This window comes from Gluconacetobacter entanii (assembly GCF_013155425.1).
Lineage (GTDB): Bacteria > Pseudomonadota > Alphaproteobacteria > Acetobacterales > Acetobacteraceae > Novacetimonas > Novacetimonas entanii.
Genome location: NZ_JABJWD010000012.1, coordinates 1 through 57,671 on the forward strand (window position 1 = coordinate 1; position 57,671 = coordinate 57,671).

Consider the following 57,671-nt stretch of genomic DNA (forward strand, 5'->3'; position numbering starts at 1 on the left):
GGCGGGGGGCCTGCCTCCGCGATGGGGGGCGTGGCCTGTGGCTGCTGCTGTGGTTTGGGTTGCGGCGTGGTTGCCTGCGCTGCGGCCTTTGGCACATTTCCGGACGCAGACGCGGCAGGGGAGGAGGGATGCGCGCCCGGCGTCTTCTTGCGGTAATAGGCGATCAGGCGGTCCGCGCGGACCGTGACATTGCCCCGCACGGCCTGCGCGCGGTCATAGGCGGTGACGGTCTGCGTGTTCTGGTCCCAGTCGAACCCGCCCGCCGCCGTGATGCTGACCTGCCCGCCCTGCGACATGTCCAGTCCCTGTGCGGTGGCAGGCCCGGTGCAGATGGTCGAGAGCGCCGCACCGGCAAGCAGCACGGAGGCGAGGGCATGCCTGCGCATCAGCGTTTCCCCCCACCGGGCATGGTGGGCGCCGCCGGGGCCTGGGGCCCGTTCGCCGCCCCGCCATGCGTGGTGTTGAGGATCAGGCGCCCCGGTCCCCGGAACTGCATGATGCCGTCACGGATCAGCAGCATCGTCCCCTGCGTGTCCAGGATGCCGAACGGACCTTCGGAATGGATCCAGCTGTCGGACACGATGACGCCGTGTTTCATGTCGATATCCGCGGTTGGGCTGTACATGGTGGTTCCGTCGCTACGATAAAGCATTACGTCCTGGGTCAGGTCCAGAAGCTGGCTATGCTGGATATAGACGCCATTGCGCGCCGTGACATAGACCCAGTTGCCCGGCCCCAGCAGGGTATCGGCCTGCGGCGTGGTCAGGTCGATGCGTTCGGGGGAGATCTGTCGCGCCTCGCTCGCCGTCACCATGAAGGGATGGCCATGGTCGTCCACCCCGCGATAGGTGGCGTTGAGCATGCTGCCGCTCTTGACGCGCACATGCGACATCTGCGCCATCGTGCCGCGATGCATGATGACCGCGCGTTCCACGGCGGGCCACGCCGCGATCGATCCCAGCAGCACCAGCGCGGTCAGCGGCAGCACCCATTTGGCCGAGCGCATGATCGCGCGCCGCCGCGCCAGGTCGTTCTCGTTGGGCAGAAGCCGCTGCCGGATGGAGCGGGTGTCGAAGATGCTGCGCTGGCGGGCTATGTCTTCGGCCGAACGGGCGTAATCCTCGCGCTGGACACCGCCTTCGCGTGCATCCGTGCTGCGCGCGTCCGTATCCTGCGGCGGATCGTCTGGCGCCCTGTCGTTCATGCCACCCCGGCACGCAGCAGGTCATGGATGTGCAGGATGCCGATCGGGCGACGGTCCCCATCCAGCACGAACAGGCTGGTGATCGGGCGCGGGCGGTCGTTCATGATCCGCAGCGCGTCCACCGCCAGCACGTCGGGGCGGATGGTCTGCGGGTTCGTGTTCATGATGTCGGCGGCGCGGGTGCCGTCGATATCCTGTTCCAGCGCGCGGCGCAGGTCCCCATCGGTAATCAGTCCCGCTAGCGTGCCATCCGGCCCCACCACGCCCATGCAGCCAAAGGCCTTGTGCGTCATTTCCATGATGACCTGACGCAGCGGCAGGTCGGGGGAGCCGAGCGGCATGCTCGGCCCGGCATGCATCAACTGGCGCACGTCGCGCAACTGCGCGCCAAGGCGGCCGCCGGGGTGGAAGATCCCGAAATCATCCGCGCCGAAGCCGCGCTGCGTCAGGAGCACGATCGCCAGCGCGTCGCCCAGCGCAAGCTGCATGGTCGAACTGGTGGTGGGCGCCAGCCCCATGGGGCAGGCCTCCGGCGACTGGGGCAGGACCAGCGCGATGTCCGCCGCCCGCGCCAGTGTCGAATCGGCACGGGCGGTCATCGCGATCAGCAGCAGCCCGAACCTTCGTGCGTGCGAGACGATGTCCGCAAGTTCCGATGTCTCCCCCGAATTGGACAGCGCAAGGATCGCATCGCCGGGCTGGAGCATGCCGAGATCCCCGTGCGAGGCCTCGGCCGGGTGGACGAAGATCGACGGCGTCCCGGTGGAGGCCAGCGTGGACTGGATCTTGCGCCCGATATGGCCCGACTTGCCGATGCCCGTCACCACGACGCGCCGCGCGGGCATCGACAGGGCCTCCACCGTGCGGATGAACGCATGTCCCAGGTCCGATGCCGCCACCCCCTCATGCGCCGGGCCAAGGGCCTGACGCAGCGCCGCCATCATGTGCGCCAGCCCGTCGCGCTCGGTCTGCAGGACCTTGCAGGCCGATTCGATCATGTCGGTCTGGTCCGTGCTGATGGAACCATGGTTCGGATGGGACTGGAGGCTGTCGGTCATGCCTGTGTTTTCTGTATTGCCGTAAAAGGCGCCCCCGTTTCGCCGGGGACAGGTGAGGGGATGGGGACGGTTTTCAGGCCGCCCGGTGGGCGAACAGGTCCGGGTCCTCGTAGCCAAGGATGTCGAGCCGTGCGCGCGTTGGCATGAAGTCATAGCATGCCTGCGCCAGTTCGCGCCGCCCCTCGCGCACAAGCAGCGCCTCCAGCCGTGCCCACAATGCATGGAGATACAGCACGTCGGAGGCGGCATAGACCATCTGTTCCGGTGTCAGGTCCGGCGCGCCCCAGTCGGAACTCTGCTGCTGCTTGCTGAGTTCCACCCCGAGCAGTTCGCGGCACAGGTGCGCCAGGCCATGCCGTTCCGTATAGGTCCGCACCAGCTTGGATGCGATCTTGGTGCAGATGCACGGGGCGACCGTGATGTCGAAGGTGAATTGCAGGATGGCGACGTCAAAGCGTGCGAAATGCATCAGTTTCGTCACGGACGGGTCCGTCAGCACCGCGATCAGGTTGGGGAAATCCGCCGCCCGCGCATGGGCCGGGACCTGCACCAGATGGGCATGCCCGTCCCCGCCCGACAGTTGGACGAGGCACAGCCGGTCACGATGCGGGTTGAGGCCCATCGTTTCCGTATCGACAGCCACCGCGCCCGCGAATTTCACATCGGCCGGCAGGTCGCCGCGATGGAAATGGATGGTGTCGGGGACGGTGGTCTGTGGCATTGCGGGTCGTGCTCCGTAACGGGGTCTGTCCGTGGCATGCGCCATGGGGCGGCAGGCGGCAAGGGGCATTTCCGGCGGTCCGGGACGGGGAAACCCGGAAAACAGGGCACGCCGCGCCACTGTCAGCATCCAGGCGGCATCATGCCGACAGGGGTAACAGTGTCGCGGTTTACACGAAATTCGTATCTGGAACAGGGGGGATTGATGCGAACGTCCAACTATTTGGGACATCGGCGGCGGCATGGGCGGCCATCTGCATCAAAAGGACAAATCCCTGCCGGGAATGTCCCGGCAGGATTTATCGTGATTTTTCTTGGGAAAAATCCTGGTGCCCAGAAGAAGACTCGAACTTCCACGACCTTGCGGCCACAGGTACCTGAAACCTGCGCGTCTACCAATTCCGCCATCTGGGCTCAGAGGCTCCCCGTTGCCGGGGTGGTGTGAGGCGGTTTCTAGTCCGGGTTGGCGTGGCGGTCAACAGGGGTGTGTGTATTTTTTTGAATTTGATGGTGTTTTTTTATGAAAGGCGCGGAAAACCGCCTTTTCCCATGTGGCGTGGTCGCGTCGGAATGACGTGCATGCATCGTGATGCTGGCCCATGATCGGCCCCCCATGATCCGGGCACGGGATCGCAACCCACGGGAGGTATGTCGGATGGATATTCGCAAGGTCGCAACGGTCTTTGGTGGGACGGGCTTCGTGGGGCGGCATGTGGTCGCGCGCCTTGCGCGGGACGGGTATGTGGTGCGCGTCGCCTCCCGCCGGCCCGACCGGGCAGCAGGGATGCGCCCGCTTGGCGATGTGGGGCAGATCGTGCCGCTCTATGCCTCCATCCTTGACGAACGTTCGAGCGTCGCCGCCATCGAGGGGAGCAACCTTGTCGTCAACCTTGTGGGAATCCTCGCCCCCGGGCGGCATGTCAGCTTCGAGGCGGTGCATGTGGACGGCGCGGCGCGGGTGGCGCGCCTGTGCGCGTCCGCGGGCGTCGGCGCGCTGGTGCACATGTCGGCCATTGGCGCCTCCCCCGACAGCGTTTCGGCCTATGGCCGCAGCAAGGGGCGTGGCGAGGTCGAGGTCACGCGCCACATGGCGGAGGCGGTGATCGTCCGTCCGTCCCTCATCTTCGGGGCGGAGGATCATTTCACCAACATGTTCGCCGCCATGTCGCGCTACCTCCCCGTCATGCCGGTCTATGGCGGGGCGACACGGTTCCAGCCCGTCTATGTCGGGGATGTGGCGGAGGCGATTCGCCGCATCGCGCAGGGCATGGAAATGGGGGCGGGCACGGGCACGGGCATGGCGGGGGAGATTTTCGAGCTTGGCGGCCCGCGCGTATGGCGCATGGAGGACCTGGTGCGCTGGATCATGCGCACGGCGGGGCATCCACGCCACGTCTTCGCCGTGCCGTCGTGGCTGGCGCGGCTGCAGGCGTTCTTTCTGGAACATCTCCCCGGCAAAATGCTGACGCGTGACCAGTTGGCGATGCTCCATATCGACAACGTGGTCGCGCCGGGGATGCCCGACCTTGCGCGACTGGGCATTGCGCCGCTTTCCCTCGAAGTGGTCGGGCCACAATATCTCGCCCGCTTCCGCCCGGCCTGAACGGTCCGCCATCCGGGGTATCTGGCGATATCTTGCGGTTTTTTCGCAAGAAGGTCAGTAATGCTGTCTTTTCTTTGCGGCCTGCCTTGCGTAGGTGTGGCTCACCGTGGGCGCGCCCGGCGTGCGCCCGCATGTTTTCCAGACCGGATTTTCCAGGCTGGACTTTCCAGACCCGAGGGGCAGGCCAATGGCAGAGCGCATGCTGAAATTCGTCTCCGTGGCGCAGGAGCAGCCCGAAAAGCGGCCTGCGGAGTCACGGCGCAAGGATTTCAACGAAATCTATGACGAACTGCCGCGCCAGCAGGCGCAGACGCAGTCCTCGCGCTGTTCGCAGTGCGGCGTGCCGTTCTGTTCCGTGCACTGCCCCCTGGGCAACAACATTCCCGACTGGCTGATGATGACGGCGGCGGGACGGCTGGAGGAAGCTTATGAGGTCTCCTCCGCCACCAACAACTTCCCCGAGATATGTGGCCGCATCTGCCCGCAGGACCGCCTGTGCGAAGGCAACTGCGTGATCGAACCGGGATTCGAAAGTGTTACCATCGGCGCGGTGGAACGCTTCATCACCGACACCGCGTTCGAGCAGGGCTGGGTCCAGCCGGTGCGTCCCGTGACCGAGCGCACGCAGACGGTGGGCATCATCGGGGCCGGTCCCGGTGGCCTCGCCGCTGCCGTGCAGCTTCGCGAACTCGGCTTTCAGGTCCATGTCTATGACCGCTATGACCGCATCGGCGGGCTGATGATGTATGGCATCCCCGGCTTCAAGCTGGAAAAGGACATCGTCCTGCGCCGCCATCGCCTGCTTGAGGAGTCCGGCGTCACCTTCCACCTTGGCAAGGGGGTCGCGGATGTGGACGGTGACGACACGATCGCATTTTCCACCCTGCACAACCGCCATGACGCGGTGCTGATCGCGACGGGTGTGTACAAGTCGCGTGATATCGGCGGTCCCGGCGCGGGCCTTGGCGGGATCGTGCGTGCGCTCGATTACCTCACGGCGTCGAACCGCGTCTCCCTTGGCGACAGCGTGGCGGAGTATGACAGCGGCGCGCTGAATGCGGCAGGCAAGTCGGTGGTCGTGATCGGTGGTGGCGATACGGCGATGGACTGCGTGCGCACCGCCATCCGGCAGGGCGCGCGCTCGGTCAAGTGCCTGTACCGCCGCGACCGCGCCAACATGCCCGGCTCCGTCCGGGAGGTGAAGAACGCGGAAGAAGAAGGCGTGGAGTTCGTCTGGCTTGCCGGGCCGGAGGCCTTCCTTGGCGACGGGCACGTCACCGGCGTGCGCGCCGTGCGCATGAAGCTTGGTCTGCCCGACGCCAGCGGGCGGCAGTCGGTGGAGCCGGTCGAGGGCAGCGCCTTCACGCTGGAGGCCGACCTTGTGGTCAAGGCGCTGGGCTTTGATCCCGAACCGCTGCCGACCCTGTGGGGACAGCCCGACCTTCAGGTTTCGCGCTGGGGCACCCTGATGGTGGACCGGCAGACCTTCATGACCAGCCTGCCCGGTGTGTTCGCCGCAGGTGATATCGTGCGCGGGGCCAGCCTTGTGGTGTGGGCCATCCGTGATGGACGCGACGCGGCGGCGCAGATGCACCGCTGGCTTGAAACCGTGGCGGCCGTGCGCGCCGAAGCGGCGGAGTGATGACAATGGACCAGCACACAGCACACAACCCGGCCCCGACCGGGGATTTCGTGCGCGAATGGCGCGACAATGCCGAGGCGATTTCCGGCCTGTATGACCCCACGCAGGAACATGACGCCTGTGGTGTCGGCATGGTCGCGGCCCTCGATGGCAAACCGCGCCGTGACGTGGTGGAGGCCGGGATCGCGGCGCTGAAGGCGGTGTGGCACCGTGGCGCGGTCGATGCCGATGGCAAGACCGGCGACGGCGCGGGCATCCATGTGGAAATCCCGCAGGACTTCTTCGCCGACGCCATCCATATCGGCGGCGACGCCAGCGTGGACAGCCAAATCGCGGTGGGGATGATCTTCCTGCCCAAGACGGATATCGCCGCCCAGGAACGCTGCCGCCAGATCATCGAGAGCGAGATCCTCGCCTTCGGTTACGCGATCTATGGCTGGCGGCAGGTGCCGATCAACACCGACTGCATCGGCGAGAAGGCCAACGCCACCCGCCCCGAGATCGAGCAGATCCTGATCCGCAACACGCCGGGCACCGAGGAGGACGCGTTCGAGCGCGACCTGTATGTCATCCGCCGCCGGATCGAGAAAAGCGCGATCGCCAACCAGGTGGACCTGTATGTCTGCTCGCTTTCGTGCCGGTCGCTGATCTACAAGGGCATGTTCCTGGCCGAGCACCTGACGGAGTTCTATCCCGACCTGCTCGACCCGCGTTTCGTCAGCCGCTTTGCGATCTATCACCAGCGTTATTCCACCAACACCTTCCCGACATGGAAACTGGCGCAGCCGTTCCGCCGCCTTGCCCATAACGGGGAGATCAACACGATTTCCGGCAACGTCAACTGGATGAAAAGCCACGAGACGCGGCTGGCCGACCCGGCGCTTGACCCGTACATGGACGACCTCAAGCCCGTGGTGCAGGCGCAGGGGTCGGATACGGCGTGCCTTGATAACGTCTTTGAACTGCTGACCTTTGCCGGGCGTGACGCGCCGATGGCGCGCTGCCTGATGGTGCCCGCCAGCGTCGGCGGCAATTCCGCCATGCCGCAGCGGCACAAGGACATGTATTCCTACTGCAACGCGGTGATGGAACCGTGGGACGGGCCGGCCGCGCTGTGTGCCACGGACGGGCGCTGGATGCTTGCCGGCCTTGACCGCAGCGGCCTGCGTCCCCTGCGCTATACCGTGACGTCGGGCGGCCTGCTGATCGTGGGGTCCGAGACCGGGATGGTCAAGGTGCCAGAGGCCGACATCGTCAGCCGTGGCCGCCTCGGGCCGGGGCAGTCGCTGGCGCTCGACCTCAAGGAAGCGAAACTCTACAACAACGACCAGTTGCTCGACCTGCTCTCCGCGCGGCAGGATTTCGCGGGGTGGGTGAAGCGCACGCGCGACATCTCCTGCCTTGTGCGGACCAGCAGCGGGGAAATCAGCCTCTATCAGGGCGAGAACCTGCGCCGTCGCCAGCTTGCGGTCGGCACCACGCTTGAGGAACTGGAGGTCATCCTCCAGCCGATGGTCGAAAACGCGGCCGAAGCCATCGGCTCGATGGGTGACGACACGCCGCTTGCGGTGCTGTCCACGCGCTATCGCGGGCTTGCGCACTATTTCCGCCAGGCCTTCAGCCAGGTGACCAACCCGCCCATCGACAGCCTGCGTGAAACGCGGGTGATGAGCCTTGTGACCAGGCTTGGCAACCTCGGCAACATCCTTGAGGAAAGCGAGACGCAGTGCGACCTGCTCCAGCTTCCCAGCCCGGTCCTGACCACAGGTGAGTTCAAGGCCCTGCGGGAGTTCTGTGGCGAGAATGCGTGCGTCATCGACTGCACCTTCCCCGCAGCCGACGGCGAGGCGGGCCTGCGTGAGGCCATCGCGCGCATCCGCACGGAGGCGGAGGACCATGTCCGCCGTGGCTGCACCCATGTCTTCCTGACGGATGAGCACCAGTCGGCCGAGCGCGCCTATATCCCCATGATCCTTGCGACGGCGGCGGTGCATACGCACCTCGTGCGGCAGTCGCTGCGCACCTTCACCTCGCTCAACGTGCGTTCGGCGGGCGCGCTTGACGTCCATGCCATCGCGGTGACGATCGGGGTGGGGGCGACGACCATCAACCCGTACCTGGCGCAGGAAAGCATCGCGGACCGCCACCGGCGCGGCCTGTTTGGCGACATGTCCTTTGGCGATGCGGTGGAGCGTTACCGCAAGGCGGTGAACAAGGGCCTGCTGAAGATCATGTCCAAGATGGGCATCTCCGTGGTCTCGGCCTATCGCGGGGGCTACAATTTCGAGGCGATCGGCCTGTCGCGCGCGCTGACGGCGGAATTCTTCCCCGGCATGCCCTCGCGCATTTCGGGCATCGGCCTGTTCGGCATCGCGCGCAATGTTCTGAGCTTCCATGAAAAGGCGTGGGACCGCCAGATCGAATCCCTGCCGGTGGGTGGCCGCTACAAGCTGCGCCGCACGGGCGAGGTGCATGCCTTTGACGGCACGCTGATCCACATGCTGCAGACGGCAGTCGCGACCGACAGCTTCACGATCTACCAGCGCTATGCCGATGCGGTGCGCCGCCAGCCACCGGTGGCGCTGCGCGACCTGCTCGACTTCCGTGGCGGGCGCACGCCCATCCCCGTGGAATCGGTCGAAAGCATCACCGAACTGCGCAAGCGCCTGGTCGCGCCGGGGATCTCGCTCGGCGCGCTCAGCCCCGAAGCGCACGAGACGCTCTCGATCGCGATGAACCGCATCGGGGCGAAGTCGGATTCGGGCGAGGGCGGCGAAGACCCCGCCCGGGCAAAGCCGCGCGCCAATGGCGACAATGCGTCGTCTGCGATCAAGCAGATCGCCTCCGGCCGCTTCGGCGTGACCGCGCAGTACCTCAATGACTGCCGCGAGATCGAGATCAAGATGGCGCAGGGCGCGAAACCGGGCGAGGGCGGGCAGCTTCCCGGCTTCAAGGTGACGGGCCTGATCGCGAAGCTGCGTCATGCGACGCCGGGGGTGACGCTGATCTCGCCCCCGCCGCACCATGACATCTACTCCATCGAGGATCTGGCGCAGCTTATCTACGACCTCAAGCAGATCAATCCCGAGGCCACCGTGACCGTGAAGCTGGTCGCGCGTTCGGGCATCGGCACGATCGCGGCGGGCGTGGCGAAGGCGAAGGCGGACGCCATCCTGATTTCGGGCCATTCCGGCGGCACGGGCGCAAGCCCGCAATCCTCGGTGAAATATGCTGGCATGCCGTGGGAGCTTGGCCTGGCGGAGGCGCATCAGGTGCTGATGCTCAACCGCCTGCGCCACCGGGTGAAGCTGCGCACCGATGGCGGGCTGAAGACCGGGCGTGACGTGGTGATCGCCGCCATGCTGGGGGCGGAGGAATTCGGCATCGGCACCGCAAGCCTTGTCGCGATGGGCTGCATCATGGTGCGCCAGTGCCATTCCAACACCTGCCCCGTGGGCGTGTGCACGCAGGACGACGAACTGCGCAAGAAGTTCGAAGGCACGCCGGAGAAGGTCATCAACCTGTTCTCCTTCATTGCCGAGGACGTGCGCAACATCCTTGCCTCGCTGGGCTTTGCGACACTCAATGAGGTGATCGGCCGCACCGACCTGCTGCATCAGGTGCTGCGTGGTGCGGACTACCTTGACGACCTCGACCTCAACTCCCTGCTGGCGCAGGCCGATCCGGGGCCGCATGCGCGCTACTGCACGCGTGAAGGCCGCAACGAGGTGCCCGAGACGCTCGATGCGCAGATGATCGCCGATGCCCGTCCCCTGTTCGACCATGGGGAGAAGATGCAGTTGCAGTACAACGTGCAGAACACCCACCGGGCGATCGGCACGCGCATCTCGTCGCTGATCGTGCGGCAGTTCGGCATGGACAAGCTGGTGCCCGGCCACCTGACGGTGCGCCTGCGCGGTTCGGCGGGGCAGTCGCTGGGCGCGTTCGCGGTGCAGGGGCTGAAGCTCGAGGTGCTGGGCGACGCCAACGACTATGTCGGCAAGGGCCTGTCGGGGGCGACGATCATCGTGCGGCAGTCGCCATCGTCGAACCTCGTGTCCAACGAAAACGCCATCATCGGCAATACCGTGCTGTATGGTGCGACGGCGGGCGCGCTGTATGCGGCGGGGCAGGCGGGCGAACGCTTTGCCGTGCGCAATTCCGGCGCGATCGGCGTGGTGGAGGGCTGCGGCTCCAACGGGTGTGAATACATGACCGGCGGGCTTGTCGTGATCCTGGGTGAGATCGGGGATAATTTCGGCGCGGGCTTCACCGGTGGCATGGCCTTTGTCTATGACGCCAGCGGCACGTTCGAGGAGCGGGTCAACCCCGACACCCTGACATGGACCCGTGTGAGCGACCCGAAATGGGAGGCCACCCTGCGCGAGCAGGTGGAGGCCCATGTGCGCGAAACCAGCAGCCGTTATGCCGAACTGCTGCTGCATAACTGGGACAAGGTGCTGCCGCGTTTCTGGCATGTCGTGCCGCGCGAATATGCGAAGGTCATCGGCTTCGCCCCCGCCGAACTGCCGCGCAGCGCCTGACGCACGCACCTTGCGGCATCGGGAAACATGATGACAGGGCCGGGGGTTTTTCACCCCGGCCCTGTCTGTTTTTGCGGGCTGTTTTTCGGGAATGTGGCATCAGGGGGTCGCACTGGCGGGGCAGAGGGACTAGATTCCCCCTCACTGGAACTCAGGGTCCGCGCGACGGTGTTGCGCGGGCCTCTTGCGATGACGGGTAAGGCTCCGATGTCCGATCTGTATTTTTCCCATTCCTTCCTGCGTGGCGTGCATGCGTCCTCCCCTGCCGAAGGGAACGGGAGTGTCGCGTCACCACAGGACGAGGCCCTGCCGCGATGGGACCTGCGCGACCTGTATGAAAGCCCCGAATCGCCACAACTCCAGACGGACCTTGAGCAGGCGGAAGAAGATTCGCGCGCGTTCGCCGATGCGTGGCGCGGCCGTCTGGCGCAGGCCGATGGCGCGGCCGTGGCGTCGGCCATCGTCGAATACCAGCGCATTGACGAGGTGCTGGGCCGGGCCGCGTCCTATGCGCAGCTTCTGTTCGCCGCCAATTCGGCGGATGCGAAGATCGCGCGCTTCAGCCAGTCGGTGAATGAACGCCTGACGGCCATTTCCACGCACCTTCTGTTCTTCACGCTGGAGATGAACCGCATCCCCGACGATGTGCTGGCGCGCCAGATGGCCGACCCCGCACTGGCGCACTGGGCGCCGTTCATCCGCGACCTGCGCGTGTTCCGCCCGTACCAGCTATCGGATGAGGTCGAGTCCGTCCTGCATGAGAAATCGGTCACCGGGGCGGCGGCATGGAACCGCCTGTTTGACGAGACGATGGCCAGCCTGCGCGTGCCGCTCGATGGGGAGGAGATGACCCTTGGCTCCGCGCTTGATCGCATGTCCTCGCCCGATCGCCTGGCGCGTGCGCGGGCGGCGAAGGCGGTGGGGGAGACGCTGGAGGGACGGCTGCGCCTGTTCTCCCTGGTGACGAACACGCTGGCCAAGGACAAGGCCATCACAGACACGCTGCGCCATTACCCGCGCCCGACCTCGGCGCGCAACTGTGCGAACATGGTGGAGGACGAGGTCGTCGATGCGCTGGTGCAGGCCGTCACCGCGTCCTATCCGCGCCTGTCGCACCGCTATTACGCGCTCAAGGCGAAATGGCTGGGTGTGGGAAAGCTCCAGTACTGGGACCGTAACGCCCCGCTGACGACGCAGGACGAACCGCTGATCCCGTGGAAAGACGCCACGGCACAGGTGCTGGGCGCGTATGAGGGGTTCGACCCGCGCATGGGGGAAATCGGCCGCCGGTTCTTTGACAATGCATGGATCGACGCCCCGCCGGTGCCGGGCAAGGCGTCGGGCGCGTTCGCGCACCCGACCGTGCCGTCGGTGCATCCCTATCTCCTGCTGAACTATCGCGGGCGCACGCGCGACGTGATGACGCTGGCGCATGAACTGGGCCACGGGGTGCATCAGGTGCTGGCCGGTGCGCAGGGTTACCTGATGTCGGGCACGCCGCTGACGCTGGCGGAAACGGCCAGCGTGTTTGGCGAGATGCTGACCTTCCGCGCGCTGCTCGATGCGCAGAAGGACCCCACGCGCCGCCGCCTGATGCTGGCGGCGAAGGTGGAGGACATGCTCAACACCGTCGTGCGCCAGATCGCGTTCTACCGGTTCGAGACGCTGGTCCATGAGGAGCGGCGTTCGGGCGAACTGCTGCCTGAGCGCATTGGCGAGATCTGGCGCGAGACACAGGCCGAAAGCCTTGGCCCGGCGTTCGAATTCACGCCCGATTACGATGTTTACTGGACATACGTGCCGCATTTCATCCATTCGCCGTTCTATGTCTATGCCTATGCGTTTGGTGACTGCCTGGTGAACGCGCTGTATGATGTCTTTCAGTCCGGGCATCCGGGTTTTCAGGACAAGTATCTGGATATGCTGCGCGCGGGCGGGACAAAGCGGCATCGCGAACTGCTGGCGCCCTTCGGGCTGGATGCGGCGGACCCCGGTTTCTGGAACCGGGGGCTGGATGTGATCGCCGGATTTATTGACGAACTGGAGCGTATCTGACGTGGCGCAAGAACGGGATCTCGATAACAGCGGACTGTTTGGCGAATTCCGCCGCATGGTCCGTACCTCCGGCACGATGGGGGGAATCGCGGCCCGGATCGCCGGGCACAAGATGGGCTTCCGCTCTGACAAAGTGATGCATGCGGGGGACCTGAAGACCGCGCTTGGCGGGCTCAAGGGGCCGCTGATGAAGGGCGCGCAGCTTCTGTCCACCATCCCCGGCGCCCTGCCGGAGGAATATGCCATCGAACTGGCGCAGTTGCAGGCCAATGCCCCGCCGATGGGATGGAACTTCGTCCGTCGCCGCATGGCCAGCGAGCTTGGCCCCAACTGGGAGCGTAATTTCCGCAGCTTCGGGCGGGAGGCTTCGGCCGCCGCAAGTCTGGGGCAGGTGCATCGTGCCGTGCTGCCCGACGGGCGCGTGGTTGCGTGCAAGCTGCAGTATCCGGACATGAAGGCCACGGTCGAATCCGACCTGCGCCAGTTCCGCATGGCGGTCGGCCTGTTCTACCGCATCGACAGCACCATCCAGCAGGATGACGTGCTTGAGGAGCTTGAGGCGCGGCTGTACGAGGAACTCGACTACACGCGGGAGGCCGCGAACATGCGGCTGTATCGCCTCATGCTTGCGAACGCGCCGGATGTCACGGTGCCTGCCCCGATCGAGCATCTGTGCACCAAACGGCTGCTGACGATGGAATGGGTGAACGGGCGCGGCATCCAGAAGGTGCTCGATGCCAACCCGGACCAGGAACAGCGCAACATGATGGCGCGTTCGCTGTTCCATGCCTGGTACATCCCGCTCTACCGCTATGGCGTCATCCATGGCGACCCGCACATGGGCAATTTCACCGTGCGCGACGATTACGGCATCAACCTGCTGGATTTCGGGGCGATCCGCATCTTCCCGGCGTCCTTCGTGCAGGGGATCATCGACCTGTACCGCGCCCTGCAGACCAATGACGAGGACCTGGCCTATCACGCCTATCAGGGGTGGGGCTTTACCAACATGTCGCGCGATACGATGCGCGTGCTCAATGAATGGGCGCGTTTCATCTATGAACCGCTGATGCAGGACCGCGTGCGTGCCATTCAGGAGGACAACGACCCGCAATATGGCCGCGTGGTGGCGGAGAAGGTCTATGCCGGGCTGAAACGCACCGGCGGCGTGCGCCCGCCACGCCCGTTCGTGCTGGTGGACCGTTCGGCCATCGGGCTGGGCAGCGTGTTCCTGCGGCTCAGGGCGCGGCTGAACTGGTATCGCCTGTTCCAGGAAATGATCGAGGATTTCGACAGCGCGAAGCTTGCGCAGCGCCAGGCCGCCGCCGTGAGCGAGGCGCGCGTGCCCCCGCCGCTCGGCGACTGACATCCCGTGCCGCGGGAGGCGGTGCAGGGTTGAAAAGGGGCAATATCTTTGCCCGTTACCCTTGCGTCCGCCGCCGTTGCTCCCCACTGTCAACACATCATGGCAGCAGCACCGCGCAAGAAAAAACGCATTACCGACCGGATCGAACCCCCGGTCACCTTCCAGCCCGAACGGCAGCCCGCCAAGCCCAAGACCCGGCAGTTCAAGATCCACTCCCCCTATGAACCGGCGGGCGACCAGCCCACGGCGATCGGTGAACTCGTCGCCGGTGTGGAGGCGGGGGAGCGCGATCAGGTCCTGCTTGGGGTGACCGGGTCGGGCAAGACCTTCACCATGGCCAAGGTGATCGAGGCGACGCAGAAGCCGACCCTTGTCCTCGCGCCGAACAAGACGCTGGCCGCGCAGCTTTATGCGGAGATGAAGGAATTCTTCCCCGATAACGCGGTGGAATATTTCGTCAGCTACTACGATTACTACCAGCCCGAAGCGTATGTCCCGCGCTCCGACACCTATATTGAAAAAGACAGCCAGATCAACGAGCAGATCGACCGCATGCGCCATGCCGCAACGCAGGCGCTGCTGGAGCGCAACGATGTCATCATCGTCGCCTCGGTCTCGTGCATCTATGGTATCGGCTCGGTCGAGACCTATTCGCGCATGGTCGTGCGGCTGGAAAGTGGCGGCTCGATCGACCGTGACCAGTTGGTCAAGGCGCTGGTGGAACTGCAGTACCGCCGCAATGACGCAGGATTCCAGCGCGGCACCTTCCGCGTGCGCGGCGAAAGCGTGGACATCTTCCCCGTCCAGAACGAGGACCGGGCCTGGCGCGTCACCCTGTTTGGCGACGAGATCGACGAGATCATCGAGTTCGATCCCCTGACCGGCGACAAGACCGCCGACCTGCAGGAAGTCAGCATTTACGCCAACAGCCATTACGTCACGCCGCGCCCGACGCTCAACCAGGCGGTCACGGGCATCAAGGCCGAACTGCGCACGCAGCTTGAACACCTGACGAAGGAAGGCAAGCTGCTGGAGGCGGAGCGGTTGCAGCAGCGCACGACCTTCGACCTCGAGATGATCGAGACGACCGGCGTGTGCAAGGGGATCGAGAACTATTCACGCTACCTGTCGGGGCGCAAGCCGGGGGAGCCGCCGCCGACCCTGTTCGAATACCTGCCCGAGGACGCGCTGCTGATCGTCGATGAAAGCCATGTGACCGTGCCGCAGATCGGCGGCATGGAACGGGGCGATTTCGCGCGCAAGTCGGTGCTGGCGGAATTCGGCTTCCGCCTGCCGTCGTGCCTTGATAACCGGCCGCTGAAATTCGGCGAATGGGATGCCTTCCGCCCGCAGAGCATCTTCGTCAGCGCAACCCCCGGCCCGTGGGAACTGCAGCGCACGGGCGGCGTGTTCGCCGAACAGGTGATCCGCCCGACCGGCCTGATCGACCCGGTGACCGACATGCGGCCCGTCGCCCATCAGGTGGACGACCTGCTGGCGGAATGCCGGCAGGCGATTGCCGATGGCGGCCGCGTGCTGGTGACGACCCTGACCAAGCGCATGGCCGAGGACCTGACCGAATACATGAACGAGGCCGGGATCAAGGTGCGCTACCTGCATTCCGACGTCGATACGCTGGAGCGGATCGAGATCATCCGTGACCTGCGCCTCGGGGCGTTCGACGTGCTGATCGGCATCAACCTGCTGCGAGAGGGGCTGGATATCCCCGAATGTTCGCTCGTCGCCATCCTTGATGCGGACAAGGAAGGGTTCCTGCGTTCGCGCACCTCGCTGATCCAGACGATCGGCCGCGCCGCGCGCAACGTGGACGGGCGGGTGCTGCTGTATGCGGACAAGATGACCGACAGCCTTGCCTACGCCATCGAGGAGACGGCGCGCAGGCGTGAAAAGCAGACCCTGTGGAACGAGGAACACGGCATCACCCCGCGTTCGGTGCGCAAGCATATCGGCGAGGTCCTGTCCTCCGTCTTCGAGCAGGATTACGTGACCGTGGCCCCCACGCCGGAGGGGGACATCAAGGAAATGGTCGGCAAGGACCTCAAGGGTGCGATTGCCGACCTTGAAAAACGCATGCGCGCGGCGTCCGCCGACCTCGAGTTCGAGACGGCGGCACGCCTGCGTGACGAGATCCGCAGGCTTGAGGCGCTGGAACTCGGGCTGGAGCCACCGCCCATCGCTCAGTCCATGGCCGGGCGCGCGGGCAGCAACGCCCGCGCCGACGCCCGGCGCAGCCGCACGCCACAGCCGCTCGGCCCCGGTGGCGGAGGCTACGATCCCGACGCGAAACGTGGCGGGGGGCGTCGCAGGGGGCGCTGATCCCGCACGGCGTCAGCGGGCGCGGGCGGGGCCATGGCTTTTCGTGCGCGCCAAAAACGGGCAGGATCATTCCGGATCGCAGCACGAAGGGGAGCCGGAATGATCGAACTGAAGGCGGGCGAGGCACGTCTGGGGCTGCTGCCCGATGTGGGCGGGGCGATCGCCTACTGGCGGCGCGGTGGCATGTCGTTCTTTCATCCGGTGGCGGACCCGCACCTTGTGGCGCAGCGCGGGCGCGCGGTGGGGGGATATCCCCTCGTGCCGTTTTCAAACCGCATCGCCCATGGCCGCTTCAGCTTCGAGGGGCAGGAGTACCGGCTGGACCGCAATTTCGTGGGCGAGGACAATGTCCTGCATGGCAATGGCTGGGAACGGCGCTGGCGGCTTGACCTGCTGGCCGATGACAGCGCGACGCTGGAACTCGACCATGAACCGCCCGGTGACCCGGTCGGGCAATGGCCGTTCGCCTATCGCGCGCTGCTGCGTTTCGACCTGCGCGAATGTGGCCTGTCGATCGGCATGATGATCGAAAATACCGATACACGTGACCAGCCGGTGGGGCTGGGCTTCCATCCCTACTTCCCGCGCCATAACGGCCTGCGGCTGGGATTTTCGGCGCAGTCCGTCTGGACCAGCGACGATGACCACCTGCCGTCGCTGCGCATCCCGGCGCAGGGCGACTGGTCGTTCGAGAAGATGCGCGACGTGGGCGAAACCGTCATCGACAACTGCTATGCCGGGTGGTCGCGCAGCGCGTTCCTGCGCTGGCCACGCCTTGGCATGTCCCTGACGATGGAGGCGAGCGACATCTTCCGCCACCTTGTCCTCTATACCCCGCCGGGCCAGCCTTTCATCGCGGTGGAGCCTGCCTCCAACATGAATGACGCGTTCAACCGCCCCGGCGTGGAGGATGGCGGCGTGCATGTACTGCCCCCCGGCGGCAAGCTGGAGGGACATGTGCGCATGACCGTCGCCACATGCTGACGCGCCCGCCCGCGAAGGGCGGCCAGGGAAGCGGCGGCCAAGGGAGCAGCGGGCAGGGGAGCGAACTTGCGCGTTATATCTCGCCTGCCGGGATGGATGCGCTGCGCGGTGAACTCAATATCCTCATGCGTGACGAGCGTCCCCGCATTGTCGAGATCGTGTCATGGGCGGCGGGCAATGGCGACCGGTCCGAAAATGGCGATTACCTGTATGGCAAGAAGCGTCTGCGCGAGATTGACCGCAGGGTGCGTTTCCTGACGAAGCGCATCGAAAAGGCGATCATCGTGGACCCCGCGCAACAGCCCCGGCGCGATCAGGTCTTTTTCGGCGCGACCGTTACCTATGCTACCGAACGTGACGAAACGCGCGTCGTTACCATCCTGGGCGTGGACGAGGCGGATACGGTGCGCGGGGAAATCAGCCTCGTCTCCCCCGTCGCGCGTGCCCTGATGCGCGCGCGCGTGGGGGACGAGGTGCGGCTTGTGACGCCACGCGGCGATGAAATGCTGGAGGTCATGGCCATTTCCTATCCGCCCGCGACAGGCGGGCGGGCATGAAAAACCGGCCGTTGCCGCTGGCTGTGGCGGGGCTTACACATTATGACGTTTTTCAAGAACGTTATTTCGTATTATTACACGGTCGGAGTATCCGTCCCGTAGCCCGTCCGGAGGCCCACCCATGTCGCGCCCACTGAAAATAGCGGTCCAGATGGATCCGCTTGGTGCCATAGACATCAACGGCGATTCGACCTTCGCCCTGATGCTGGAGGCGCAGGCCCGGGGCTACGAACTCCATGTCTACCAGGTGGAGACGATGAGTCTGAGCGAGGGACGCATCTCGCCGGAGGGGACGCGGCTTGAACGGCTTGTCGCGCGGGCGCGCCGCGTGCAGGTGCAGCGCGTCGCGGGCGCACATGCGACCTATGGGGAGGAGCATGTCCTCGACCTCGGCAGCATGGACGTGATCCTGATGCGCCAGGACCCGCCCTTTGACATGGCCTACATCACCGCGACCCATATGCTTGAGCATGTCCATGGCGTGGGTCCGGGGCGTGCGCTGGTGGTCAATGATCCCGTATCCGTGCGCAATGCGCCAGAAAAGCTGCTGGTGACGCATTATCCCGACCTGATGCCGCCCACGCTGGTAACGTGGGATGTGCGCGCCATCCGCGATTTCCGCGCCAGGTGGCGTGACATCATCGTCAAGCCGCTGTTCGGCAATGGCGGCGCGGGCGTCTTTCGCATCCGCGAGGACGACCCCAACCTCAATTCCCTGCTGGAGATGCACTTCGCCCGCTCACGCGAGCCATTGATGATCCAGCGCTATGAACCCGCCGTGCGGCAGGGGGACAAGCGGATCATCCTGGCGGACGGGCACCCGATCGGCGCGATCGACCGTGTCCCGGCCGAAGGGGAGGCACGTTCGAACATGCATGTCGGCGGGCGGGCGGTCAAAGCCACCCTGACGCCGCGGGATCACGAAATTTGTGCCGCGATCGGTCCGTTCCTGCGTGAACATGGGCTGATTTTCGTCGGCATCGACGTGATTGGCGACTGGTTGACGGAAATCAATGTGACTTCGCCCACGGGGTTGCAGGAAATCGACCGTTTCGATGGCGTCAACACCGCGTCCATGCTGTGGGACTGCATCATCGCCCGCCTTGGCGGCAGGGGATGAGGTGAAACGGGAATGCGGACGGGGCCGTATCGGCGGGCGTATGAAAATGTTATGCCGTTGCGGGCCATCGCCGTGACGTATGCCATCTGGCGTCATTGCACAGGGAATATTCCGGGCGGCGTCCCGGGATACATAATGGGAATCTAATGCAGCAGAACGGGACAGGTTTGATTATGCCAGACGCGCAACGGCAGGGCCGGACCCTGAAGACGGTTTGCATCGAAGGGGCAGGTACCATCTGATGAGTGACGTTCTGCGTGATTCCACCGCCGAAAAGGTGGTCGAGATTCCCTCTCCGCGTTCTGCCCTTGACGCCGATGCGGTCAAGGTGGCCTACCGCCGGTGGGCCGCGGTGTATGACGCCCTGTTCGGGGGGATCTCCGCCCTTGCGCGCAAGCGCGCGGTGGAGGCTGTGAACGCCCTGCCGGGGAAAAAGGTGCTGGAGGTCGGGGTCGGCACCGGCCTTGCGCTGCCCTATTACCGCCGTGACAAGCAGATCACCGGCATCGACCTGTCCGAAGACATGCTGGAACGCGCGCGGCAGCGTGTGAAGAAACTGCACCTGTCGAATGTTGATGCGCTGCTGGAAATGGATGCGGAGGAGACGAAATTCCCCGACGCATCGTTTGATATCGCCGTGGCGATGTTCGTGGCCTCCGTCGTGCCGCATCCGCGCCGCCTGCTGGGCGAACTCAAGCGCGTGGTCAAGCCGGGCGGGCACATCCTGTTCGTCAACCATTTCCTTGCAACCGGCGGTGTGCGCCTTGCGGTCGAGCGCGGCATGGCGCGGGCCTCGCGCTCGCTGGGGTGGCATCCGGATTTCGCGATCGAGGGGCTGCTCCCGCCAGAGGACCTGGCCCGTGCGGTCATCCGCCCGGTGCCGCCTGCGGGCCTGTTCACGCTGGTGACGCTCGACCGGCTGGACGACAGCAGTGAGTCGCTGGTGGCCTGAAGCCACCCGTATCCGGCACGATCCATGCGCAGCCCTGTCCTGACGGCAGGGCTGTAATGACATTCCCGCGACCGACAGGGCTGCTCACGGGGTCGTTTTTACGGATATGCCGGGATATATTGCCGCCTGAAATGCTATATCAGGGCTGTGGCGCAATCCTCGCGTCACAAGGGGAGTAGATACATATGCCAACAGTCGGTCAGGATCGGATCGATGGTGCGGGCGCCGGTTCGCCCACCGGGGCCGCCGGGGCGCGGGCGGGTTCGGGCGCTCACCGTCACGTTGGAACCCTGTATCTGTCCCTTGCCGTCGTGGCCGGGGCGGTGGGCGGCATGCTTGCCGTCGCGCTGCAGGCGGGCCTGCTGCCGCATGACCTGCTGGCAAACTGGGGCGGGGGCGACGCCGATGGCATGTGGGAACGCATCGCCACCCGCCATGGCATGATGATGGTCTTCTTCTGCGCGCTGCCGGCCCTGTTCGGCGGGTTCGGCAACTGGTTCGTGCCGTTGCTGACCGGGGCGCGGGACATGGCGTTCCCCCGTCTCAATACCATGTGCTGGCTTGCCGTCGCCGGCAGTTTCATCCTCGCGCTGCTGGGCCTGTCGGTCGTGACGGCACCCGCCATTTCGATTGCGGCCCTGCTGCTGTGGTGCGTGGGCATGCTGGGGATGGCGATCAACATGGTGGCGTCCGTCCTGAACATGCGCGCGCCGGACATGCGCCTGCGGGATATGCCGGTGTTCGTGTGGGCGCAGGCGCTCACCGCGATGATGCTGGTCATGGTCGTGCCCGTGCTGGCCGGTGCGCTGACGCGCATTGCACTGGACGGGGGCGATGTCTTTGCGCATCTCGACACCGTGCTGCGTGCCTTTGCCGGGCCGGAAATGGCGCTGCTGCTGCTGCCTTCCATCGGGATCGTCAGTCAGGTGGTGGAGACGTTCTGTGGCGTGCCCCTGCGTGGGCGCATGCAGGTGGTGGGGGCGCTGACGGTCATGTCGGTGGGTGGTGGCGCCGTCTGGACGCATGACCTGTTCAATGGCGGGCTGGGCGCGTCCGATGGATATCATGCCGTTGCCGAACTGCTGGTGATCCTGGCCCCTGTCGTCATGGTGCTGGGCGCATGGGCGGCGACGGTGCTGGCGGGACATGTGCGTTCCAGCCTGCCGATGGCATGGGCGGCGGGTTGCGCCGTGCTGCTGGTGGCGGGGGGTGTGATGTCGCTCCTGCCCGGCGGGATGGGCGACGTGCATGCGGCCACCGTCTTTGCCGCCGTGTTCGCCACCTTTGCCGGTTTCTATTACTGGGTGGGCAAGATGAGCGGCCATGTCGCGCCGCGCCTTGCCGGGCAGGTCCATTTCATCCTGACGGCGGCGGGCACCATTGTGTCGCTGATGGCGCATCAGGGGACGCTCGCCGTGGCAGGCGCAATGCTGATGGGGGCATCCATCGTGGTGTTCGCCGGGGTGGTCGCCGCGACCTGCATGCGCGGGCGTGGGCATATTGCCGCCAATTACTGGGGTGAGGGCGCGCGGACGCTGGAATGGACGCTGCCGTCGCCCGTCAGCATGGACAGGGGGAACGGGGCATGAGTGGTTCGGTCGCATCGGCTTCGGAAAACCCGGCCTATCCGGTTTCGGTTGTCGGGACGCAGGCGCGCGACTGGTTCGTGCTGCTCAAGCCCCGGGTAATTTCCCTTGTGGTCTTTACCGGGGCGGCGGGCCTCGCCATGGCGCCGGGACACCTGAACCCCGTGATCGCGGCCATCAGCATCCTGTGCATCTGCATGGCGTCGGGTGCGGCGGGTGCGATCAACATGTGGTACGACCGCGATATCGACGCGGTGATGAAACGCACGGCCACGCGTCCCATTCCCGACGGCCGCATGCGCCCTGATGAAGTCCTGGGCTTTGGCATCGGCCTGTCGGTGGCGTCGGTCATCCTGATGTGGCTGGCGACGAATGCGCTGGCTGCCGGGATCCTTGCGTTTTCGATCTTCTTCTATGCCGTCGTCTATACGATGTGGCTGAAACGTTCCACGCCGCAGAACATCGTCATCGGTGGCGCGGCAGGTGCGTTCCCGCCGATGATTGGCTGGGCCGCGGCGACCGGGTCGCTGACGGTGCTGCCGATTGTCATGTTCGGCATTATCTTCCTGTGGACGCCGCCGCATTTCTGGTCGCTGTCGCTTTATGCGTGCAAGGATTACGGACGGGCGGGGATTCCCATGCTGCCGGTCGTGCGTGGCGCGCGGCATACGCGGTGGCAGATCCTGTGGTACACCATCATCCTGATGGCGGTGACGCTGGTGCCCTCCGCAATGCACCTTGCCGGGTGGCTCTATACGCTGACGGCGACTGTCCTTGGGCTGGGCTTCATCTATCGCGCGATCGGCGTCCTGCGGGACCGTCAGGATGCGCAGGGCGTCAGCCAGACGGGTGACCTGCCCGCGCGCAAGGCGTTCCGGTATTCACTGGCTTACCTGTTCCTGCTGTTCTGCGGCATGCTGGCGGACCATTTCCTCATCATGCAGTGATGGGCGGCCTGCCGCGTGTGCCTTTATCCAAGAAGGGATATTGCAATGTCATCGGATAACGCCCCTGTGGCGCGTACCCCGGCCGAGGAATATGCCCGTCGGCACAAGGGCCGTATCTATGGCGTGGCCCTGACGCTGGGGGCGCTGGCGACGATCCTGTATGTGCTGAGCCTCGTTCGGATCTGATCCGAAAACCGACAAGAAGTTTTTGGTGAAGCTTTTTTCAAAAAGCTTCAAAAGATGCCGCCTTTTTGGAAAAAGGCGGCATCCAAAAACTCTTATTCATTCTTCATGAGGTTGCCAGAACCAGCCCATAAAAAAAGGGTGGTCCGACATATGCCGGGCCACCCTTCTTCTTTTGTTATGTGCGGATCAGCGTGCCGTCTGCTGGATGGCGGACAGCAGCCACATCCCGCCGCGTGAACTGCGTTCGAACGTCCACAGTTCCGTCACTGTCTGGCGTTCGGTCGAACTGCCGTCGATGACATGGCCCATCGTGTCGGTGGTCATGTCGATCAGGGAATACCGCATGGCCACCGTGGCGAAATCCATGCCGCCTTCCTGCCAGCTTTCCGTCAGGTCGCCATTTTCAAACCGCACGTCCGACACGACATTGCGTGCGCCACGGCTGGCGAGGGCGGTCAACTGGCGGCTGAAGTAATTGACCATCTCCGGCGTGGCCATGTGCTGCAGCGCGCCAAGGTTCTGCTGGCTCCACGCGGTCTGGATATTGATCAGCGCCTGCTGGAACGCCTGATAGTCGGCAGCCGTCAGCACAAGCTGCTGTGTGCCTGCGCCCGCAGGTTGCTGCGGCGGGGCGGCAGCGCCACCCCCGGTCAGGCCGGACAGTCCCGGCAGGCCGGAGGATGTGCTGCCCCCCTGTCCCGAAAAGCGGCGGATCAGCCACCGGACCACGAAGAAGACCAGCAGAAGCTGGATCAGCAGGCCGAGGATCCCGCTACCGCCCATGCCGCTGCCGAACATGCCATGTCCGAAGACCATGCCGAACAGGCCCGCGCCAAGCAGTCCGCCGGCAAAGCCGGTGAGGAAGGGATGGCGGGGCCGCCCCATCATCGCCGCGGCGCCCGCGCCGTAGGGCATGCGCGTGGCCGCGCCATAGGGCGCCGAGGGGCTGCTGCGCGGGGTCATGGTCTGCTGGAACGGGGTTGCGCCATAGGGGGCCGTGGCCGTGCGGGGCGGCGCGGAGTAGGTACGCGACCCCCTGCTGCCCATCGACATGCCGCCCCCGGCGCGCGCATCGGCGGCCACCGGATGGACAAGCAGGGGAAGGGCCGCCAGCGCGGCGCTCAGGCTCAGGATGATGCGTTTACGGAGCATCGGTCGCGAATGGGTCTGTTTCATCTGCGTCAGGGTATCTGGTATCCTGCGATAAGGCGATCCCGACGACTGCCGACGGAACCGTGGTTTATTTCAATATGGGGTTTAATCCGTCGATAAACAGGGGGCAGGGGACATTATCGTGTCCCCTGTCGCACAATTCATGCGCCCGCAATCATCATGTCATCAATCCGCACGGTCGGCGCGTTGGTGACGCGGCGGAACTGCAGGTCACTGGCGGGTTGCATGCGGGCGAACATGTCCACAAGGTTGCCCGCCACCGTCAGTTCCGCCACAGGCTCCGCCAGTTGCCCGTCACGGATCATGAACCCGGCGGCCCCACGGCTGTAATCGCCGGTGATGCCGTTGATGGCCGATCCCATCAGTTCGGTGACATAGATGCCTTCGCCAATATCCGCCATCAGCTCCTGCGGCGTGACCGCACCTGGCTGCATGTACAGGCTCCCCAGCGAGGGCGAAGGCGGCGACGACGCCCCCCGACTGGCGCAGCCATTGGACACCAGCCCAAGCTGCCGCGCGCTGCGCGCATCGAGCGCCCATGTCTGCAGCACCCCGTCCTTGACGATCGTCAACGGTTGCGTCCGCACGCCTTCGCCATCGAACGGGTGCGCGCCCAGTCCCCGCACACGCAGGGGATCGGCAATGATGGTGATGCCCGCATCCATGATCCGCTGGCCCATCCGCTCCTTGAGGAACGAGGTGCCCCGGGCGATGGAAATGCCGTTCACCGCGCCAGAGAGATGGCTCAGCAGGCTAGTGGAAATGCGCGGGTCCAGCACGATGGGCATCCGCCCCGTGCGTGGCCGGACGGGGTTGAGGCGCGCGACCGTGCGTTCGCCCGCATGCCGCCCGATGGTGGCCGCGTCCTCCAGATCCGACAGGTGCACCGCCGAATGGTAATCGTAGTCGCGCTGCATCCCCGTGCCCTGTCCCGCCACAACACTGGCGGAGATGGAATGGCTGCTGCGTGCATACGCGCCGGAGAAGCCCGCCGAGGTCATCAGGAGGATATCCATGCGACCCGCGCTGGCGGAGGCGCCGTTGGTGTTGCTGACCCCCCTGATGGCAAGGGCGGCGGCTTCCGCCGTGCGGGCGCGTTCGATCAGGTCGGCGGTGGAAGGCTCCGCCGTGTCCAGAAGGTCCAGTCCCGCCGCATCGACATGGCCATGGACGGCCTGGTCGCACAGGCCGGCGAACCGGTCCTCCGGCACGACGCGCGCCATCGCCAGCGCCTGGGTCACCAGTGGGTCGAAGCGCGCGGGATCAAGGCTGGTGGCCGACACGATGGCCGAACGGTGGCCGACGAACACCCGCAGGCCAAGGTCGCAGGTTTCGGAACGTTCCAGTTCCTCCGCCATGCCATTGCGCACCTGTGCCGCATGGGCGACCCGGGTGATGTAAACCGCATCGGCCGCATCCGCGCCGGCGGCGCGCGCCTGGTTGAGCAGGGTCGAAATGAGGTCGAGCGGTTCCGGTGTCATCGGGCGAGGATCTCCGCAACTGTGGCGACGTGGGGCATGTGCCTGACCGGCCCCAGCGATGTCAGGGTGGGGGTGCCGTGGAAGACGCGGGCGGCCACGCGCTGCACATCGGCGATGGTGACGGCGTCGATCCGCTTTACCGTTTCATGGGTGGGGATCAGGCGGTCGAAGATCTGCAACTGCCGCGCCAGTTGCTCACACCGGCTGCCGGTGCTTTCCAGTGACATCAGCAGCGAGGATTTCAACTGCGCGCGGGCGCGGTCAAGTTCGTTCTGCGCCACCTGTCCCTGCACCTTGCGCAGTTCCTCCAGCGTGACCGGGATCAGGTCCGCGACCTGGGATTCGCCGGTGCCCGCGTAAATCCCGAACAGCCCGCCCTGACGGAAGGGGGCGTTGAAGGAATAGACGGAATAGACCAGGCCGCGCTTTTCACGGATTTCCTGGAACAGGCGCGACGACATGCCACCACCCAGCAGCGTGGACAGCAGCAGGGCCGGATAATAGTCGGGATCGCCGTACCCGACCGACGGGAAGCCCAGCACGATATGCGCCTGGTCGAGGTCACGCTGCTGCGCGAACTCGCCCCCGACATAGCTTACGCCGGGGCGCGGCGGGATGGCCGTCTGCGGCAGGTCACGGAAATGCTGCTCCACCATTTCCACCACATGATGGTGATGCAGGTTGCCCGCCGCCGCGATGATGGTGTTGCGCGCGGTGTAATGCGTGCGCATGTAGGTCATCAGCGTCTCGCGGCTCATCTCCCGGATACCGGCCTCCGTGCCCAGCGTGGGACGGCCCATTGGCTGGTTGGGGAAGGCGGTTTCCTGGAAATGGTCGAACACGATGTCGTCGGGCGTGTCGTTGGCCTGTCCGATTTCCTGCAGGATCACGCCGCGTTCGCGCTCCAGCTCATCCGGGGCAAAGCTGCTGTGGGTCAGGATGTCGCCGATGATGTCCACGCCAAGCGGCAGGTCTTCCTTGAGCAGCTTGACGTAATAGGCGGTGTGTTCGCGCGCGGTGTAGGCGTTGATGTGGCCGCCGACATTCTCGATCTCTTCCGCGATGCCCGCTGCCGTGCGTGTCGCCGTGCCCTTGAACGCCATGTGTTCGAGGAAGTGGGAAACCCCGTTCTCGCTCGCGTCCTCGTTGCAGGTGCCGGCGGCGACATACGCCCCGAAGGAGGCGGTTTCGACACGCTCCATCCGTTCGGTGACAACGGTCAGCCCGGAAGGCAGGCGGGTAACATTGATGAGGTCAGTCATTCGGATCCTGAAGGCCCGGCCGGGTTCACTGACCGGCAGGGCCATGTTGGAGAAATCAGGGAAGGAAGCGGGACGACCGGCGGGTCAGCTATTCTTCAGCACCGCAGCGCGCACCTTGTCCTCGATCGCGCCGAGGTCGGCGGCCACGACCTCGTAACGCTCCGGACGGTCGAACAGGTCCGCGAGCGCATCGGGCAGGGCCGGACGGATGCCGATCGCCTTTTCCATCGCGTCGGGGAATTTGGCGGGGTGCGCGGTCGCCATCGCCACCATGGGGATGCCCGGTTCACGGAATGCGCGCCCCGCGGCGATGCCGATCGCGGTATGCGGGTCGGCCATGTACTGGCTTTTTGCATGCAGGCGGCGGATTTCGGCCACCGTCGCGTCATCATCAAGTGCGACGCCATGGAACAGCGCATTGGCCCTGTCCCATACCGGCGTGGGGACATGCATGCGCCCGGTTTTGCGGAACTCCGTCATCGTGCGCGCGCACGCTTCGGCGTCACGGTCGAGCAGTTCGAACAGGAGACGTTCGAAATTCGACGACACCTGGATATCCATCGACGGCGACAGGCTGGGCACGACGCCGTGGATGGACATGTCGTTTTCGTTGAGGAAGCGCGACAGGATGTCGTTGCGGTTCGATCCCACGCACAGCGCGCGCACCGGAAGCCCCATCTGGCGCGCAACCCACGCGGCCAGCACGTTGCCGAAATTGCCGGTCGGCACGGCGAACGCCACCTCCCGGTCCGGCGCGCCCAGCGCCAGCGCGGAATAGACGTAATACGGCACCTGGGCCGCGATTCGTGCCCAGTTGATGGAATTGACCGCAGACAGGTGCATGTCGGTGCGGAACGCGGTGTCGGCGAACATCGCCTTGACCATGTCCTGGCAGTCGTCGAACGTGCCCCGGACCGCAAGGTTGGTGACGTTGGGTTCCAGCACGGTCGTCATCTGGCGGCGCTGCACGTCGGATGTGCGTCCCTCGGGGTGGAGGATCACCACGCGCAGGCGTTCGCGCCCGCGACACGCCTCGATCGCGGCGGAACCGGTATCGCCCGAGGTCGCGCCGACGATGGTCACATGCTCGCCCCGCTGCGTCAGCACATGGTCGAACAGGCGGCCAAGCAACTGCATCGCCATGTCCTTGAACGCCAGCGTCGGGCCGTGGAACAGTTCCTGCACGAACAGCCCGTCCTCCACCTGCGTCAGCGGCACGATGGCGGCGTGGTCGAAATGGGCATAGGCGTCGCGGCACAGCCCCGCCAGTACGTCGGGTGCGATGGAGCCTGCAGTGAACGGCGCCATCACGCGCGCGGCGAGTTCCGGATAGGGCAGGCCACGCAGGTCACGCCACTGCTGGGGCGAGAATTCAGGCCAGCTTTCCGGCAGGTACAGTCCACCGTCCTCGGCCAGGCCAGCCAGGAGCACGGACGAGAAATCGCGGACAGGGGCTTGTCCCCGGGTAGAAATATAGCGCATGGGTCCGATCATAATGCCATCTCCCCACGGCGCGAAGGGGCGCGTGGGACTCGATTGCCCTATCCTGAACGATTTTGCGGCGGGTGTGTCAGAATTTCGCTTCGGGCAGGGCAGCGACATTGATGCGGTAGACATGGACCGGCCATGACACCTCCATCTTCCCGCCATCGAGCGCGGGCGTGCGGTCAAGCTGTGCCGCAGGCACATACAGCATCCCGTCCGGCGTGACATAGGACCCCGCGGGCCAGTGCAGGCGCGGGTCGGTCACGATGCGTTGATAGATCCGCCTGGGCGTCAGGCGGAAGATGCTGCTGGTGGACACGTCATTGAGGTAGAGCGTCCCGTCCGCCCCCACGGCGATCCCGCCATAAGGGGGGGATTTGTACCACAGCGTGGGGCTGTCCTCCAGTTCGATGGGCGTGACCTTGGGGTCGATCAGCACATCGGTGCCAAGCTTGTAGATCGGGCCGCTGAGCGGTTCGAAATACAGCCATTTCTCATCCGGGCTGATGGCCATCTGGCTGACATTGATGATGGCGGTATGGCCCGACTGGTTCTGCATCACGCGCCCGTCGGGGCCAAGGATCGGCCGCCCCGCCGTCAGCGCGGGGTTATGTTCCATCAGCCGCCGCTGCCCCTGGCCGTCAAGGTCTGCGACAATCAGCGCGGGCACCCCTTCGTCACCGATATAGGCATGGCCATTGCCCACCCGCATCGTGGACAGGAGGCTGTCGGGACGCAGGGCGGCGGCGTCGATCGCCCATGTGCCCTTCACCTGCCCGCTGGCGGCGTCGATGCGCACGACCTTGGGCTGTGCGCGCGTCCCGTCGGCGGCGATCCCGCTGTCGAGCACCCACAGCGTCCCGTCCGCCTGCAACTGGATGTCCGCAGGTGCAACCAGTCGCTGCGTCGCGGGTGTCGTGGGGTCGTTCCACGTTGCGTCGGGATAGGGGACAGGCTGCTGCCCGGGGGCGAGGATGACAAGCCCGCCCTGCCTCACGCCGGTCCATGCCGGGGCCAGCGCGATCAGCCGTCCGTCAGGCAGGGTGATGACACGCTCCCACGTCGCGGTGGTGGAGGTGGCGACTTCCTCCATCGGGGCGGACGGGTCCAGCGGCGGCGCGGGCTTGGCCGCGTGCGCGCCGGATGCGTGCGCTAGGGCCAGTGCGCCCGCAAGGGCGATGGCGGCCCCCGCATGGCGGGGATGATACGGGCGGGACGGGACGGAATCGTGACTGGACATTGTCCGCATGTCGCCATGAACCGCCCCCGAAGGCAAGGGGCCGCGCGTGATGGCGGCTATCCGCGCGCCTATTCCCCGCAATAGCGATGGCGCAGGTGCCGCAGGTAGGCCTCCGGCCCCGGCGGTGCGCCGGTGGCGTCGCGTACGATGTCGCGCATCGACGCACTGCTGGCGCGGTGATGGACATGGGTGCGCAGCCATGACAGCAGAGTGGAGAAGTCCCCGCGCGCGATATCGTCCATCAGGCCCGGATGCGCCTTCTGCGCCGCCTCGCGCAGTTGCGCCGCGATCATCGCGCCAAGCGTATAGGTGGGGAAATACCCCCACGACCCCGAAGGCCAGTGGATGTCCTGCAGGCAGCCAAGGCGGTCCTCCGGCACGCGCAGGCCCAGTAGGGCATGGATGCGTTCGTTAAACGCCGCCGGCAGGTCGCGCAGCGCCATCCGCCCGTTGATCAGCGCGGTCTCCATTTCATAACGCACGAGGATATGGGCGGGATAAGTGACCTCGTCCGCGTCCACGCGGATGAAACCGGGATGCACGCGCGTGACCTGCCGGTGCAGCGTATCGGCCGACCATTCGGGAGCCTGCGCATCCCCGCCCAGCGCACCGGCAATGACCGGGGCCGCCCATGCCATGAACTCCGCCGAGCGGCAGACCTGCATTTCCATCAGCAGCGACTGACTTTCATGCAGGCTCATCCCCCGTGCCGCACCAACGGGTTGGGAATGCCACGCGCGCGGCAGGCCCTGTTCATACAGTGCATGCCCGCTTTCATGCAGCACGCCCATCAGGGCATTGAGGAAATCATCATCCTCGTACCGCGTGGTGATGCGCACGTCATCTTCCGCCCCGCCGCAGAAGGGATGCAGGCTGACATCCAGCCGCCCGCGCGTCATGTCGAAACCCACGGTGCGCATCATGGTCTGGCCCAGCGTCGCCTGTGCGGTCGTGGCGAACGGCCCGCGCGGCAGGGTTGGCGCAGGGTGCGCGCGCTGGTGTTCCAGCGCACCGGAAATCAGCCCCGGCAGTTCGGTGGCAAGGCGTTCGAACACCGGGTCGATATCCGCCTGTCGCGTGCCCGGGTCATACTGGTCCAGCAGCGCGTCATAGGGCGAAAGCCCAAGTGCCGCCGCCTTGGCGTGGGCGACTTCGCGCGTGCGTTCCAGCACTTCACCCAGATAGGGCAGCAGGCTGGCGAAATCGCTGTCGCGGCGTGCAGTGCGCCATGCCATCTCGCACCGGGACGCCGCGCGCGACGCCGCCTCCACCAGGTCGGGGGGCACGGCCATGGCGTGGGCGTGCAGCCTGCGCATCTCCCGCAGGTTCGCCGCCTGCCACGTATCCGCAGGTTCCGCCGCCGCCGCCAGAAGGTCGGCCATGTCCGGGCCGGTCATGATGCCATGGTGCAGGACCGACAGGGTCGCGATGCTTTCGGCCCGGCTGTCGGCGGCCCCCGGGGGCATCATCGTATCCTTGTCCCAGCCAAGAATGCCCAGAGCGTTGGCGATATGCCCCATCCGCGCAAAGCGGCGGGTCAGCGTGTCATAGGCATCCTGTGCGGAGGGGGCGGTCACGGGGTCAGGCATGGAGGAATTCCCGGCGTAAAGGAGTCGTTATCAATTGCGCCCTAGCGTGGCGGCCTCGGACGCAACACGCAAGCAGGGACGGGTTCACCCATGCCGCAAAAGGCAGGCGACATGATCGAACAGGGCCTGCGCCTGCTGGCGCAGGGACAGGCGCAGGCGGCGGGCGGGCATTTCCGCGCGGTCCTGCGCCGTGACGGCAGCCATGCCGGGGCGCTGCACGGGATGGCGTGCGTCGTGCGCGCCTGCGGGCGCGACGACCTTGCCATCGGGCTTGCCGGCCGTGCGATCGAGATCGAGGGCGCGGCCCATTATTACGTGACACTGGCGCAGGCGCTGATGGCGCGCGGCCATGTGGTGCAGGCCCGCGCGGCGGTGAATGTCGCCATCCTGAAGGCCCCGCGTGATCTGGCGGCGCGCGCGGCGCAGGCCCGCATTGCCGAGGAATCGCACGATTTCGCCACGGCGGAGACCGCGCTGGCGCAGGCGATCGCCTGTGGCGGTGTCGATGCATGGCGTCCGCGCGCGGACATGGCGCGCTTCCTGTGGCGCCGGAACCGCCGCCCCGATGCCCTGTCATGGATGCGCAGGGCCTTTCACCTTGCCCCGGCGCAGGACAGGCTCCTGTTCCATGAACTGGTGGAGATGCTGCTTGGCTGTGGCGAGGTGGGCGAGGCGCGCGCCAGCCTGGAGGCATGGCTGCTTCACCTGCCCGATGACGCGGTGGCGGCGGGCAACCTTGGCGCCGTCCTGTTCGCGCAGCGTGAATACGCCGCCGCCCTGCCATGGCTGCGCCGCTGTGTGGAGGCCGGGGCGAATGCGGAGGCATGGAACAATCTGGGCCTGACCTTCATGGCGCTGGGCGATGTGGCGCGTGCGCGGCGGGCGCTGGAACAGGCCTGCGACCTGCGGCCGGGCGACGGGCGCATCGCCGCGAACCTCGCCACCGTGCTGGCGGAGCAGGGGGAGGACGCGCCCGCCGCCGCCCTGTGCCACGCGGTGATGGAGGATACGCGCACTGATGCGCAGACCCGCGCACAGGCGCGCTTCAACCTCGGCACGCTCCTGCTGGGGCAGGGGCGCATGGCCGAAGGCTGGGAATTGTGGGAGGCACGGCACGCGCTGCTGCCGCCCGACACGACGCATTATCCCGTCCTGCCCCGTTGCACCCGCGCGATGCTGGCCGATGGCGCGGGCACGACGGGGGACCGGATCGTCGTGCAGGCCATGCAGGGGATGGGCGATACGATCCAGTTCCTGCGTTATGTCCCGATGCTGGCGCGCAGGCGGCGCGTGGTGCTGGTGCTGCCGCCCGCGCTGCATCGACTGGCGGGCAGCCTGCGTGACCGCACGGGGGTATCGGTGGCCCGCCGCATGGAAATTATCGCCCCGAATGACGAATATCCACGCGGGGTTGTGGCGCGGTGCGACCTGTTCAGCCTGCCGCACCTGCTGGGGGCGGACGCGCACCCCCGTCCGGTGGGGGCGTATCTCGGCCCGGTGGTGGCGTCACGCGCGACGCAGGATGTCCGGGTGGGAGTGTGCTGGTCTGGGAATGAACGCTACCGCTTCGACCGTCTCCGCTCGATCGGGGCGAAACGGATGGCGATGCTGGGGACGGTGGAGGGCGTGACCTTCGTCAGCCTCCAGCATGGGGCGGGGGATGCGGACCTGCCGTTTCCGATGGAAACACCCTCACTGGGCGATGTGATGGATACGGCGTGCGTTATCGCCACGCTGGATCTGGTGATCTGCGTCGATACGATGGTGGCGCATCTGGCGGGGGCGATGGGACGGCCGGTCTGGCTGCTCAACCGTCATGGGGGGGACTGGCGCTGGTCCGCCGCACTTGATGGCGGGGCGGCGTCGTCATGGGGACAGCGCGGCAGTTGCTGGTATCCGCACCTGCGGCAGTTCCGGCCCACGCAGGCCGCGCCCCCGCCTCATGCGTGGGACGGGGTGATGGAACAGGTCCGCCACGCACTGCACCAGTGGCGCGACGCGCGGCGCGACGTCAGATCGTGACGGTGTCGAGTGCGGAGGTCATGCGGGTTGCATCGGCCTCCGCCTTCTGAAGGCCGGCAAGCAGCGTCTGGCGGATGGTTTCCAGCCGGGCCTTGTCCGTGATCTTCAGGCCGAACAGGTCCTTGACGTAGAAGACGTCAACCGCCCGCACGCCATAGGTCGTGATGTGGGCCGATGCGATCTGCAGTTTCTGGTCGCTGATGGTCGCGGTGATGTCATGCAGCAGGCCGGGGCGGTCGCGCCCGTTGATTTCGACCACCGTGCAGGCATTGGACGCGCGGTTGTCGATCACGACGCGCGGCGGCACATGGATGGCGCGCATGCGCCGTCCGCTGCCGCGCCGCCCGCAGGTCGCGATTTCCCTGTTGATGTTAAGCTGCCCCGACAGCGCCTGCTCCACCAGCATCGACAGGCGGGCCAGTTGCTGCGGTTCCTCGAACGCCGCGCCATCGGCGTCCTGCACCCATAACGTGTCGAGCGCCATGCCGTTGGTCATGGTGTGGATGCGCGCATCGACAATGGACGCCCCCGCGATGGCGACCGCGCCTGCGATGCGCGAAAACAGGCCCGGATGGTCGGCGGCATAGATCGTGACCTCTGTCACGCCCCGCGCCGGAATCGGCTGGGATTCGACCGTCAGCGGGGACTGCCGGGCCTCGGATTCGGTAATGAGCTGGATATGGCGGCGGTGGGTGTCGCGGTCGAACGACAGCCAGTAACTGCCATAGCCCAGTCCCATGAAATGCGCGATGTCACCTTCGGGCAGGCCATCTTCGGCCAGCCACTGCGCCGTCGCCGCCTTGGCGCGCGCGACGCGGACATCGCGTTCCGTCGTCGCCATGCTGCCCTCCAGCACTTCGGCCACGCGCATGTACAGTTCGTTGAGCAGCGTCGCCTTCCACGCGTTCCACACGCGCGGGCCGACCGCGCGCATGTCCACGATCGTCAGCAGCAGCAGAAGGCGCAGGCGTTCGGGCGACTGGATGATGTCGGCAAGGTCGAGGATCGTCTTGGGATCGTCGATGTCGCGCTGGAACGCCGTGTGGCTGAGCAGCAGGTGATGCAGCACCAGCCACGACACGGTCTCGGTCTCCTCGCTGTCCATGCCCAGTTCGGGACAGACATGCAGCGCGATTTCCGACCCGATTTCCGAATGGTCCCCGCCGCGTCCCTTCGCGATGTCATGCAAAAGGACCGCGACATACAGCGCCCGGCGTGAATGCAGGTTGCGCGCCAGTTCATAGGCCAGCGGGATCTCGTCCGCCATCGACCCGTGCTCCACCCGCTCCAGGATGCGCAGCGCGTCGATGATGTGCTCGTCCACCGTGAAGACATGGTAGGTGTCGAACTGCATCTGCCCCACGACCCGCGACCAGTCGGGCAGCAGGCGCCCCATCAGGCCGGTTTCGTTGAGGATATGCAGCCAGTAGGCGTTCCCCTTGCGGCGCCCTTCGTCCATCTGGTGGAAACTCGGCGCGTCATCGCCCTGCACGGCGGCGGGCGGCGTGCCGGCGGCGCCATGGCGGGCACGTTCGGGCGGGGCGCCACACATCAGGTCGAGGAAGATGGAAGACGCCTCCGCATTGCCGCGCAGGGTGGCGGCATGGCGTTCCCAGCGGATCAACTGCTGCATCGCCAGCGGATGGATCGGCAGCTTGCGCTTCTTCGCCCATGCCAGCAGGCGCATCATCTGGATCGGTTCATGTTCGAACGAGGTGCCGCGTTCGGGCAGGATGCGCCCGTCCATCACGGTGAATCCCGCATCGCGCATCTGCGCATCCGCCTGCGGCGCGTTGGCGATGGGGCCAAGCGCCTGGCGCAGCACGGCGGGTTCCAGCACCAGTGTGAGGCGCATGACCTCGCGCACCGTCAGGAAGTAGTGGCGCATGAAGCGTTCTACGCCAACCTGCCGGCCATGGCGGGTATAGCCCATGCGCCCGCCGACGACAGGCTGCACGTCGAAGGTCAGGCGTTCCTCCGCCCGGCCGGAGACGTAGTGCAGGTGGAAACGCACGCGCCACAGGAAATCCCATGACCGGCGCGCGCGCTTGGCCTCCTGTTCCGTCAGCAGCCCGAGCGCGCTGAACCCCGGCGCCAGCAGGTCGGAGACGTGGCGCGTGCCGAACGTGTAGCGGCACATCCAGTACAGCGTCTGCAGGTCACGCAGGCCACCGCGCCCTTCCTTGACATTGGGTTCGACGAGGTAGGGGCTGTCGCCGAAACGGTGGTGGCGGGCGGCGCGTTCGCGTCGCTTGTCGGTGATGAAGCACGCCGCCCCCGCCGTGACGCAGGCCACGATGTAGCGGGCCTCGAACATCGCGAACAGGGCGGCGTCCCCCGCCAGCAGTCGTGCGTCGAGCAGCGTCGTGCGCACGGTGGTGTCGGCCTCGGCCTCCGTGATGCATTCGTCGATGGTGCGGGTCGCATGCCCGACCTTCAGCCCGAGGTCCCACAGGAAATACAGGATGTATTCAACGACGCCGCGCACCTCGTCCGATGGTTCGTCCGGGGTCAGGAACAGCAGGTCGATGTCGCTGAAGGGGGCGAGCAGCCCACGCCCGTACCCGCCCGTCGCGGTGATGGCGAAGCTGATCTCCCCCTTTGCGTGCGACTCGGCGCGTACGCTGCGGGTCGCGAATTCGCACAGCGTGCGGATCATGCCATCGGTATAGCCCGCCAGCAGCTTGCCCGCGTCCGCGCCGCCAAGCCGGTGCGCCTCGAATTCCTCGCGCACATGGGACTGGAACCGCGCAAGATGCCGGCGGAACAGGCTGATCGCCTCCTCCCGCGGGAGTTCCGGGGCATAGGGAGCGTTCAGCCCCAGCGCATCGCGCAGGGCAAGGGTCATGTCCTCGACGGTGGAGGAGGCGTGGGCATGGCTCGGCATCGGGGTATGATCGGCGTCCTTTGGGGCGAATGGGCCGGACAAGTGTGCCGGTCTTTACGGTTACGGGTCCAGATGTTCCTTACTGGAATGTAGGAGTTTTTTTAACCGGTAAAGGGCGTCGAGCGCAGCGCGCGGGGTCAGTTCGTCGGGATCGAGGGTGGTGACCATCTCGATCACTTTTTCCGGCAGCGCGGGCGTCGCCTCCGGCGCGGGGGCTGCCGTGTCGATCCGCTCGAACAAAGGCAGGGCGGGGGCCGCGGCATGGCGTTCCTTCTCCAGCCCCGCCAGAAGCCGTCCCGCGCGGCGCACCACGGGTTCGGGCACCCCGGCAAGCCGCGCGACATGCACGCCCCAGCTACGCCGCGCGGTGCCGGGGATGACCTCGTGCTGGAAGATCACCTCGCCCTTCCATTCACGCACGCTCATGGTGTGGGGCGACAGGCGCGGCAGGCTTTCGGCCAGTTCGGAGAGTTCGTGGAAATGGGTTGCGAATATGGCCCGGCACCGCAGCGTCGAATGCATGGCTTCGAGCACCGCCCACGCGATCGCCAGCCCGTCGAGGGTCGCCGTCCCGCGCCCGATCTCGTCCACCACCACCAGGGAACGCGGCCCCGCCTGGTTGAGGATGGCCGCCGTCTCCGTCATTTCCACCATGAAGGTGGAGCGTCCGCGCGCAAGGTCATCCGACGCCCCCACGCGGGAGAACAGGCGATCGACAATGCCGATGCGCGCCGCCTTCGCACAGACCGGCAGCCCCGCCTGCGCCAGGATGACCGCCAGCGCCGTCTGGCGCAGGAACGTGGACTTGCCCGCCATGTTCGGCCCCGTCAGCAGCATGACGCGCCGGTCGGGCGACAGGTCGCAGCTATTGGGGGTGAAACGCGCGTCACGCGGCAGTGCGGCCTCCACCACCGGGTGGCGGCAGTCGGTCAGGTCGAACGTGGTGTCATCGCTGATGGCGGCACGGCACCATGTCCCGCCCCCGGCCAGTTCGGCGCACGACTGCACGATGTCGAGCACCGCAAGCGCCGAGGCGATGTCGGGCAGGGCGGGTTCGGCGAGGATGCGCTGCACCAGTTCGCCAAACAGCGCGCGTTCGCGTGCGGCCGCGCGTTCCGCCGCCTCGATGATGCGCTGGTCAAGGCTGACGAGGCGGTCGGTCGAAAACCGCGCCGCACTGGCGGTCCCCTGGCGCAGGATCAGGTCCTCGCGCCCCTTGATGCGTGCGGAGGCGGCGGACGGCACCTCGATCACGTAGCCAAGCTGCGCATGGTGGCGGATCTTGAGGTTGGAGATGCCGAATTCGTCGGCATATTCCTGCTGGAGCGCTGCGATGATCCGGCGGCTGCCATCGCGCAGTTCGCGTTCGCCATCAAGTTCGGCGTCATATCCGGTGGCGATGACGCCCCCATCCTCCAGCCGCGCGGGCAGGCTGTCGGACAGGGCGCGCGCCAGCAGGGCCTCAAGTTCCGTTGCCTTGTCGAGGTGGGCTGTGGCGCGGGCGACAAGGGCGGGGATGTCCGTGCTTTCGCGCACGATGCGCGCCACCTCGCGCGCGGTGGACAGGGCGGTGCGGATGGCGGCGGCGTCGCGTGGCTGCCCCCGGCCCAGCGACAGGCGGCCCAGCGCGCGCGCCACGTCCGGGGCGGGACGCAGCGCATCGCGCAGGGACTGGCGCACCTGCGGCTTGTCCAGCAGCCACGTCCACGCGTCCTGCCGCGCGGTGATGCGTCCTGTCTGGGTCAGGGGGGCTGCGACCCATTCGCCAAGAAGCCGGCTGCCTGCGGCACTTACGGTCCGATCGACCGCGGCGAACAGGGTATGCACGGTTTCTCCGTCGCGCGTGCGCAGCAGGTCGAGGCTGGCGCGCGTGGCGGGATCGAGGCCAAGGACCTCGCTGCTGTCATGGGGCTGCGGGCGTGACAGGCGCGGCAGTTGTCCCGCCTGGCTGCGGCGGATGTAGTCGATGGCGGTCGCGCCTGCCATCGCCTCGCCGTCGGAGAAGGTGCCGAAGGCGTCAAGGCTCGCCGCGCCAAAGGTCTCGGCCATGCGGCGGCGCGCGGCCTCGGCGTTCACGGGAATGACGGGGGGCGCGCGGCGGGGGGCGAAATCGCCCAGCGCAATGTCGTCGGCGCACAGGATTTCCGCCGGGTCAAGGCGGCCCAGCAGGTCGAACAGCCCGTCGGCCGGGACGCTGGCGGTTTCGAACAGGCCGGTGGAAATGTCGATCCACGCAACCCCCAGCCGTCCCGTGCCGCGTTCGGCGACGACGCAGGCCAGCAGGTTCTGCCGCCCGGCCTCAAGCAGTTCGTCTTCCGTCAGGGTGCCCGGCGTGACCAGCCGTACGACCTCGCGCCGCAGGGGGCCTTTTGCAGCACCACGCCCCTTTCGCGGGGCCTCGGTCTGTTCGGCGACCGAGACGCGGAACCCCCGGCGGATCAGCCGCGCGAGGTAGGCGGGGGCGGCATGGACCGGCACGCCGCACATCGCGATCGGCGCGCCCGCATGCGTCCCGCGCGCCGTCAGCGAGATGTCGAGCGCCGCCGCCGCCGCCTCGGCATCGGCGAAGAACAGTTCATAGAAATCGCCCATCCTGAAGAACAGCAGGGCTTCGGGATGCTCCGCCTTGAGGGCGAACCATTGCGCCATGGCCGGTGTGGCGCCTTCGGGGGAGGGGATGGTCATGGCATGGATGTGTAAAGAGGACATTCCCGATTTTCCAGACCCAGAATCCCGATCGGCATGAAATAGGGAAGGGCGTTCATTCCGCGCGTGGTGTGGCGCGCAGGCCCAGCCGCCGCGCGATGGCGGAGGTGATGCGCCAGCCATCCATGATGCCCGTCAGGTGCAGCCCCGTGCCATAGGTAAGCGCGGCCACCACCATGACCGCGCCCAGCATCAGCGTCCGTCCCGTGCGGGTCATGTCCATCATCCGCCCCGCCGGTGTCCACTGGCACAGGGCCATGACCACCACCGCCATGATGGCGGCGCAGGCGGTCATGCGCGACAGGCGTGATATCAGGTTTTCAGTCAGGTGCATTGCCCCGTTGCGCAGCAGGATCGCGCCCAGCACGACCACGTTGACGATGGCGGCAAGGCTGCTGGCCAGTGGCGGGCCGACATGGGCCAGCGGGTGCATGAACATCAGGTTGAGCACGAGGTTGAGCGCAAGCGTCCCCAGCCCGATGATGACCGGGGTGCGGGTATCGCCCCGTGCGAAGAACCCGGGGGAGAGTACCTTGACCATCACGAACGCCGGCAGCCCCAGCGCATAGGCGCGCAGCGACTGCGCCGACATCATCGCGTCATGGGCGGAAAACGACCCGTGCCCGAACAGCGTCATCATCACCGGGTCCGCGACAAGGATCAGCCCCAGTGTCGCGGGCAGCGTCAGGACCAGCGCATATTCGATGGCGCGGTTATGGATGGCGTGGGCGTCGTCCAGTTCCCCCCGCGCAAGGTGGCGCGTCAGCACCGGCAGCAGCGTCGTCCCCGCCGCAGCGCCGAGCACGCCAAGGGGCAACTGGTTCACACGGTCGGCGAAATACATCAGCGACACGCTGCCCGCAGGCAGCAGGGTGGCGATGATGGTGTCGATCATCAGGTTGATCTGCGTGATGCCGCTGCCCACCAGCCCGACCGCCATGCGCCCGAGCAGCAGGCGGATGCGCGGCGTCACGCACGGCACCACCGGATGCAGCGTCATGCCCGCGCGGTGCAGCGCGAACAGCAGGATGGCGAACTGGATCACGCCCGACGCCGTCACCCCCCATGCGGCGGCGGGCGCGACCCCGCCGACATAGGGCGGCAGAAGCAGTATGGCCGCGATTCCCACGACGTTGAAGCTGACATACGCCGCCGCCGCCACGCCGAAATGGTGCATGCCGTTGAGCACGCCCGACACCAGCGCCGCCCCGCAGATCAGCACGAGGTAGGGGAAGGTGATGCGGCTGAGCGATATGGCGAGCGTATCGCGCACCCCGTCATGGGCGAATCCGGGGGCAAGCAGGCGCAGCACGCCGGGCATGAAGATTTCGCCCAGCACCATCAGCAGCGTCAGCCATGCGATCAGCACGCTCAGCGTTTCATTGGCGAAGCGGCGGGCCGGTTCGCGCCCCTCCGTCGCCAGCAGGGAGGAGAACAGCGGCACGAACGCGGCGTTGAGCGCGCCTTCGCCAAACAGGCGGCGGAACATGTTGGGCAGGCGAAAGGCGATCTGGTAGGCGTCCTGGACCGGCCCCACCCCCATCAGCGCGGCCAGCAACTGGTCGCGCACAAGCCCGAGGATGCGGCTGAGCATGGTCCAGCCGCCAACCGTCAGGAATCCCCTAAGCACGTGCGCCGCACCCGTGGCCGCGCGGTGATGGCGGCATCAGTGGTCCATGACGGCGCGTTCGACCGCCATGCGGACGCGACGGGATTCGGGCGAGGTGATGGACGAAAACCAGTTCACCAGCGTGCCGTCGCGCCCGATCAGGTATTTGTAGAAATTCCACCGTGGCCGCGCGAGGAAGCCGCCCTGCTGCGCCAGCCAGCGGAACAGCGGGATGGCCTGCGGCCCGCGCACATGGCACTTTGCCGCCAGCGGGAAGGTGACGTGGTAATTGCGTTCGCAGAACGCGCCGATTTCCTGCGCAGTGCCGGGTTCCTGCGCGCCAAAATCGTTCGACGGCACGCCAATCACCATCAGGTCATGGCTGCGCCATGTCGTCCACAGTCCCTGCAATCCCTCGTACTGGGGGGTGAAGCCACATTTCGATGCCGTGTTGACAATCAGGATCGGCTTGCCACGCAGGGTAGAAAGGTCGATCGGCTCTCCGCTCAGGGCGGGCAACGTGAAGTCATACGCACAGGTCATGGGAATTGCTCGGGCTTGGAAACAGGGATGCCGCGTGGCCAGCGGCCTTGGGGGATAGGCGAAGATTCGCCCCCCGCAGTCAAGACCCCTGCCACGCGAAGGCAGGCTTTGCACGGGGGATTTGTGTAAAACCCCTGTAACGTGTGATCCCGACATGGGGGCATGCGTCATGCGATTGCCGCGAACTCCTGCCCCACAGGACGGCTCATCAGGCGCGTGCGTGCGTCCGACAGGTCGATTTCCCCCGCCAGCAGCAGGGCCACGGTCTCGATGATCGGGACGCAGACCCCGCGCGCGCGGGCAAGGGCCAGCAGCGCGGGCGCGGTGGTCACGCCCTCCACGACTCCGCCACCATGGGCAAGGGCCTGCTCCAGCGTCCTGCCCCGCCCCAGCGCGAGGCCCAGCGTGGAATTGCGCGACGCCGCCCCCGTGCAGGTCAGGATCAGGTCCCCGATTCCCGCCAGTCCCGACAGCGTTTCCGCCCGTCCGCCCAGCGCATGCGACAGGCGGCCGAGTTCGGCGAGGCTGCGGGTGATCAGCGCCGCGCGCGCGTTTTCACCAAGGCCCGCGCCGATCGTGGCGCCGGCGGCGATGGCGATGACGTTCTTTGCCGCGCCACCGACCTGCACCCCGGTGGGGTCATCGCTGGCATACAGGCGAAAGGACGGCGTCGTCAGCAGGTCGGCAAGTGCGCGCGCCTGTGTCGCGCTGGCGCAGGCCAGCACGGAGGCGGCGGGCAGGCCACGGGCGATTTCATGGGCGAAGTTCGGGCCGGACAGCACGCCATGCGTCACGCCGGGATGGACCTGCGCCATGATCCCGGTCGGCAGCAGGCCGGTCGCAAGTTCCACGCCCTTGCAGCACGCGATCATCGGCGCGACGGGGGGCACGCGCGCGCAGACACCGCGCAGGTGCTGCGTCGGCACGGCAAGGAGGATCGCATCGGCGCGCGCCGGCATTTCGCCGGACAGGGTGACACGGTCCGGCAGGGGCGCATCGGGCAGGCGGGGCAGGATGCGCGTGTCCGGCAGCGGTTCGGCCCGACGCGCCCACAGATGCACATGCGCGCCCGCCCGCGCCGCCTGTATCGCAAGCGCGATGCCCCATGCCCCCGCGCCGATGACGGCGATATGCGCGCTGTTCATGCCCGTGTGCTCCTGTGGTGGCGTATCGTGACCGCACAGGCATGCGCCCGAACGCGCGCGGCATGCAAGCGTGGAGGAACGGGCCCGGTGATGACGCCGCATGCGACCGGGCGGGAAGGTCGTGTCAGTCCGCCGCACCCGCCGGGGCGAAGCGCGCGGCCATGTCCGACAGGGGCCAGCGCGGGCGCGGGCGCAGGGCGATGTCATCGGGAACGGGCAGGCCATGCGCCCGTGCCTCGTGCATCGTCTCGATCGCGGCCCAGGCCACCATGACCGCATTGTCCGTGCACAGCCGCAGCGGCGGGGCGGCGAACGGCAGGCCCCGCGCCCGCGCGATCTCCGTCAGGCGCGCGCGCAGGGCCGTGTTGGCCGCCACCCCGCCCGCCGCGACCAGGCCCCGCGCGTCGGGCATCATGTCCAGCGCATGTTCGATTCGGTCGGCCACGATATCGCTGACCGCCATCTGGAAACTTGCAGCCAGACCTGCCGCCACGTCATGCGGCAGGGCCGCGCGGTCATAGGGGGCAAGTTTCTGCGCCACCGCCGTTTTCAGGCCGGAAAAGGAGAAATCGCATCCTGCCCGCCCCATCAGCGGACGTGGCAGGGCAAAGGCGGACGGGTCGCCATGTCGTGCGAGGGCCTCGACCGCCGGGCCGCCGGGCCAGCCAAGGCCGAGCATCTTGGCCACCTTGTCAAACGCCTCGCCCGCCGCGTCGTCGATCGTGCCCCCCAGCCTGCGGTACCGGCCCACGCCCTCGACCGCGATGCACTGGCAATGCCCGCCCGACACCAGCAGCAGGAGGTAGGGGAACGGCGCGCCATCGGGCGTGATGCCGGGCAGGCGGGCCGTGAGGGCATGGGCCTCGATATGGTTGACGGCAATGAACGGGCGCCCCAGTGCGAGGGCCAGTCCCTTGGCGAAGTTCGCGCCGACGATCAGGCCCCCGATCAGGCCGGGGCCACAGCTTGCGGCAATCGCGCCGATGCCGGCGGGTTTCATCCCGGCCCGGTCCAGCACGTCGCGCACCAGCGCGGGTAGCGCGCCGAGGTGCGCGCGCGCCGCGATTTCGGGCACGACCCCGCCGAATGGCACATGTCCGGATTGCGTTAATGTCGCCTCTGCCATGATGGTGCCGTCGGCCGAAACGATGGCGCAGGCCGTGTCATCGCAAGAAGATTCAATCGCCAGCACGGGTGATGGCAGGTCGGGTGCGGGGGCTGGGCGCTGGCTCATCGTGCAAAATACCGTCCGTTCGGGGCGAATGTCATCTTTCCTTTATCGCGATGGGGTAATAGACACGCGATATGGATTTCGCAAAGTCTTCCGCCCCCGCTCCGTCGTCCGCGCTGCAGAAAGTCGCGGCCGAGGCCGCTGCACGCCAGCGAAAGGACGCCCCCCGCGCCGAGCCGCACCGCAGGCAACTGCCGCTGAAGGTGGGAACGCGCGCGTCCCCGCTGGCACTCGTGCAGACGCGCGCGTTCCTGACGGTGCTGACGCGCTTCTGCCCGGTCCTGCGCGACATGGGCGCGTTCCAGGAACACCAGATCAGCACGACGGGCGATCAGGTGCTCAACCGCAAGCTGGCGGAAATTGGCGGCAAGGGGCTGTTCGCCAAGGAAATCCACGAAGCCCTGCTCGACGGGCGGATCGATTTTGCGGTCCACAGCCTCAAGGACCTGGAGACGACGCTGCCGCCGGGACTGGTGCTGGCGTGCACCCTGCGGCGCGAGGATGCGCGCGACGTGCTGATCCTTGGCCCCGACTGCCCCACGCCCGACCCGATGGACCCGTATTCCGCGCTTGCCCCCGGTGCGCTGGTGGGATGCGCGTCCGTGCGGCGGCAGGCGCAGATGCTGCATGTCCGTCCCGACCTGCGGTTCGGCCTGCTGCGCGGCAATGTGCAGACGCGCCTCGACAAGCTGGCGGCGCGGCAGTGCGACGCCACCCTGCTGGCGCTGGCGGGCCTGCGTCGCCTGGGGATGGAGGATCGCGCCGACGTCATCCTCGATCCCACCATCATGGTGCCCGCCGCGGGGCAGGGGATCGTCGGTGTGACGGTGCGCGAAAGCGATATCGAACTGCGCGAACTCCTTGCCGCGATCGAGGATTATGAGGCCCGCGCCGTCGCCACGGCGGAGCGCGCGCTGCTTGCGGAACTTGACGGGTCGTGCCGCACGCCGATCGGCGGGTATGCGCGCCTGATCCCGGTGGTGGCCGGGGGCGCGCCGGAACTGCACCTGACGGGTCTTGTCGCGCGGGAGGACGGGTCCTTCCTGCTCAAGCGTTCCATCAGCGGCGCGCCGTCCGATGCCGCGCGCCTTGGCCATGCGCTGGGCCGCAGCCTGCGGGCCGACAGCCCGCCGGACATCTTTGCCGAATAGGCCCCACGCGCCGCCGTTGCGTGACAGGGCGGGCGTGCTGGTGACGCGCCCGCCCCCCGGCCTTGCCGAAACGATGGAAGCCACCGCCGCGCAGGGGTGGCGTCCCGTTGCCGCCCCGATGCTGGATATCGTGTCGTGTCCACTGGCGCCGGGCGGTGCCGCCTCGGCGGCAGCGCCGCCGCAGGCCGTGGTCGTGACCAGCAGCCAGGCCATCTCCGCCATTGCGTTGCCGGACCTTGTGAACATCCCCTGCTATGCCGTCGGGGCCGCGACCGCGCGCCGGGCGCGCGCCGCCGGGTTTGTCCATGTGCAGGTCGCGCCCGAAGGCACGGCGGAGGGGCTGGGCCGGATGCTGCTGGCATGCGTCGTCCCGTCGGCGGGTGCGCTGTTGCTGGCGATGGGGCGGGGATACGGCATGGACCTTGCCCGCGGCCTGCGCGATGCGGGGTTCCGGGTCCGGCGGCGCGTGGTCTATCGCGTGACGCGGCGCAGGCGGCTGGATGCACGGGCCGGTGAGATGCTGCGACGGGGGCAGGCGGGGGCGGTGCTGTTCTACTCCCCCCGCACGGCGCAGGCGTTCATGGAGGCGTTGACGCCCGCCCTGCGCATGGCGCTGGCGCAGGTACGCGCCATCGTCATTTCCGCACGCACGGCCGATGTGCTCGATGCGGCGCAGTGGAAGTCGGTGGAGGTCGCCCCCACCCCTGACAGTGCGGGCATGCTCGCCTGCCTTGGCGCGCGGGGCTGAGGGGCAGGGCACAAAAAAGCCCGGCGGGGTGATCCCGCCGGGCCTGTGCCTCCGTCACGACGAAGCGCGCCAGTTGGAAGGGCGCCGGTTTCAGGCGTGTCCGGCAGCCTGCGCGAAGGTGTTGCGCTTGTGGTGCCACAGCGCCGCGAAATCGACGGGCTGCAGCAGGACCGGCGGGAATCCGCCATCGCGCGTCGCGTCATTCACGATGTTACGCACGAACGGGAAAAGCAGGCTCGGGGTTTCGATTTCGAGGATCTGCTCAAGGATATGTTCGGGCGCACCCGTTACCGTCACCAGCGCGCAGTAGTACAGTTCGACAATGAACACCTGACGGGCGGCCGCCTGCGTGTCCGGGGTCACAGGCGGCAGCGAGGCCTCGATCTTCGTGTGCAGGGTCACCTCGTACAGGGGCTGTTCACGGGTGATCTGCCGCGCCTGCACGTCGATCTGCGGCTGCATGGTGGGGGTTTCCGTCTGCAACTGCTGGAAGATCAGCGGGGCATTCGGAACCTCGAACGAGAGATCCTTGACGTACTGGATGTTGATCGTCCTGAAGATCTGCGGAGCGGCCTGTTCCTCCTGCGGTGCGTCGGCGTTCTTCGGAAGGTCGGAAGGCTTGTCGGTCATGTGGCTCTTTGTTCCCTGAGACGGAAAAGGGGGAAGGAAAACGGGTGTTCCAAGCCGGTAGCATGCCTCCACGCGTTCGCCAACCATGTCGCGTCGTGGTGCAATTCCCGCGATATGCGCATTAAACGCTTCTGTCGCATTGTCTTGGCAGCGGGCGTTGCCTATGTTTGCCGAAGGATTTTTTTAACGGGTCGGGGTTCTCCCGCTCGCGGGTATGGACAGGCGGCATGGATTTTCTATTCGGGCATTTCCCCCTTGATCTGGTGTTCCTGGGGCTGATCGCCGTGTTTCTGGTGCTGCGCCTGCGGGGTATCCTGGGCCGGCGTGTCGGCGCCGAACCCGCGCCGCAGCCGATACGTCCGGCGGCCGCCCCCGCCCCGGTGATCGAGGGGACGCCCGAACCCGTGGCGCCTGCCACGACCTATGACATTCCCACGCCCGATACCCGCGTGGGGCAGGTGCTGTCCGCGATTGCCGCGCGCCAGCCGGGATTTACGCCCGACAGCTTCATCAGGGAGGCGGAGGCCGCCTTTCGCCAGATCGTCCATGCCTATGCCGTGGGCGATGTCGAGACCCTGCGCCAGCACCTGACCGAAAGCACGTTTACCGCGTTCGAGGCCGCGATCGTTTCGCGCCAGCAGGCGCATGAGACCATGCGCAGCGAGATCCGTGACATCACCGACATGGCGATCACGGATGCGGAACTCTCCCCCGATGCCAGCGTGCCGTATGCCCGCATCGAGGTGCGTATCGTGTCCGACCAGGTCAGCGTGACGCTCGACCAGAACGGGCAGCCGGTCGCGGGTGTGGATGCCGTGACCGAATTTTCGGACCTGTGGACGTTCGAACGGATCCTCGGCGTTGCCGTCACCGGCGCGCAGTGGCGCCTTGGCGCCAGCCGCAGCGCCTGACCTTCCCGCCTTCCTCCCAAGAAACACCAGCCAGAGACTGTTCCCGATTGACCATGAAGCCTGTACCTGTTCTTGCGTCGGCGCTCCTGTGTGCGTGCTATGGCCTTGCCCCGCAGATGGGGCTCCGAACCGCCCATGCGGCCTCCCACGGGCAGAACAGGTTTCCCGCCAAGACCAAGGCCATTTCCTTTGCAAAGGTTCCGGGCTGGGATGCCGACAGTACGGCGCAGGCGCTTTCGGTCTTTGTGGAGGAATGTCACAAGCTCGGCTCCCTGCCGGCCGACAGCGCGCTTGGCGATGGCACGGCCCGGGTGGGCAACCATGTCGGCGACTGGCTGGCGGCGTGCGACGCCGCGCGCAGGGTCGCACCCGATAGTGATGCCGCGGCGCGCGACTTCTTCCAGACATGGTTCCGGCCCTACCGCATCGGCACGCCCGACCGGCAGGGGACGCTGTTCACCGGGTATTACGAACCTGAAATCCGTGGCTCCCTGAAACGCGGCGGCATCTACCAGACTCCGGTCTATCGCCGGCCGGCCGACCTGCAGCGCGTGCGCGACGCACAGGGCCACATGCAGACCGGCCGGTGGGAAGGCAAGAAATTCGTCCCCTACGCCACCCGTGCGCAGATCGATGGCGGGGCGCTTGCACATCACAAGCTGGAACTGCTGTGGGTGGCCGACCCGGTTGACCTGTTCTTCCTGCAGGTGCAGGGCGCGGGGCGTGTGCGCCTGCCCAACGAGAAGGTCGTACGCCTCAGCTTCGACGGGCATAACGGGCAGCCCTATGTCCCGCTTGGTCAGGTGATGGTGCAGAAGGGCTACCTTGAGGAAGGCCATGTCAGCCTGACGGCGATTCGCGCCTGGCTGGAGGAGCATCCCGAACAGGCCCGCAGCGTGATGGAGCAGAATCCCAATTACGTCTTCTTCACCGAACTGCCGTCGGACACCACCGATGTGGGGACGCCGGGTGCGCTGGGCGTGCCGCTGACGCCGGGGCGTTCGCTGGCGGTGGACCGCCATGCCATCCCGCTGGGTGCGCCGGTGTGGATCGATACGGCCGTCAATGCGTCGGGCCATGTGGAAGCGTGGAAACGGCTGGGATTCGCGCAGGACCTGAGCCGTGACGTCAAGGGAACCGGAAGCGTGGACCTGTATCTTGGCTGGGGTCCGGAGGCGGCGCAGGATGCCGCGGCCCAGCATTCCGTTGGCCAGTTGGTCGTGCTGCTGCCCCGCAAGGCGGCGCAGGATACAGGGAATGGCAGGGACTCCGGGGATAACGCACCCTGACCGGTCACGACCGATCGCGCGACAACAAGGGGTAGAGAACCATGGCCGGGCGGTCCACCACCACGGCGGCCGGCCCACAGGGGCCCGTGCCGCCACGCACCATACGTTATCGCGAGGGGCCGCACCAACTGGTGCGCGGCGACTGCCTGAAGGTCCTGCGCCGGATGCCGGCCGACAGTGTCGATGTCGTGGTGACATCGCCGCCGTACAATATCGGCCTGCGCTACAGCACCTATAACGATACGCTTGATGAACAGGGTTATCTCGACTGGATGGTGGCGATCGCACGCCAGGTCCGGCGCGTGCTGAAACCTGACGGGTCGTTCTTCCTCAATATCGCCGGGTCATCGGCGCAGCCATGGCTGCCGTTCGAACTCGCGGTAAGGCTGCGCGCGCTGTTCGCGCTGCAGAACCATATAAGCTGGGTGAAGTCGATTTCGATCGGGACGGAAACGTTCGGCCATTTCAAGCCGGTCAACAGCCACCGCTATCTCCATCGCAACCACGAACACCTGTTTCACCTGACCCGGTCGGGGAATGTGAACCTCCGGCGGCTTGATGTCGGCGTGCCCTATATGGACAAGTCGAACATCGCACGCCGCGGGCACCGGCAGGACCGGCGCTGCCGGGGGGATACGTGGTTCGTCCCGTATGAAACGGTGCAGGGCAGGGCGCAGAAATACAACCACCCCGGCACCTTCCCCGTCAGCCTGCCGCAGATGTGCATCCGCCTGCATGGCCGCCCCGATGCGGTGGTGCTGGACCCCTTCATGGGGACGGGTACGACCATTGTCGCCGCCCTGCGCGAAGGGGCGCGTGGAATCGGCATCGACCTTGACAGTGGCTATGTCGAGATCGCGCGCGAACGCGTGCGCGCGGCCCTGCGTGAAAGCGGCGCGTGAGGCGCATTCCCGGTTATTGATTTTTTCACTTGTTTTCATTGAAACGATTATTTTGACAAATGCTCCGCCGATCGGTCAGAACATCCCCGAACACAGACGGGGGAATACAGGGACATGTCGGTAAGGAAGGCGATTCTGGGGATCGTGGCCGCCGGGGGCGTAGCGTACGGCGGTACTGTCGCCTATCTGACCCATTTCGATCATGAAACGGCGCCCGCGCCGGCAGGGGCGGGTGTCGATGCCGTTTCGGCCACGGCGCTGAACGTCCTGCGCGAGGCGCGGTGCGATTACTGTCACGCGGCGAAGGTGGAACTGCCGTTCTATTTCAAGGTGCCGGTGGCCAACCAGTTGATGAACCGCGACCGCGACCAGGGCCTGCGCCATTTCCGTGTCGAGCCCGTGATCGAGGCCCTGCAGACCGGCAAGGTCCCCGGCGAGGAAGCCATGGCCCGGATCGAGGAAGTGGTGCGCCAGAACCGCATGCCGCCCTCGCTGTACCTGCTGATGCACTGGCATGCCCGCATGTCCACCGAACAGCGTGACGCCGTCCTGTCATGGATCGCGCAGGAACGGCGTGAACATTACGCAACGCCGGGGGTGGCGTCGCGCTTTGCCGCCGAACCGGTGCAGCCCGTGCCCGAATCCCTGCCCGTGGATGCGAACAAGGTGGCGCTGGGGCAGCGGCTGTTCTTTGAAAAGAAGCTGTCGGAAAACGGGGAGCTGAACTGCGCAAGCTGCCACAGCCTGCAGCATGCCGGCATGGACGGCCTGGTCACCGCGACGGGCATCTTTGGGCAGAAGGGGCCGATCAACGACCCGACGGTGTTCAATGCCGCGCTGAACAAGAGCCAGTTCTGGAACGGGCGTGCCGCGACGCTGGCGGATCAGGCGGCGGGGCCGGTGATGAACCCGCTGGAAATGGGATCGCATGACTGGAACGCCGTGGCCGACCGCCTGCGGGCCGATCCGACCTATGTCACGGATTTCCAGACCGCCTTCGGCAGTGCGGACATCAACCAGGATACGATCACCGCTGCGATCGCCGAGTTCGAAAAGACGCTGCTGACGCCCGACAGCCGGTTCGACCAGTACCTGAAGGGCGATGACACCGCGCTCAACACGCAGGAAAAGCACGGCTACGAACTGTTCAAGAATATCGGCTGCTCCGGCTGTCATACCGGCGCGTCGATGGGCGGGCAGGCGTTCGAGGTCATGGGCCTGGAGGGCGACTACTTCGCCGCGCGTGGCGGGGCGATCACCGACGCGGACAAGGGACGCTTTACCGTCACCCACCAGCAGCAGGACATGGAACGCTTCAAGGTGCCCAACCTGCGCAATGTGGCCCTGACCGCGCCGTATTTCCATGACGGCAGCGTCAAGACGCTTGACGGTGCGGTGCGGGACATGGCGCGTTACCAGACGCCGGACCACGATATCTCCGACCAGGACGTGGCCGACATCGTCGCCTTCCTCAACACCCTGACGGGCAAGTATCAGGGACAGACCCTGACGCTGGAACAGCCCGGCGCGCAGTAAGGACTTTCTGGCCTGCAGCCGCCACCGGCGTCCTGCCGGTTCTTGCCCCGCCGCATCATGCGGCGGGGTTTTTTGATGCCGGTATGGCAGTATGTCATGATAAGGAACGGCGACAGGATCCCATCCTGTCGTGTGGCGCATGTCGGGCTGTTTTGCGCGTCATCATCTGCCGGGAAAACGGGAATAGCGGGCGCGGGAGGAAGGTGAAGGTGCGGCGGCGTCGGATACTCAATCAGGATGAGCAGGCGCTGTGGGCGGCCTTTACGCAGGATATTTCGCCCTTGCGCCCGGCCCGTGCTGCGCCGCGCGCGCCACTGTCGCCCCCGCAGGGGTCATCCCCGGCGCAGGAGGGCGCGCCAGCATCGAAGATGGCGGTGCCTGCCGATGGCATCCGCCGCCTCACCCCGCCCGGACTGCACCAGCGGTCCATTCATGGCAGGACGGACCATGACCGTGCGCTTGAAATCGGGGTCCGGCGTCCCGGCCTTGATGATACAAGCTGGCGCGGGCTGGTCAGCGGACGGCTGCGTCCGCAGCGGCGGCTGGACCTGCATGGGCAGATCGCGCAGACGGCGTTCTATCGCCTGCATACCTTCCTGTTGCAGGCGCGGGCCGACAATGTGCGGTGCGTGGAAATCATCACCGGGCTGGGCAGTGGCGTCAATGGCGGCATCCTGCGTCGCGAACTTCCGCTATGGCTGGGGCGTGCGGACCTGCGGCGCTTCATCCTTGCGGTGGTGCATCCGCATGCGGCCAACCAGGGGGCAGTCCGGGTGCTGCTGCGTCGGCAGTCGCGCGCCTGAGAGGCGGTTCCGAAAAAAGACAAAAGTTTCTGGGTGCTGCCCTCAGCCCATGCGCCAGTCGGGCAGGTGGGTCGAAAGCCAGCGCCGCAGCGCCATGATGGAGGTCACATCGCCCGCCATCTGCCGGTAGGACGCCGTGCATGCCTCCGCATCAAGCAGCCTGCGTCCCGTGCTGCCGGCCATGGTGCGGATGTCCGCGCCGTCGATGGCAATGTCGGTGGCGTGACGCCATTCCGCGACCAGCGGCGGCGGGGTCAGCATCGGCAGCACCAGCCCGATATCCAGCGACGCCGCCCCGGCGAGCGCCGTCCACGCCCCATAAAGCAGGGTGGACAGGGCCGAATGGTTTTCACGCAGCAGCACGTCATGCATGCATGGCACGTGCTGCCCGCCGATATCGAGCGCCACGCTGTCGGTCAGGGTAAAGAGGGCGGGATAGCCATCATGCGACAGGGCCTCGATCGCCGTGCGCGTTTCGGCGGACCCCTGCGGGTCGAGGATCTGGATCACATCGACCTGGTTGTCCCGCAGCGCCGTGATCGCGTCCGTGACGCTGGCAAGGCCGGGCACGGGAATGGGACGCAGGCCGAACAGCGTCATGCCAAGGACGGTCGGCAGTTCAATGCCCGTCAGGGTGGACACCGCGATGCGCACCGGGCGGTCGCGCATGAAATTTTCAAGGTTGTGGTGAAGCTGCGCGCGCCCGATCACCACCGGCGACAGCAGGCTGAAGAACAGGGGCAGCCAGCGGGTGTAATCGAAATGGATGCGCGGCGCCCCCGACAGGGCGGCGACCAGTGCCGCCCCCGGCACCGCCAGCGCGGTGGTCCCGTCGGGCGGGGTCTGGGTATCGAACAGGTTGGCCGCCGTGACGCCATCCTGTCCCACGGTCATGCGGGTTGAAACCACCTGCCCGTGGCCGAAGGCGCGTTCAAGTTCCGGGGCCAGCAGGCTGCCCCACCGTCCCGCCGGGCTGCCCCTGTCCCCACCCAGCAGGAGTTGCGGGCTGGTGACCGACTGCGCCTGCGCCGGCAGCCGCTTGGGGGGCAGTTCGGAGGCCCTTGCCCGTCCCGCAAGGGCCGCCACCGCGAAGGGCAGGGCCGCGAGCACGAAATCCCGGCGCCGTATCACATGCCCGCCCGGCCGTGCGGGCCGGACGGGGCATGGGGATGATGGGTCATCGGGTGGGGGTGGGGACAAGTTGTGGCTACTCCGCGTCATCGGGTTGGGAACGGGATGCTGGCCGCGCATTGCGGCAGCCATGCGGCCAATTTAGGGCCAGCGCACCTCCGGGGGAAGGCTCATCAGGATGGCTTCGGTATTCCCGCCGGTTTTCAGGCCGAACAGGGTGCCGCGGTCATGCAGCAGGTTGAACTCCACATACCGTCCGCGCCGGATCAGTTGCGCCTCGCGCTGGGCGGGGGTCCATGGTTCCATCATGCGGCCGCGCACGATGTCGGGATAGGTTTCGAGGAAGCCAAGCCCCACGTCACGGGTAAAGGCGAAGTCGGCATCGGCGTCGCCGCTGTGCAGGCGGTCATAGAAAATACCGCCAAGCCCGCGCGGTTCGTTGCGGTGGGGCAGGTGGAAATACCTGTCGCACCAGTCGCGAAAGCGCGGATAATATTCGGGGTCGTGCTTTTCGCACGCCGTGCGGAACCCGTCATGGAAACGCCGGGCGTCGGCAATGGCCTCCGCACTGTCGGGAAACATCGGCGTGATGTCGCCGCCGCCACCGAACCAGCCTTCGGTCGTGACGATCATGCGGGTGTTGAAATGCGCGGCCGGGACCAGCGGGCTGCACATATGCGCAACAAGGCTGATGCCGGTTGCAAAAAAGCGCGGGTCTTCGGACGCGCCGGGGATGGAGTGGCGGAATTCCGGGCTGAACATGCCCGACACGGTGGAGACGTTGACCCCCACTTTTTCAAACACCCGCCCGCGCATCAGGCTGATGACGCCGCCGCCGCCGGGGGATCCGTCCTCGTTCGTGCCACGGTTCCATGGCGTGCGTTCGAAACGGCCCGGCGCGCTGCGCCCGTCAAGCGTGGGGGCATCGTCGCGCGCGGCCTCGTCCTCGATCTGTTCAAAGGCGGCGCAGATACGGTCGCGCAGGCTTTCGAACCATGTGCGGGCCGCCTCCTTCATGGTGTCATGGGCAAGGGGCGGGCGGGCGTTGGTCATCTGGGTCATTGTTTTCAGGTCTGGCTTCAGCTCTGGGTCCGTGAAAGGGTATGGGTGCCTGTTTGTCCTTTCGATTGCAAGACAGGTCGTGCCACCGCTAGGAAAAGGCAACGGCGGCGGGTATGTTCGGCGCCAGATGAACACGCGGGTTCCTGCCCGGTGCCGATACGGACATGACCGGACCAAGATGCTGCCTTTTCCTGCCTGTGACGAAGCCTGAACCCGGATGATACGGTTCCTGCCTTTCCTTCCGGCCGCGCCGGGTATCCGCCCGCGCGCCCTCCGCGCCGCTGCTGCCTGCCTTGTCCTGTCGGCCCTCGCCACGGGGCAGGGCAGTCCCGCGCGCGCGCAGTCCGCAACCCCGGTCCCGCCCCATTCGTGGAGCTTTACGGGACCGCTGGGCACGTTCGACATGGCGGCGGTGCAGCGCGGATACGTGGTCTATGACCATGTCTGTTCCTCCTGCCACGGCATGACGGCGCTGACCTATGGCGATCTCGGTGGCATGGGCCTGACAGAGGAGCAGGTGCGCCGCATCGCCCATGCGCACCAGGTGCCCGCGGGCGTGGATGCGGCGGGCAAGCCGGTGAAGCGCCCGGCCACCGCCGATGACCACCTGCGTTCGCCCTATGCCACGCCCGCCATTGCGGCGGCGGCCAACCATGGCGCGCGGCCGCCGGACCAGTCGCGGCTGGAAATGGTCTATCCCGGCGGGGCGGATCGCATGCGCGCGCTGCTGCTGGGCTACGGGCAGGCTCCGCCGCCGGGCACGCAGGTCCCGGCGGGCAGTTTCTACAACCCCTATGCCGTCAACGGGCTGATCGCCATGCCGCCGCCGCTGCATGATGGCGGCGTGACCTATGCCGACGGCACGGCCCCCACCGCGGCGCAGCAGGCCGATGATGTCGTCACGTTCCTGACGTGGGCGGCCCATCCCCATCTGGAGGAACGCCACCGCACGGGTGTGCGTGTCATCGTGTTCCTGCTGGTCCTGCTTGTGCTTACCTTCTGTCTGAAACGGAGAATATGGTCCGATGTCCACTGAACCCGCCCACCCGTCTGATGTGATCGAGCCCGTCATCGGCCTGATCGGAGGCTCCGGCCTGTATGACATCGAAGGGCTTGAAGACAAGGAATGGCGCACGGTCGAAACCCCGTGGGGCAAGCCGTCGGACCAGTTGCTGTTCGGCCGGCTTGATGGCGTGCGCTGCGTGTTCCTGCCGCGCCATGGCCGTGGCCACCCGCTGCCGCCGACGCGCCTGAACTACCGCGCCAATATCGATGCGCTGAAGCGTTCGGGGGTAACGGACATCGTCTCGCTCTCCGCCGTGGGATCGCTCAAGGAAGAACTGCCGCCGGGTCATTTCGTGGTCATCGACCAGTTCATCGACCGTTCGTTCGCACGCGAAAAGACGTTCTTCGATACGGGCTGTGTCGCCCATGTCAGCATGGCCGACCCGCTGTGCCCGCGCATTGGCGACGTGCTGGAAGGGCAGTGCCGGGCGCTGGGGCTGGATGTCACGCGCGGCGGCACGTACCTGGTGATGGAAGGGCCGCAGTTCTCCACCCGTGCGGAAAGCAACCTGTATCGTTCATGGGGATGCTCGGTCGTTGGCATGACCAACATGCCCGAAGCCAAGCTCGCCCGGGAGGCGGAGATGTGCTACGCCACCGTCGCGATGGTGACCGACTATGACTGCTGGCACGATGGTCATGACAGCGTGACGGTCGATGCGGTGGTCAAGGTGATGCAGGAAAATTCCAGCCGGGCGCGTGCGCTGGTGCGTGCGGTCATCCCGCAACTGGGCAAGCCGCGTGGCCCGTGCCATGCCGGATGTGACCGTGCGCTGGAACATGCCATCATCACCGCGCCTGACAGCCGCGATCCCGCCCTGCTGGCGAAGCTGGATGCGATCGCGGGACGGGTGCTCGCACGCGGCTGAGGCTGCTTGTGCCCATCCCTTCTTGGGGGATGGGCAAGACTGAAATCATTTAAAAGTTTCTGGGTGCCGCCTTTTTTCAAAAAGGCGGTGTTTTTCGAAGCTTTTTGGAAAAAGCTTCACCAAAAACTTTTATTCATTTACAGCCAGTGCTCGAAAAAGCTGAGCGTGCGCTGCATCGCAAGTGTTGCGGCGGTTTCGTTGTAGCTGGCGCGGTCGGTGCAGCCGAAGCCGTGATCCGCCCCTTCATAGACAAAGATCTCGATATCTTCGTGCGCGGCGCGGATGGCGTCGATGTCGCCGGACGGGATGTGGGCGTCATCCGCCCCGAAATGCAGTTGCACCGGGCAGTTGGGCGTCAGCGCGCGTTCCGCCGCGATCCCCCCGCCATACCATCCCACCGCCGCGGCGAAGGTGGTGGTGCGGCATGCGGCTTCCCACGCCAGCGTCCCGCCCCAGCAGAACCCCATGATCCCCTTTTTTTCCGTCGTCAGCGCATCCGCCGCGGCGGTAAGGTCCAGGAGTGTCCCCTCCAGCGGTGTCTGCGCGCGCAGGGCAAGCCCTTCCTTCATCCCTTCGGCGGAATAGGGAAGGATCACGTCACGGCGCGCCCGGTCGAAAATCGCGGGTGCGATGGCCTGATACCCTTCGCTCGCCAACTGGTCGCAGACGGCGCGGATATAGGGGGTGACGCCAAAGATTTCCTGTACCACCACCACGGCGCGCCGCGCATCGGGACGCCCCGCGCGATAGGCGGAAAATTTGTGCCCGTCCGTGGCGGTCAGGGTGATGATCGATCCCATATATGTCTCCCTCTGGTGTGGGCTGGTCGTGCATGATGTGACGACCCCATGCGGCCATCGGTGAAGGCCAGACCTATATCACATTCACCGCCGCCCCTGACACAGGCGGTACCGCGGGTGTGATGACGCCGTGCGCGGGACTCGGGTGGTGGCATGGGGCGCAGGGGACGCATGCAGCCCGTGCGGGGCCGGGGCCGGTGGTGCAGGAATGTTGGTAATATATTGATTTAAAATAATATATTATGGATTGGCCTGCGCCCCCATGCGGGCCGCGTCGTGGGGATGGGAAACTTGATCGTGAATCCTGCTGCTTCCCTTGACACCCAAAAGAGGTCTTCCTATCTGCTCTTTAGCACTCTCATGAGGGGAGTGCTAACGCGATGCGGCCTGGCGCGCGCGCCAAACCGGTGGCGTTGCTTAATTCAAGGGCGTTACCTTTTTTAGATTATGGAGCGATCCATCCAATGACGAAATTTCGTCCCCTGCATGACCGCGTGGTTGTCCGTCGCCTCAAGAGCGAGGAAAAGACAGCCGGTGGGATCATCATCCCCGAGACCGCCAAGGAAAAGCCGATGGAAGGCGAGGTTATCTCGGTCGGAGCGGGTGCCCGCAACGAACAGGGCCAGATCGTCGCCCTCGACGTCAAGGCTGGTGACCGTGTGCTGTTCGGCAAGTGGTCCGGCACCGAAGTCACGATCGATGGCGAAGAGCTGCTGATCATGAAGGAAAGCGACATCATGGGCGTTGTCGCCTGATCTCGCGCACCTGCGTCTGATTCGAAAAAATAACCTTTCCTACTGGAGAAAATGAAAATGGCTGCCAAGGACGTAAAGTTCGGCGATGAAGCACGTCGGCGCATGCTGCGTGGCGTGGATATCCTGGCCGATGCGGTCAAGGTAACACTGGGTCCGAAGGGACGTAACGTCGTCCTCGACAAGAGCTTTGGCGCACCGCGCATCACCAAGGACGGTGTCTCGGTCGCCAAGGAAATCGAACTGGCTGACAAGTTCGAGAACATGGGCGCGCAGATGGTGCGCGAAGTCGCCAGCAAGACCAACGACATCGCCGGTGACGGCACGACCACCGCGACCGTCCTGGCGCAGGCAATCGTGCGCGAAGGTGCCAAGGCCGTTGCCGCCGGCATGAACCCGATGGACCTCAAGCGCGGCATCGACAAGGCTGTCGGCGCGGTTGTCGAGGAACTGAAGAAGAACACCAAGAAGATCACGACGCCTGCCGAAACGGCGCAGGTCGGCACGATTTCCGCCAATGGCGAAAAGGAAATCGGCGAAATGATCTCGCAGGCCATGCAGAAGGTCGGCAGCGAGGGCGTGATCACCGTCGAGGAAGCGAAGGGCCTGCACACCGAACTCGACGTGGTCGAGGGCATGCAGTTCGATCGTGGCTACATCTCCCCGTATTTCGTGACGAACGCGGAGAAGATGACCGTCGATCTGGACAACCCCTACATCCTGATCCACGAAAAGAAGCTGTCGTCGCTGCAGCCGATGCTGCCGCTGCTCGAGGCGGTGGTGCAGTC

General features: G+C 66.3%; 44 protein-coding genes, 1 tRNA gene and 1 pseudogene (1 of these 46 running past the window's edge). 25 read left to right on the plus strand and 21 right to left on the minus strand.

Translation table 11 applies throughout. The features are described 5' to 3' along the window. The 5 genes and pseudogenes from HNH97_RS03765 to HNH97_RS03785 form a co-directional block, all read right to left on the minus strand. Window positions 1-386 (minus strand): annotated as a pseudogene (locus HNH97_RS03765) (hypothetical protein); the annotation flags it as partial. Then, window positions 386-1,204: an LPS export ABC transporter periplasmic protein LptC gene (gene lptC, locus HNH97_RS03770; RefSeq protein ID WP_233045076.1), complete on the minus strand. Its 819-nt coding sequence runs from the start codon at window positions 1,202-1,204 to the stop codon at window positions 386-388. The gene lptC and the pseudogene HNH97_RS03765, both read right to left, overlap by 1 nt. Continuing rightward, window positions 1,201-2,202: a KpsF/GutQ family sugar-phosphate isomerase gene (locus tag HNH97_RS03775; protein WP_171789950.1), complete on the minus strand. Its 1,002-nt coding sequence runs from the start codon at window positions 2,200-2,202 to the stop codon at window positions 1,201-1,203. Before HNH97_RS03775 ends, lptC begins: the two co-directional genes overlap by 4 nt. Before the next feature lie 133 nt (window positions 2,203-2,335). Beyond that, window positions 2,336-2,983, minus strand: coding sequence for a ribonuclease D (locus HNH97_RS03780; protein ID WP_110912736.1), 648 nt, complete (start codon window positions 2,981-2,983; stop codon window positions 2,336-2,338). 326 nt (window positions 2,984-3,309) lie between these two features. After that, window positions 3,310-3,396 (minus strand) — tRNA-Leu (locus HNH97_RS03785). Window positions 3,397-3,637: 241 nt separating this feature from the next. On the opposite strand from HNH97_RS03785, the gene HNH97_RS03790 reads away from it, so the two are divergent. From HNH97_RS03790 to HNH97_RS03850, 13 genes are all read left to right on the plus strand, one after another. Next, complete coding sequence (locus HNH97_RS03790) at window positions 3,638-4,585, plus strand: complex I NDUFA9 subunit family protein (RefSeq protein ID WP_171789922.1); 948 nt, start codon at window positions 3,638-3,640, stop codon at window positions 4,583-4,585. 187 nt (window positions 4,586-4,772) lie between these two features. Continuing rightward, window positions 4,773-6,227 carry an NAD(P)-dependent oxidoreductase gene (locus tag HNH97_RS03795; RefSeq protein ID WP_171789923.1) on the plus strand — a complete coding sequence of 485 codons (1,455 nt, stop codon included), beginning with the start codon at window positions 4,773-4,775 and terminating at the stop codon, window positions 6,225-6,227. Then, the gene (gene gltB, locus HNH97_RS03800) at window positions 6,227-10,771 is read left to right on the plus strand and encodes a glutamate synthase large subunit (protein WP_171789924.1); all 4,545 of its coding nucleotides are present in this window, start codon (window positions 6,227-6,229) and stop codon (window positions 10,769-10,771) included. Before HNH97_RS03795 ends, gltB begins: the two co-directional genes overlap by 1 nt. Before the next feature lie 207 nt (window positions 10,772-10,978). Beyond that, window positions 10,979-12,826, plus strand: coding sequence for a M3 family oligoendopeptidase (locus tag HNH97_RS03805; RefSeq protein WP_244949289.1), 1,848 nt, complete (start codon window positions 10,979-10,981; stop codon window positions 12,824-12,826). Window position 12,827: 1 nt separating this feature from the next. Then, window positions 12,828-14,192 carry an ABC1 kinase family protein gene (locus tag HNH97_RS03810; RefSeq protein ID WP_171789926.1) on the plus strand — a complete coding sequence of 455 codons (1,365 nt, stop codon included), beginning with the start codon at window positions 12,828-12,830 and terminating at the stop codon, window positions 14,190-14,192. Between the two features lie 99 nt (window positions 14,193-14,291). Beyond that, a complete protein-coding gene (gene uvrB / locus HNH97_RS03815; protein WP_171789927.1) occupies window positions 14,292-16,529 on the plus strand; it encodes an excinuclease ABC subunit UvrB in 2,238 nt (745 codons plus the stop codon). Window positions 16,530-16,628: 99 nt separating this feature from the next. Continuing rightward, complete coding sequence (locus HNH97_RS03820; protein WP_171789928.1) at window positions 16,629-17,513, plus strand: aldose 1-epimerase; 885 nt, start codon at window positions 16,629-16,631, stop codon at window positions 17,511-17,513. Next, a complete protein-coding gene (gene greB, locus HNH97_RS03825) occupies window positions 17,507-18,070 on the plus strand; it encodes a transcription elongation factor GreB (protein WP_171789929.1) in 564 nt (187 codons plus the stop codon). Before HNH97_RS03820 ends, greB begins: the two co-directional genes overlap by 7 nt. A gap of 121 nt (window positions 18,071-18,191) precedes the next feature. Further along, window positions 18,192-19,190, plus strand: coding sequence for a glutathione synthase (gene gshB / locus HNH97_RS03830; protein WP_171789930.1), 999 nt, complete (start codon window positions 18,192-18,194; stop codon window positions 19,188-19,190). Between the two features lie 241 nt (window positions 19,191-19,431). Further along, window positions 19,432-20,142, plus strand: coding sequence for a class I SAM-dependent methyltransferase (locus HNH97_RS03835; RefSeq protein WP_171789931.1), 711 nt, complete (start codon window positions 19,432-19,434; stop codon window positions 20,140-20,142). Between the two features lie 185 nt (window positions 20,143-20,327). Beyond that, the gene (locus HNH97_RS03840) at window positions 20,328-21,731 is read left to right on the plus strand and encodes a cbb3-type cytochrome c oxidase subunit I (protein WP_171789932.1); all 1,404 of its coding nucleotides are present in this window, start codon (window positions 20,328-20,330) and stop codon (window positions 21,729-21,731) included. Beyond that, window positions 21,728-22,675 carry a heme o synthase gene (cyoE, locus tag HNH97_RS03845; protein ID WP_171789933.1) on the plus strand — a complete coding sequence of 316 codons (948 nt, stop codon included), beginning with the start codon at window positions 21,728-21,730 and terminating at the stop codon, window positions 22,673-22,675. Before HNH97_RS03840 ends, cyoE begins: the two co-directional genes overlap by 4 nt. Window positions 22,676-22,720: 45 nt before the next feature. After that, window positions 22,721-22,861, plus strand: a complete 141-nt coding sequence (locus HNH97_RS03850; protein ID WP_171789934.1) for a hypothetical protein — start codon at window positions 22,721-22,723, stop codon at window positions 22,859-22,861. Window positions 22,862-23,047: 186 nt separating this feature from the next. Here HNH97_RS03850 and HNH97_RS03855 read toward each other — a convergent pair whose 3' ends face one another. From HNH97_RS03855 to HNH97_RS03880, 6 genes are all read right to left on the minus strand, one after another. Continuing rightward, window positions 23,048-24,037: a Tim44 domain-containing protein gene (locus tag HNH97_RS03855; protein WP_171789935.1), complete on the minus strand. Its 990-nt coding sequence runs from the start codon at window positions 24,035-24,037 to the stop codon at window positions 23,048-23,050. A 137-nt stretch (window positions 24,038-24,174) separates the two neighbouring features. Then, on the minus strand, window positions 24,175-25,515 hold the full coding sequence (locus HNH97_RS03860; RefSeq protein ID WP_171789936.1) for a TldD/PmbA family protein: 1,341 nt from the start codon (window positions 25,513-25,515) through the stop codon (window positions 24,175-24,177). Next, entirely contained in the window at window positions 25,512-26,777 is a 1,266-nt protein-coding gene (locus HNH97_RS03865) for a M16 family metallopeptidase (RefSeq protein ID WP_171789937.1), read from the minus strand. The genes HNH97_RS03860 and HNH97_RS03865 overlap by 4 nt, the downstream gene beginning before the upstream one ends. Window positions 26,778-26,861: 84 nt before the next feature. Further along, window positions 26,862-28,259, minus strand: coding sequence for a threonine synthase (thrC, locus tag HNH97_RS03870; RefSeq protein ID WP_171789951.1), 1,398 nt, complete (start codon window positions 28,257-28,259; stop codon window positions 26,862-26,864). A gap of 88 nt (window positions 28,260-28,347) precedes the next feature. Further along, on the minus strand, window positions 28,348-29,502 hold the full coding sequence (locus HNH97_RS03875; RefSeq protein ID WP_171789938.1) for an L-dopachrome tautomerase-related protein: 1,155 nt from the start codon (window positions 29,500-29,502) through the stop codon (window positions 28,348-28,350). A gap of 68 nt (window positions 29,503-29,570) precedes the next feature. Then, window positions 29,571-31,091, minus strand: coding sequence for a carboxypeptidase M32 (locus tag HNH97_RS03880; protein WP_171789939.1), 1,521 nt, complete (start codon window positions 31,089-31,091; stop codon window positions 29,571-29,573). Between the two features lie 90 nt (window positions 31,092-31,181). On the opposite strand from HNH97_RS03880, the gene HNH97_RS03885 reads away from it, so the two are divergent. Next, window positions 31,182-33,113 carry a tetratricopeptide repeat protein gene (locus tag HNH97_RS03885; protein WP_171789940.1) on the plus strand — a complete coding sequence of 644 codons (1,932 nt, stop codon included), beginning with the start codon at window positions 31,182-31,184 and terminating at the stop codon, window positions 33,111-33,113. Here HNH97_RS03885 and HNH97_RS03890 read toward each other — a convergent pair. The 6 genes from HNH97_RS03890 to tsaD all read right to left on the minus strand — a co-directional run bounded on the left by HNH97_RS03890 (window position 33,103) and on the right by tsaD (window position 43,237). After that, window positions 33,103-36,000: a [protein-PII] uridylyltransferase gene (locus HNH97_RS03890; RefSeq protein WP_407716807.1), complete on the minus strand. Its 2,898-nt coding sequence runs from the start codon at window positions 35,998-36,000 to the stop codon at window positions 33,103-33,105. The two genes, HNH97_RS03885 and HNH97_RS03890, sit on opposite strands and share 11 nt — an antisense overlap. Window positions 36,001-36,060: 60 nt before the next feature. Beyond that, the gene (mutS, locus tag HNH97_RS03895) at window positions 36,061-38,685 is read right to left on the minus strand and encodes a DNA mismatch repair protein MutS (protein ID WP_171789953.1); all 2,625 of its coding nucleotides are present in this window, start codon (window positions 38,683-38,685) and stop codon (window positions 36,061-36,063) included. Between the two features lie 76 nt (window positions 38,686-38,761). After that, on the minus strand, window positions 38,762-40,336 hold the full coding sequence (gene murJ / locus HNH97_RS03900) for a murein biosynthesis integral membrane protein MurJ (protein WP_171789941.1): 1,575 nt from the start codon (window positions 40,334-40,336) through the stop codon (window positions 38,762-38,764). Between the two features lie 36 nt (window positions 40,337-40,372). Continuing rightward, complete coding sequence (locus HNH97_RS03905) at window positions 40,373-40,858, minus strand: glutathione peroxidase (protein WP_110912757.1); 486 nt, start codon at window positions 40,856-40,858, stop codon at window positions 40,373-40,375. 167 nt (window positions 40,859-41,025) lie between these two features. Beyond that, the gene (locus HNH97_RS03910; RefSeq protein WP_407716808.1) at window positions 41,026-42,042 is read right to left on the minus strand and encodes an NAD(P)H-dependent glycerol-3-phosphate dehydrogenase; all 1,017 of its coding nucleotides are present in this window, start codon (window positions 42,040-42,042) and stop codon (window positions 41,026-41,028) included. Window positions 42,043-42,127: 85 nt separating this feature from the next. Next, window positions 42,128-43,237 (minus strand): tRNA (adenosine(37)-N6)-threonylcarbamoyltransferase complex transferase subunit TsaD, encoded by a 1,110-nt coding sequence (gene tsaD / locus HNH97_RS03915; protein ID WP_171789943.1) that lies wholly within the window; start codon window positions 43,235-43,237, stop codon window positions 42,128-42,130. 71 nt (window positions 43,238-43,308) lie between these two features. Here tsaD and hemC point away from each other — a divergent pair, with 71 nt between their 5' ends. Further along, the gene (gene hemC / locus HNH97_RS03920) at window positions 43,309-44,385 is read left to right on the plus strand and encodes a hydroxymethylbilane synthase (RefSeq protein ID WP_110912759.1); all 1,077 of its coding nucleotides are present in this window, start codon (window positions 43,309-43,311) and stop codon (window positions 44,383-44,385) included. After that, window positions 44,375-45,133, plus strand: coding sequence for a uroporphyrinogen-III synthase (locus HNH97_RS03925; protein ID WP_244949291.1), 759 nt, complete (start codon window positions 44,375-44,377; stop codon window positions 45,131-45,133). Before hemC ends, HNH97_RS03925 begins: the two co-directional genes overlap by 11 nt. 90 nt (window positions 45,134-45,223) lie before the next feature. On the opposite strand, the gene secB is transcribed toward HNH97_RS03925, so the two are convergent. Further along, the gene (gene secB, locus HNH97_RS03930) at window positions 45,224-45,763 is read right to left on the minus strand and encodes a protein-export chaperone SecB (RefSeq protein WP_110912760.1); all 540 of its coding nucleotides are present in this window, start codon (window positions 45,761-45,763) and stop codon (window positions 45,224-45,226) included. A 227-nt stretch (window positions 45,764-45,990) separates the two neighbouring features. Here secB and HNH97_RS03935 point away from each other — a divergent pair, with 227 nt between their 5' ends. The 5 genes from HNH97_RS03935 (at window position 45,991) to HNH97_RS03955 (ending at window position 51,204) form a co-directional block, all read left to right on the plus strand. Then, complete coding sequence (locus HNH97_RS03935; protein WP_110912761.1) at window positions 45,991-46,674, plus strand: Tim44/TimA family putative adaptor protein; 684 nt, start codon at window positions 45,991-45,993, stop codon at window positions 46,672-46,674. A 53-nt stretch (window positions 46,675-46,727) separates the two neighbouring features. Continuing rightward, window positions 46,728-47,963 (plus strand): murein transglycosylase A, encoded by a 1,236-nt coding sequence (mltA, locus tag HNH97_RS03940; RefSeq protein ID WP_171789944.1) that lies wholly within the window; start codon window positions 46,728-46,730, stop codon window positions 47,961-47,963. A gap of 41 nt (window positions 47,964-48,004) precedes the next feature. Then, a complete protein-coding gene (locus HNH97_RS03945; protein ID WP_110912763.1) occupies window positions 48,005-48,865 on the plus strand; it encodes a DNA-methyltransferase in 861 nt (286 codons plus the stop codon). Window positions 48,866-48,979: 114 nt separating this feature from the next. Then, window positions 48,980-50,401 carry a cytochrome-c peroxidase gene (locus HNH97_RS03950; RefSeq protein WP_171789945.1) on the plus strand — a complete coding sequence of 474 codons (1,422 nt, stop codon included), beginning with the start codon at window positions 48,980-48,982 and terminating at the stop codon, window positions 50,399-50,401. Between the two features lie 209 nt (window positions 50,402-50,610). Next, window positions 50,611-51,204, plus strand: coding sequence for a Smr/MutS family protein (locus HNH97_RS03955; protein ID WP_265176128.1), 594 nt, complete (start codon window positions 50,611-50,613; stop codon window positions 51,202-51,204). 42 nt (window positions 51,205-51,246) lie between these two features. Here HNH97_RS03955 and HNH97_RS03960 read toward each other — a convergent pair whose 3' ends face one another. Both HNH97_RS03960 and hemF read right to left on the minus strand, forming a co-directional pair. Further along, on the minus strand, window positions 51,247-52,335 hold the full coding sequence (locus HNH97_RS03960; RefSeq protein WP_265176216.1) for a hypothetical protein: 1,089 nt from the start codon (window positions 52,333-52,335) through the stop codon (window positions 51,247-51,249). A gap of 141 nt (window positions 52,336-52,476) precedes the next feature. Beyond that, complete coding sequence (hemF, locus tag HNH97_RS03965; protein ID WP_110912790.1) at window positions 52,477-53,388, minus strand: oxygen-dependent coproporphyrinogen oxidase; 912 nt, start codon at window positions 53,386-53,388, stop codon at window positions 52,477-52,479. A gap of 226 nt (window positions 53,389-53,614) precedes the next feature. Here hemF and HNH97_RS03970 point away from each other — a divergent pair, with 226 nt between their 5' ends. Both HNH97_RS03970 and HNH97_RS03975 read left to right on the plus strand, forming a co-directional pair. Then, window positions 53,615-54,433, plus strand: coding sequence for a cytochrome c1 (locus HNH97_RS03970; RefSeq protein WP_171789947.1), 819 nt, complete (start codon window positions 53,615-53,617; stop codon window positions 54,431-54,433). Beyond that, entirely contained in the window at window positions 54,423-55,331 is a 909-nt protein-coding gene (locus HNH97_RS03975; RefSeq protein ID WP_110096385.1) for an S-methyl-5'-thioadenosine phosphorylase, read from the plus strand. Before HNH97_RS03970 ends, HNH97_RS03975 begins: the two co-directional genes overlap by 11 nt. A gap of 137 nt (window positions 55,332-55,468) precedes the next feature. On the opposite strand, the gene HNH97_RS03980 is transcribed toward HNH97_RS03975, so the two are convergent. After that, window positions 55,469-56,131 carry a dienelactone hydrolase family protein gene (locus HNH97_RS03980; RefSeq protein ID WP_171789948.1) on the minus strand — a complete coding sequence of 221 codons (663 nt, stop codon included), beginning with the start codon at window positions 56,129-56,131 and terminating at the stop codon, window positions 55,469-55,471. A gap of 464 nt (window positions 56,132-56,595) precedes the next feature. On the opposite strand from HNH97_RS03980, the gene groES reads away from it, so the two are divergent. After that, entirely contained in the window at window positions 56,596-56,886 is a 291-nt protein-coding gene (groES, locus tag HNH97_RS03985; RefSeq protein ID WP_110912768.1) for a co-chaperone GroES, read from the plus strand. Window positions 56,887-56,943: 57 nt separating this feature from the next. Continuing rightward, on the plus strand, window positions 56,944-57,671 hold the 5' end (the start) of the coding sequence (gene groL / locus HNH97_RS03990) for a chaperonin GroEL (protein ID WP_171789949.1). 922 nt of this gene lie beyond the right edge of the window; 728 of the gene's 1,650 nt are visible here — the first part of the coding sequence; the start codon lies at window positions 56,944-56,946; its stop codon lies beyond the right edge, outside the window.

Excerpts from the sequence above, each read along its gene's own strand:
- lptC (WP_233045076.1), bottom strand. The coding sequence starts at position 1,204 with ATGAACGACAGGGCGCCAGACGATCCGCCGCAGGATACGGACGCGCGC.
- HNH97_RS03775 (WP_171789950.1), bottom strand. The coding sequence starts at position 2,202 with ATGATCGAATCGGCCTGCAAGGTCCTGCAGACCGAGCGCGACGGGCTG.
- HNH97_RS03780 (WP_110912736.1), bottom strand. The coding sequence starts at position 2,983 with ATGCCACAGACCACCGTCCCCGACACCATCCATTTCCATCGCGGCGAC.
- HNH97_RS03790 (WP_171789922.1), top strand. The coding sequence starts at position 3,638 with ATGGATATTCGCAAGGTCGCAACGGTCTTTGGTGGGACGGGCTTCGTG.
- HNH97_RS03795 (WP_171789923.1), top strand. The coding sequence starts at position 4,773 with ATGGCAGAGCGCATGCTGAAATTCGTCTCCGTGGCGCAGGAGCAGCCC.
- gltB (WP_171789924.1), top strand. The coding sequence starts at position 6,227 with ATGACAATGGACCAGCACACAGCACACAACCCGGCCCCGACCGGGGAT.
- HNH97_RS03805 (WP_244949289.1), top strand. The coding sequence starts at position 10,979 with ATGTCCGATCTGTATTTTTCCCATTCCTTCCTGCGTGGCGTGCATGCG.
- uvrB (WP_171789927.1), top strand. The coding sequence starts at position 14,292 with ATGGCAGCAGCACCGCGCAAGAAAAAACGCATTACCGACCGGATCGAA.
- HNH97_RS03820 (WP_171789928.1), top strand. The coding sequence starts at position 16,629 with ATGATCGAACTGAAGGCGGGCGAGGCACGTCTGGGGCTGCTGCCCGAT.
- greB (WP_171789929.1), top strand. The coding sequence starts at position 17,507 with ATGCTGACGCGCCCGCCCGCGAAGGGCGGCCAGGGAAGCGGCGGCCAA.
- gshB (WP_171789930.1), top strand. The coding sequence starts at position 18,192 with ATGTCGCGCCCACTGAAAATAGCGGTCCAGATGGATCCGCTTGGTGCC.
- HNH97_RS03835 (WP_171789931.1), top strand. The coding sequence starts at position 19,432 with ATGAGTGACGTTCTGCGTGATTCCACCGCCGAAAAGGTGGTCGAGATT.
- HNH97_RS03840 (WP_171789932.1), top strand. The coding sequence starts at position 20,328 with ATGCCAACAGTCGGTCAGGATCGGATCGATGGTGCGGGCGCCGGTTCG.
- cyoE (WP_171789933.1), top strand. The coding sequence starts at position 21,728 with ATGAGTGGTTCGGTCGCATCGGCTTCGGAAAACCCGGCCTATCCGGTT.
- HNH97_RS03850 (WP_171789934.1), top strand. The coding sequence starts at position 22,721 with ATGTCATCGGATAACGCCCCTGTGGCGCGTACCCCGGCCGAGGAATAT.
- HNH97_RS03855 (WP_171789935.1), bottom strand. The coding sequence starts at position 24,037 with ATGAAACAGACCCATTCGCGACCGATGCTCCGTAAACGCATCATCCTG.
- HNH97_RS03860 (WP_171789936.1), bottom strand. The coding sequence starts at position 25,515 with ATGACACCGGAACCGCTCGACCTCATTTCGACCCTGCTCAACCAGGCG.
- HNH97_RS03865 (WP_171789937.1), bottom strand. The coding sequence starts at position 26,777 with ATGACTGACCTCATCAATGTTACCCGCCTGCCTTCCGGGCTGACCGTT.
- thrC (WP_171789951.1), bottom strand. The coding sequence starts at position 28,259 with ATGCGCTATATTTCTACCCGGGGACAAGCCCCTGTCCGCGATTTCTCG.
- HNH97_RS03875 (WP_171789938.1), bottom strand. The coding sequence starts at position 29,502 with ATGTCCAGTCACGATTCCGTCCCGTCCCGCCCGTATCATCCCCGCCAT.
- HNH97_RS03880 (WP_171789939.1), bottom strand. The coding sequence starts at position 31,091 with ATGCCTGACCCCGTGACCGCCCCCTCCGCACAGGATGCCTATGACACG.
- HNH97_RS03885 (WP_171789940.1), top strand. The coding sequence starts at position 31,182 with ATGCCGCAAAAGGCAGGCGACATGATCGAACAGGGCCTGCGCCTGCTG.
- HNH97_RS03890 (WP_407716807.1), bottom strand. The coding sequence starts at position 36,000 with ATGCCGAGCCATGCCCACGCCTCCTCCACCGTCGAGGACATGACCCTT.
- mutS (WP_171789953.1), bottom strand. The coding sequence starts at position 38,685 with ATGACCATCCCCTCCCCCGAAGGCGCCACACCGGCCATGGCGCAATGG.
- HNH97_RS03905 (WP_110912757.1), bottom strand. The coding sequence starts at position 40,858 with ATGACCTGTGCGTATGACTTCACGTTGCCCGCCCTGAGCGGAGAGCCG.
- tsaD (WP_171789943.1), bottom strand. The coding sequence starts at position 43,237 with ATGAGCCAGCGCCCAGCCCCCGCACCCGACCTGCCATCACCCGTGCTG.
- hemC (WP_110912759.1), top strand. The coding sequence starts at position 43,309 with ATGGATTTCGCAAAGTCTTCCGCCCCCGCTCCGTCGTCCGCGCTGCAG.
- secB (WP_110912760.1), bottom strand. The coding sequence starts at position 45,763 with ATGACCGACAAGCCTTCCGACCTTCCGAAGAACGCCGACGCACCGCAG.
- HNH97_RS03935 (WP_110912761.1), top strand. The coding sequence starts at position 45,991 with ATGGATTTTCTATTCGGGCATTTCCCCCTTGATCTGGTGTTCCTGGGG.
- mltA (WP_171789944.1), top strand. The coding sequence starts at position 46,728 with ATGAAGCCTGTACCTGTTCTTGCGTCGGCGCTCCTGTGTGCGTGCTAT.
- HNH97_RS03945 (WP_110912763.1), top strand. The coding sequence starts at position 48,005 with ATGGCCGGGCGGTCCACCACCACGGCGGCCGGCCCACAGGGGCCCGTG.
- HNH97_RS03950 (WP_171789945.1), top strand. The coding sequence starts at position 48,980 with ATGTCGGTAAGGAAGGCGATTCTGGGGATCGTGGCCGCCGGGGGCGTA.
- hemF (WP_110912790.1), bottom strand. The coding sequence starts at position 53,388 with ATGACCAACGCCCGCCCGCCCCTTGCCCATGACACCATGAAGGAGGCG.
- HNH97_RS03970 (WP_171789947.1), top strand. The coding sequence starts at position 53,615 with ATGATACGGTTCCTGCCTTTCCTTCCGGCCGCGCCGGGTATCCGCCCG.
- HNH97_RS03975 (WP_110096385.1), top strand. The coding sequence starts at position 54,423 with ATGTCCACTGAACCCGCCCACCCGTCTGATGTGATCGAGCCCGTCATC.
- HNH97_RS03980 (WP_171789948.1), bottom strand. The coding sequence starts at position 56,131 with ATGGGATCGATCATCACCCTGACCGCCACGGACGGGCACAAATTTTCC.
- groES (WP_110912768.1), top strand. The coding sequence starts at position 56,596 with ATGACGAAATTTCGTCCCCTGCATGACCGCGTGGTTGTCCGTCGCCTC.